52 protein-coding genes, 2 tRNA genes and 1 riboswitch (2 of these 55 running past the window's edge) are annotated in these 56,385 nt (G+C 66.0%); of the genes, 24 read left to right on the top strand and 30 right to left on the bottom strand.

What is annotated here, in order from left to right:
- A protein-coding gene (locus IP69_RS01815) for a shikimate dehydrogenase (RefSeq protein ID WP_054141096.1) crosses the window boundary here: on the top strand, positions 1-848 show its 3' portion. It extends 37 nt beyond the left edge of the window; the window shows 848 of its 885 coding nt (coding positions 38-885); its start codon lies beyond the left edge, outside the window; it ends in the stop codon at positions 846-848.
- Between the two features lie 115 nt (positions 849-963).
- Entirely contained in the window at positions 964-2,007 is a 1,044-nt protein-coding gene (locus tag IP69_RS01810; protein WP_054141095.1) for a Gfo/Idh/MocA family oxidoreductase, read from the top strand.
- A 32-nt stretch (positions 2,008-2,039) separates the two neighbouring features.
- Here IP69_RS01810 and IP69_RS01805 read toward each other — a convergent pair whose 3' ends face one another.
- The 6 genes from IP69_RS01805 to ccrA all read right to left on the bottom strand — a co-directional run bounded on the left by IP69_RS01805 (position 2,040) and on the right by ccrA (position 8,836).
- Positions 2,040-3,110 (bottom strand): HD domain-containing phosphohydrolase, encoded by a 1,071-nt coding sequence (locus IP69_RS01805; protein WP_054141094.1) that lies wholly within the window; start codon positions 3,108-3,110, stop codon positions 2,040-2,042.
- Between the two features lie 120 nt (positions 3,111-3,230).
- A complete protein-coding gene (locus IP69_RS01800; protein ID WP_082358886.1) occupies positions 3,231-3,965 on the bottom strand; it encodes an SIMPL domain-containing protein in 735 nt (244 codons plus the stop codon).
- Between the two features lie 83 nt (positions 3,966-4,048).
- A complete protein-coding gene (locus IP69_RS01795) occupies positions 4,049-5,737 on the bottom strand; it encodes an acyl-CoA dehydrogenase family protein (protein WP_054141093.1) in 1,689 nt (562 codons plus the stop codon).
- A 99-nt stretch (positions 5,738-5,836) separates the two neighbouring features.
- On the bottom strand, positions 5,837-6,721 hold the full coding sequence (locus tag IP69_RS01790) for a DMT family transporter (RefSeq protein WP_082358790.1): 885 nt from the start codon (positions 6,719-6,721) through the stop codon (positions 5,837-5,839).
- Positions 6,722-6,826: 105 nt separating this feature from the next.
- On the bottom strand, positions 6,827-7,486 hold the full coding sequence (locus IP69_RS01785; RefSeq protein ID WP_054141092.1) for a glutathione S-transferase family protein: 660 nt from the start codon (positions 7,484-7,486) through the stop codon (positions 6,827-6,829).
- Positions 7,487-7,564: 78 nt separating this feature from the next.
- Positions 7,565-8,836 carry a crotonyl-CoA carboxylase/reductase gene (gene ccrA, locus IP69_RS01780; protein ID WP_054141091.1) on the bottom strand — a complete coding sequence of 424 codons (1,272 nt, stop codon included), beginning with the start codon at positions 8,834-8,836 and terminating at the stop codon, positions 7,565-7,567.
- A gap of 233 nt (positions 8,837-9,069) precedes the next feature.
- Between ccrA and IP69_RS01775 the strand changes: the two genes are divergently transcribed.
- On the top strand, positions 9,070-9,405 hold the full coding sequence (locus IP69_RS01775; protein WP_054141090.1) for a hypothetical protein: 336 nt from the start codon (positions 9,070-9,072) through the stop codon (positions 9,403-9,405).
- A gap of 27 nt (positions 9,406-9,432) precedes the next feature.
- On the opposite strand, the gene ubiG is transcribed toward IP69_RS01775, so the two are convergent.
- Positions 9,433-10,203, bottom strand: coding sequence for a bifunctional 2-polyprenyl-6-hydroxyphenol methylase/3-demethylubiquinol 3-O-methyltransferase UbiG (ubiG, locus tag IP69_RS01770; protein WP_054141089.1), 771 nt, complete (start codon positions 10,201-10,203; stop codon positions 9,433-9,435).
- A gap of 146 nt (positions 10,204-10,349) precedes the next feature.
- Between ubiG and IP69_RS01765 the strand changes: the two genes are divergently transcribed.
- The 5 genes from IP69_RS01765 to IP69_RS01745 all read left to right on the top strand — a co-directional run bounded on the left by IP69_RS01765 (position 10,350) and on the right by IP69_RS01745 (position 17,039).
- A complete protein-coding gene (locus IP69_RS01765) occupies positions 10,350-11,588 on the top strand; it encodes an aspartate kinase (RefSeq protein WP_054141088.1) in 1,239 nt (412 codons plus the stop codon).
- Between the two features lie 60 nt (positions 11,589-11,648).
- Positions 11,649-12,692, top strand: a complete 1,044-nt coding sequence (locus IP69_RS01760) for a phosphotransferase family protein (RefSeq protein WP_082358883.1) — start codon at positions 11,649-11,651, stop codon at positions 12,690-12,692.
- Positions 12,693-12,872: 180 nt separating this feature from the next.
- Positions 12,873-14,144, top strand: coding sequence for an acyl-CoA dehydrogenase family protein (locus tag IP69_RS01755; protein WP_054141087.1), 1,272 nt, complete (start codon positions 12,873-12,875; stop codon positions 14,142-14,144).
- 125 nt (positions 14,145-14,269) lie between these two features.
- On the top strand, positions 14,270-15,361 hold the full coding sequence (locus IP69_RS01750; protein WP_156323230.1) for an NADH:flavin oxidoreductase/NADH oxidase: 1,092 nt from the start codon (positions 14,270-14,272) through the stop codon (positions 15,359-15,361).
- A gap of 184 nt (positions 15,362-15,545) precedes the next feature.
- Positions 15,546-17,039 carry a carboxypeptidase M32 gene (locus IP69_RS01745; protein ID WP_054141085.1) on the top strand — a complete coding sequence of 498 codons (1,494 nt, stop codon included), beginning with the start codon at positions 15,546-15,548 and terminating at the stop codon, positions 17,037-17,039.
- Between the two features lie 7 nt (positions 17,040-17,046).
- Here IP69_RS01745 and IP69_RS01740 read toward each other — a convergent pair whose 3' ends face one another.
- Entirely contained in the window at positions 17,047-17,796 is a 750-nt protein-coding gene (locus IP69_RS01740; RefSeq protein WP_054141084.1) for an SDR family oxidoreductase, read from the bottom strand.
- 143 nt (positions 17,797-17,939) lie between these two features.
- Between IP69_RS01740 and IP69_RS01735 the strand changes: the two genes are divergently transcribed.
- Both IP69_RS01735 and IP69_RS01730 read left to right on the top strand, forming a co-directional pair.
- Positions 17,940-18,230, top strand: a complete 291-nt coding sequence (locus IP69_RS01735; protein WP_054141083.1) for a hypothetical protein — start codon at positions 17,940-17,942, stop codon at positions 18,228-18,230.
- 156 nt (positions 18,231-18,386) lie between these two features.
- Complete coding sequence (locus IP69_RS01730; protein ID WP_054141082.1) at positions 18,387-18,701, top strand: SelT/SelW/SelH family protein; 315 nt, start codon at positions 18,387-18,389, stop codon at positions 18,699-18,701.
- A gap of 167 nt (positions 18,702-18,868) precedes the next feature.
- Here IP69_RS01730 and IP69_RS01725 read toward each other — a convergent pair whose 3' ends face one another.
- The 8 genes from IP69_RS01725 to IP69_RS01690 form a co-directional block, all read right to left on the bottom strand.
- The gene (locus IP69_RS01725; RefSeq protein ID WP_054141399.1) at positions 18,869-19,474 is read right to left on the bottom strand and encodes a thiamine phosphate synthase; all 606 of its coding nucleotides are present in this window, start codon (positions 19,472-19,474) and stop codon (positions 18,869-18,871) included.
- Between the two features lie 11 nt (positions 19,475-19,485).
- A complete protein-coding gene (locus IP69_RS01720; protein ID WP_054141081.1) occupies positions 19,486-20,259 on the bottom strand; it encodes a thiazole synthase in 774 nt (257 codons plus the stop codon).
- Positions 20,260-20,261: 2 nt separating this feature from the next.
- Entirely contained in the window at positions 20,262-20,459 is a 198-nt protein-coding gene (gene thiS / locus IP69_RS01715) for a sulfur carrier protein ThiS (protein ID WP_054141080.1), read from the bottom strand.
- Positions 20,443-21,492, bottom strand: coding sequence for a glycine oxidase ThiO (gene thiO, locus IP69_RS01710; RefSeq protein ID WP_054141079.1), 1,050 nt, complete (start codon positions 21,490-21,492; stop codon positions 20,443-20,445). The genes thiS and thiO overlap by 17 nt, the downstream gene beginning before the upstream one ends.
- A 54-nt stretch (positions 21,493-21,546) precedes the next feature.
- A riboswitch (TPP riboswitch) is annotated at positions 21,547-21,648 on the bottom strand.
- A 90-nt stretch (positions 21,649-21,738) separates the two neighbouring features.
- Positions 21,739-22,857 (bottom strand): mandelate racemase/muconate lactonizing enzyme family protein, encoded by a 1,119-nt coding sequence (locus IP69_RS01705; RefSeq protein ID WP_054141078.1) that lies wholly within the window; start codon positions 22,855-22,857, stop codon positions 21,739-21,741.
- A 448-nt stretch (positions 22,858-23,305) separates the two neighbouring features.
- Positions 23,306-24,496 (bottom strand): nucleotide-binding protein, encoded by a 1,191-nt coding sequence (locus tag IP69_RS21260; RefSeq protein WP_197279620.1) that lies wholly within the window; start codon positions 24,494-24,496, stop codon positions 23,306-23,308.
- 1,060 nt (positions 24,497-25,556) lie between these two features.
- The gene (locus IP69_RS22550) at positions 25,557-26,021 is read right to left on the bottom strand and encodes a DUF6538 domain-containing protein (RefSeq protein ID WP_054141076.1); all 465 of its coding nucleotides are present in this window, start codon (positions 26,019-26,021) and stop codon (positions 25,557-25,559) included.
- Positions 26,022-26,107: 86 nt separating this feature from the next.
- A tRNA-Phe gene (locus IP69_RS01690) sits at positions 26,108-26,183 on the bottom strand.
- 199 nt (positions 26,184-26,382) lie between these two features.
- Here IP69_RS01690 and IP69_RS01685 point away from each other — a divergent pair.
- The 6 genes from IP69_RS01685 to IP69_RS01660 all read left to right on the top strand — a co-directional run bounded on the left by IP69_RS01685 (position 26,383) and on the right by IP69_RS01660 (position 33,111).
- Positions 26,383-26,473, top strand: a tRNA-Ser gene (locus IP69_RS01685).
- A gap of 389 nt (positions 26,474-26,862) precedes the next feature.
- Positions 26,863-27,303, top strand: coding sequence for a hypothetical protein (locus IP69_RS22065; RefSeq protein WP_054141075.1), 441 nt, complete (start codon positions 26,863-26,865; stop codon positions 27,301-27,303).
- 62 nt (positions 27,304-27,365) lie between these two features.
- Positions 27,366-29,072, top strand: a complete 1,707-nt coding sequence (locus IP69_RS22465; protein WP_054141074.1) for an HlyD family efflux transporter periplasmic adaptor subunit — start codon at positions 27,366-27,368, stop codon at positions 29,070-29,072.
- A 10-nt stretch (positions 29,073-29,082) separates the two neighbouring features.
- Positions 29,083-32,208, top strand: a complete 3,126-nt coding sequence (locus IP69_RS01670; RefSeq protein WP_054141073.1) for an efflux RND transporter permease subunit — start codon at positions 29,083-29,085, stop codon at positions 32,206-32,208.
- A 20-nt stretch (positions 32,209-32,228) separates the two neighbouring features.
- The gene (locus IP69_RS01665) at positions 32,229-32,603 is read left to right on the top strand and encodes a hypothetical protein (protein ID WP_054141072.1); all 375 of its coding nucleotides are present in this window, start codon (positions 32,229-32,231) and stop codon (positions 32,601-32,603) included.
- 22 nt (positions 32,604-32,625) lie between these two features.
- Positions 32,626-33,111: a DUF305 domain-containing protein gene (locus tag IP69_RS01660; RefSeq protein WP_248306663.1), complete on the top strand. Its 486-nt coding sequence runs from the start codon at positions 32,626-32,628 to the stop codon at positions 33,109-33,111.
- Positions 33,112-33,291: 180 nt separating this feature from the next.
- Here IP69_RS01660 and IP69_RS01655 read toward each other — a convergent pair whose 3' ends face one another.
- The 4 genes from IP69_RS01655 to dctP are packed head-to-tail and all read right to left on the bottom strand — an operon-like array spanning position 33,292 to position 36,628.
- A complete protein-coding gene (locus IP69_RS01655) occupies positions 33,292-33,735 on the bottom strand; it encodes a type II 3-dehydroquinate dehydratase (protein WP_054141070.1) in 444 nt (147 codons plus the stop codon).
- A gap of 38 nt (positions 33,736-33,773) precedes the next feature.
- Complete coding sequence (locus tag IP69_RS01650) at positions 33,774-35,069, bottom strand: TRAP transporter large permease (protein WP_054141069.1); 1,296 nt, start codon at positions 35,067-35,069, stop codon at positions 33,774-33,776.
- Complete coding sequence (locus IP69_RS01645; RefSeq protein ID WP_156323227.1) at positions 35,066-35,584, bottom strand: TRAP transporter small permease subunit; 519 nt, start codon at positions 35,582-35,584, stop codon at positions 35,066-35,068. The genes IP69_RS01650 and IP69_RS01645 overlap by 4 nt, the downstream gene beginning before the upstream one ends.
- Positions 35,585-35,638: 54 nt before the next feature.
- A complete protein-coding gene (dctP, locus tag IP69_RS01640; protein ID WP_054141067.1) occupies positions 35,639-36,628 on the bottom strand; it encodes a TRAP transporter substrate-binding protein DctP in 990 nt (329 codons plus the stop codon).
- 207 nt (positions 36,629-36,835) lie between these two features.
- On the opposite strand from dctP, the gene IP69_RS01635 reads away from it, so the two are divergent.
- Positions 36,836-37,504, top strand: a complete 669-nt coding sequence (locus IP69_RS01635; RefSeq protein ID WP_054141066.1) for a GntR family transcriptional regulator — start codon at positions 36,836-36,838, stop codon at positions 37,502-37,504.
- Positions 37,505-37,610: 106 nt separating this feature from the next.
- Complete coding sequence (locus IP69_RS01630; RefSeq protein WP_054141065.1) at positions 37,611-39,530, top strand: sugar phosphate isomerase/epimerase and 4-hydroxyphenylpyruvate domain-containing protein; 1,920 nt, start codon at positions 37,611-37,613, stop codon at positions 39,528-39,530.
- Positions 39,531-39,627: 97 nt separating this feature from the next.
- Here the strand turns inward: IP69_RS01630 and IP69_RS01625 are convergent, their stop codons facing one another.
- The 5 genes from IP69_RS01625 to IP69_RS01605 all read right to left on the bottom strand — a co-directional run bounded on the left by IP69_RS01625 (position 39,628) and on the right by IP69_RS01605 (position 44,382).
- Positions 39,628-39,912 (bottom strand): hypothetical protein, encoded by a 285-nt coding sequence (locus tag IP69_RS01625; RefSeq protein WP_054141064.1) that lies wholly within the window; start codon positions 39,910-39,912, stop codon positions 39,628-39,630.
- A 22-nt stretch (positions 39,913-39,934) separates the two neighbouring features.
- Complete coding sequence (locus tag IP69_RS01620) at positions 39,935-40,384, bottom strand: hypothetical protein (RefSeq protein WP_054141063.1); 450 nt, start codon at positions 40,382-40,384, stop codon at positions 39,935-39,937.
- Between the two features lie 134 nt (positions 40,385-40,518).
- Positions 40,519-40,746 carry a DNA gyrase inhibitor YacG gene (gene yacG / locus IP69_RS01615; RefSeq protein ID WP_054141062.1) on the bottom strand — a complete coding sequence of 76 codons (228 nt, stop codon included), beginning with the start codon at positions 40,744-40,746 and terminating at the stop codon, positions 40,519-40,521.
- Positions 40,739-41,560 (bottom strand): glucose 1-dehydrogenase, encoded by an 822-nt coding sequence (locus IP69_RS01610; RefSeq protein WP_054141061.1) that lies wholly within the window; start codon positions 41,558-41,560, stop codon positions 40,739-40,741. Before IP69_RS01610 ends, yacG begins: the two co-directional genes overlap by 8 nt.
- A gap of 116 nt (positions 41,561-41,676) precedes the next feature.
- Positions 41,677-44,382: an ATP-binding protein gene (locus IP69_RS01605; protein ID WP_054141060.1), complete on the bottom strand. Its 2,706-nt coding sequence runs from the start codon at positions 44,380-44,382 to the stop codon at positions 41,677-41,679.
- Between IP69_RS01605 and IP69_RS01600 the strand changes: the two genes are divergently transcribed.
- Genes IP69_RS01600 through IP69_RS01590 form a run of 3 tightly spaced genes read left to right on the top strand, consistent with a single transcriptional unit; the run spans position 44,365 to position 47,605 of the window.
- On the top strand, positions 44,365-44,955 hold the full coding sequence (locus IP69_RS01600; RefSeq protein ID WP_197279615.1) for a response regulator: 591 nt from the start codon (positions 44,365-44,367) through the stop codon (positions 44,953-44,955). The genes IP69_RS01605 and IP69_RS01600 overlap by 18 nt on opposite strands.
- Position 44,956: 1 nt before the next feature.
- Positions 44,957-46,216: a pilus assembly protein TadG-related protein gene (locus tag IP69_RS01595; protein ID WP_054141058.1), complete on the top strand. Its 1,260-nt coding sequence runs from the start codon at positions 44,957-44,959 to the stop codon at positions 46,214-46,216.
- A 54-nt stretch (positions 46,217-46,270) separates the two neighbouring features.
- Positions 46,271-47,605 (top strand): pilus assembly protein TadG-related protein, encoded by a 1,335-nt coding sequence (locus tag IP69_RS01590; RefSeq protein WP_082358784.1) that lies wholly within the window; start codon positions 46,271-46,273, stop codon positions 47,603-47,605.
- A gap of 46 nt (positions 47,606-47,651) precedes the next feature.
- Here IP69_RS01590 and IP69_RS01585 read toward each other — a convergent pair whose 3' ends face one another.
- Entirely contained in the window at positions 47,652-48,377 is a 726-nt protein-coding gene (locus IP69_RS01585) for an EAL domain-containing protein (protein ID WP_054141056.1), read from the bottom strand.
- A 189-nt stretch (positions 48,378-48,566) separates the two neighbouring features.
- Entirely contained in the window at positions 48,567-49,175 is a 609-nt protein-coding gene (locus IP69_RS01580; RefSeq protein ID WP_054141055.1) for a Maf-like protein, read from the bottom strand.
- Positions 49,176-49,521: 346 nt separating this feature from the next.
- Between IP69_RS01580 and IP69_RS01575 the strand changes: the two genes are divergently transcribed.
- The gene (locus tag IP69_RS01575) at positions 49,522-49,911 is read left to right on the top strand and encodes a hypothetical protein (RefSeq protein WP_054141054.1); all 390 of its coding nucleotides are present in this window, start codon (positions 49,522-49,524) and stop codon (positions 49,909-49,911) included.
- Between the two features lie 325 nt (positions 49,912-50,236).
- Here the strand turns inward: IP69_RS01575 and IP69_RS01570 are convergent, their stop codons facing one another.
- From IP69_RS01570 to IP69_RS01560, 3 genes are all read right to left on the bottom strand, one after another.
- On the bottom strand, positions 50,237-51,874 hold the full coding sequence (locus IP69_RS01570) for a globin-coupled sensor protein (RefSeq protein WP_054141053.1): 1,638 nt from the start codon (positions 51,872-51,874) through the stop codon (positions 50,237-50,239).
- Between the two features lie 609 nt (positions 51,875-52,483).
- The gene (locus tag IP69_RS01565) at positions 52,484-53,329 is read right to left on the bottom strand and encodes a phosphatidylcholine/phosphatidylserine synthase (RefSeq protein ID WP_054141052.1); all 846 of its coding nucleotides are present in this window, start codon (positions 53,327-53,329) and stop codon (positions 52,484-52,486) included.
- A 44-nt stretch (positions 53,330-53,373) separates the two neighbouring features.
- Positions 53,374-54,075 (bottom strand): phosphatidylserine decarboxylase, encoded by a 702-nt coding sequence (locus tag IP69_RS01560; protein ID WP_054141051.1) that lies wholly within the window; start codon positions 54,073-54,075, stop codon positions 53,374-53,376.
- Positions 54,076-54,437: 362 nt separating this feature from the next.
- Between IP69_RS01560 and IP69_RS01555 the strand changes: the two genes are divergently transcribed.
- Both IP69_RS01555 and IP69_RS01550 read left to right on the top strand, forming a co-directional pair.
- Entirely contained in the window at positions 54,438-55,388 is a 951-nt protein-coding gene (locus tag IP69_RS01555) for an SDR family oxidoreductase (protein ID WP_054141398.1), read from the top strand.
- A gap of 61 nt (positions 55,389-55,449) precedes the next feature.
- On the top strand, positions 55,450-56,385 hold the 5' portion of the coding sequence (locus tag IP69_RS01550) for a cytochrome P450 (protein ID WP_054141050.1). 435 nt of this gene lie beyond the right edge of the window; the window shows 936 of its 1,371 coding nt (coding positions 1-936); it begins with the start codon at positions 55,450-55,452; its stop codon lies off the right edge, out of view.

Below are 56,385 nucleotides of genomic sequence, written 5' to 3'. Positions count from 1 at the left end.
TGCTGCTGGGGCTGATCGGCACTCCGATTGCGCATTCAGCCGCGCCTGCGATGCATGAGGCCGCCGCACATGCCGCCGGTTTCGAACTGCATTACCACCTGATGGACGTGGCAGGCGCCGGGCGCGCGGACCTGATCGCGATGCTCGACGGCGTGCGCCGCATGGGCTTTTCCGGGATCAACGTGACCTTTCCCTACAAGGAGGCGGTGGTGCCGCTGCTCGACGCGCTGGCGCCGGACGCGGCCGCCATGGGCGCGGTCAACACGGTCGTTGCCCGCGACGGCATCCTGACCGGGCACAACACCGATGCGACCGGCTTCGCCACAGCCTATCGTGCGCTTGGACGCGACGATGGCGACGCGCCGGTCGCGATCATCGGCACCGGCGGCGTCGGCAAGGCGATCGGCTTTGCGCTCGCCGGCAGCGGCGTGTCGCATCTTCGGCTGTTCGACACGGATCGCGCCAAGGCGGATGCGCTGGCCACGCAGATCGGCAAACGCGCGCGGGTGGAAATCTGCAGCAGCGTCGCCGAGGCGGTGTCCGGCGCGGCGGGCCTCGTCAACGCCACACCGATCGGCATGCTGCCCAATCGCGACAGCCCCGTATCGGCCGAACTCATCGGAAAGTCTCACTGGGTGGCGGATGCGGTCTATCATCCGCTCTGGACACCGCTGCTGAAAGCCGCGCAGAAGGCGGGCGCCACCGTGATGACGGGTCGCGAACTCAGCATCAATCAGGCGGCCGATGCCTTTGCGCTGTTCACAGGCGTGCAGCCCCCCAATCGCGCGATCGCGGCGGCCTTCGACCGATCGCTCGCGGCGCAGGACGCCAACCACGACGCCGCGTGATGGCTGGCTCTCCCCCTCTCGCATCCCCTCCCGCCTCCCCTCTCGCATCCCCTCTCGCCTCTTCCCTTGCAGAGGGACAGGAAGCGCGTCGCCGCTCTTCGAAAGGCATCCCGTCATGACCTCTCCCCTCGACATCGCGCTCGTCGGCGCCGGCCTGATCGGGCGCGCGCATCTGGAGCGGCTCGACGCCTCAGCCGACTGCCGCTGTAGCGCGATCTGCGACCCCACCGAGGGCGCCAAGGCGCTGGCGACTGAGCGCGGGACGCCATGGTTTGCCTCGATCGCGGATATGCTGGCGGCGATGAAACCGGATGGCGCGATCATCGCGACGCCCAACGCGCTGCATGTGGACGGCGCGATCGAATGTCTCGAGGCGGGCGTCCCGGTGCTGGTCGAGAAGCCACTCTCGGACAGCGTGGCCTCGGCGCGGCGGCTCGTCGTGGCGCAGGCGCGCACCGGAATCGCGGTGCTGGCCGGTCATCACCGTCGCCACAACCCGATCGTCAAGGCGGCGCGCAAGCTGGTCCAAAAGGGCGGCATCGGGCGGCTGGTGGCAGTGACCTCGCTTTTCCTGATCCGCAAGCCCGATGATTATTTCGACGTCGCCTGGCGGCGCGAGCTTGGCGGCGGGCCGGTGCTGATCAACCTGATCCACGACATCGATAACCTCCGCTTCATCTGCGGTGAGATCGAGAGCGTGCAGGCGATGACCTCGAACGCGACGCGCGGCTTTGCGGTGGAGGACACCGCCGCGCTCGTCTTCCGCTTCACCAATGGCGCGCTGGGCACGGCGACCGTCTCGGACGTGACGCCGACCCCCTGGAGCTGGGAGCTTTCATCGGGCGAGAACAAGGCCTATCCGCAGCGCGACGGGCTTTGCTACCTGCTCGCCGGCAGCGAAGGCTCGCTCTCCGTGCCGGCGCTCGACCGCTGGCATTACGAGGGCCGTCAGGGCTGGTGGGAGCCACTCTTGCGCGAACAGCTCGCCATCACCCCGCTGGAGCCCTTGGCCGAACAGATCCGGCATTTTTGCGCCGTGATCCGCGGCACCGAACCGCCGATCACCACCGCAGCCGACGCCGCGCGAACGCTCGCCGTGATCGAAGCCGTGGCGGAAGCCTCCAGACAAGGCAGGCCCGTCAGCGTCGGGGAGGCCTGAGACGACACGGCGGAGATCGGCTGTTCGCGTCGTCAGGCCGCGCGCCCCGATCTTTGCACGATTCCATGGAAGGCCCGCACCAGCGCCGCATCCAACTTCCCACCCATCTCCAGCAGCATGCCATAGGCTTGCGCCGGCGGCGTCGGATGTTTGTAGCTGCGCTGTTCGATCAGCGCGGCGTAGATGTCGCAGATCGTGATCATGCGAACCATGTCGCTGATCTGGGGCCCGGTCAGCCCGTCGGGGTAGCCAGAGCCATCGAGATATTCGTGATGCGAGCGGACCGCGGCCAGGACCTCGGGGCAGAAGCCTCCCTGCGCCAGCAGCATCTCATGGCCGATCGCAGGGTGGGTGCGCATCACCGCCTGCTCCTCCCCGTCGAGCGCGCCGGGCTTGTGCAGGATGTCGAGCGAGATCCGTGCCTTGCCGATGTCGTGCAGCACGGCGGCCCGGGTCACCCGCCGGCGATCGGCGAGCGCGAAGCCCAGCTGATGGGCAAAGCTCGCGGCCAGGCCGGCGACGAGCATGCAGTGCTGATAGGTCAGATCGTCATAGCTCCAGACCACCTGGAGCCAGTCGCCGATGTCGCTGGAGCCTGCGGCCTCGTCGATCGCCACGACCGAGGTCTCCACGATGCGGGGTGCGATCGTCCCGCCAGCCGCTGCGGCGCCCAGCATATCGGCGAGCGAGGCAGCCGCGGTGGCCAGCTGGGCGCGGGTGAAGGCGAGCGCCCCCCTGGCGCTATCGGGCTCCTCGCCCTCGCGCAGAAGCTGCTCGATGGCCGCAATCAGCCTTGATGCCTGCGTGTCGAAGGGCATGATCTCGGTGGCGCCGATGGCGCGCGCCTGGATTGTGGAACGAGCCGTCTTGTCCCGCAGCAGGCACAGATAGGGTGCGCCTTTGCGCCGATGACGCGACAGCACGGTCCGCATCGCCTCGACCGATTGCTGCCTGGCAAGATCGACGTCGCTGACGATGATCGACGGCTGCATGAGCGCCGCGTCGCCAACTTCATCGAGACCGACGACCCGACAGGGCCCCCAGAGAGCAAGCCGGCGCGCCAGATCGCCACTGTCGCCCGGGCGGTCGGTGATCAAAAGCATTCCAGCAGGCCCCCCAGCCTGTCATGACGTCCGACGGATAAGGGACATCGGATGTATGAACAGACTGCCTATTCCTTAGCGGAATGCCGCTGCTTTCCGCAGATCACGCACAGTCACTGATCAGGGCGCGATCTCGAAAACGAGGTCGACGCTGACGCGATAGTTGTTTTCGCCGCGCTCGACGGGAACGAAGCTCTCGGCAGCCGCTGCCCGCATCATCTTGCCCATCGGCACGGGGCCGGGACGCAGCGACTGTTCCTCGATCGAGAGGATGCGGCCAAGCGTGACGCCGGCCGCCTCGGCCAGCGTCCTTGCCCGTTGCGTTGCGTCGGCGACGGCGCGCTTGCGGGCCTCCGTCAGGCTCGGTTTCATGTCGTCATTGACGAAGCTGATGTCGCCGCCCTGGTTGACGCCAAGCGCGATGGTCTTGTCGAGAATCGCGCCGACCGCAGCAAGATCGCGGATGCGGACGGTCAGCCCCTGGCTGGCGGAATAGCCGCTGATCTTCGGCGCCTGGGGCTTCGCCTGCGGGCCGGGCTGGGTGTAGCGCGGCTGGAGGCTGAGGCCGGCCGTCTGAAGGTCGCGCTCGGCGATGCCGGCCGCCTTCAACGCCGCCAGCACCTGCTTCATCGCCTCGCTGCCGGCGGCCACCGCCTCGCGCGCCGTCTCGGCTTCGCGCAGCACCGAGAGATTGAGAATCGCCATGTCGGGGGCGACGCTGACCTCGCCTTCCCCGGTGACGCTGATGCGGGGCGAAGGCTGGGCCGGGGCCTGCTGCGCCATGGCGGGCGCCGAAACGGCGGCGGCGCAGATCAGTGCCGATCCAAGGAACAGGGTGGCCAGGCGTTTCGACATCTTATGATCCAGTTGCGTTCGCGCCGTCAGCGGCGGAGCCAGCAAAGCAGGGCCATCATGTCGAAATTATTGCCGGAGGGCCGTCAGCCCTCCGCCAAACGCCGCGCAATCACCTGCGCCTGGATTTCCGCGGCGCCCTCGAAGATGTTGAGGATGCGGGCGTCGCAGAGCACGCGGCTGATCGCGTATTCGAGCGCAAACCCGTTGCCGCCATGGATCTGCAGCGCATTGTCGGCCGCCGCCCAGGCGACGCGGGCGCCGAGCAGCTTGGCCATGCCGGCCTCCAGATCGCAGCGGCGCTCGGCGTCCTTTTCGCGGGCGGCAAAATAGGTGAGCTGTCGGGTGATCATGATCTCGGCGGCCATCATCGCCAGCTTGTCGGCGACGCGCGGGAAGGCGATCAGCTTCTTGCCGAACTGGACGCGCTCCCTGGCATAGCGAAGGCCGAGATCGAAGGCCGATTGCGCCACGCCGACGGCGCGCGCCGCAGTCTGGATGCGGGCGGCCTCGAAGGTCTGCATGAGTTGCTTGAAGCCCTGGCCTTCGACACCGCCGAGCAGGTTCTCAGCCTTGACCTCAAAGCCGTCGAAGGCGAGCTCGTATTCCTTCATGCCGCGATAGCCGAGCACCTCGATCTCGCCGCCGGTGAGGCCCTCGACCGGGAACGGATCTTCGTCGGTGCCGCGCGGCTTCTGCGCGATCAGCATGGAGAGGCCCTTGTAGCCTGTCTCCGTGGGATCGGTGCGGACCAGCAGGGTCATGATGTCGGCGCGGACGGGATGGGTGATCCAGGTCTTGTTGCCGGAGACCTTCCAGACATCTCCATCCTTCACCGCCCTGGTGCGCAGGCTGGCGAGGTCGGAGCCTGTGTTGGGCTCGGTGAAGACGGCGGTGGGCAGGACCTCGCCCGAGGCGAGCTTCGGCAGCCAGTGCTCCTTCTGCTCAGTGGTGCCGCCGCAGAGGATCAGTTCAGCGGCGATCTCTGAGCGGGTGCCCAGCGAGCCGACGCCGAGATAGCCGCGCGACAGCTCCTCCGAGACGACGCACATCGAGACCTTGGTCAGGCCCATGCCGCCAAACTCTTCAGGGATCGTCAGGCCGAAGACGCCAAGCTCGGCCATCTTCTCGACGACCGCCATCGGGATATAGTCGTTCTTGAGGTGCCACTCATGGGCATGAGGCGTGACTTCCGCAGCGCAGAAGCGGCGCATCTCGGAGCGGATCGCCTCCAGCGTCTCGTCGAGGCCAGGATCGCCGACACCGGCCGCACCGTCATCCTGGCTGAACAGTTCGACCAGGCGGGCGCGGTTCTGCGGCGTGTTGCCTTGCGCAATCAGCATCTGGGCGGCCGGCGTGTTCGCGGCGGCGATGGCCTGCTCCGATAGCCCGAGCGCCGCGAGCCGCACGATCTCGCCCTGGCTCATCGGGATGCCACCGAAGATCTGCGCGGCGTATTCGCCGGCGCCGATGCGGATGGCGTGGTCCTCGATCGCGCCATAGCGGTCTTCCGCCGCGAGGCGCTCGCCATAGGCCTTGAGCTCGCGCAGTGCCATGACATAGGTGGCGAGCCAGGCCAGCCCATGGGCGGCGTGCTGCTGCGCTTCCAGCAGGGCCGAGGAAATCCGGCCATCGGCCGTGACCTGCTGGCGGACGGCGGCGATCGCCTCCTGAAGCAGGGTCTCGAAGCCCGGCAGCGCGGCGGCGATCAGGGTGACGGCGCTGGCTGGGGCGGTGAAGGTGGCGGACGGGGCGGTGGCGGCTTGAGCGCTCATGGTTGTCTCTCCCTTGTGCGACGCAGCATAGGGCGAGATTTTCAAAGGCGGAATGCCTCTTTCGGCGCAAGAATGCCGCAGCCAGACGACCGCGGCCTCCTATTTCCGGCTGGCCAGCGCAACGCCTGCGATCGTCAGCGCCATGCCCGCGATCTGGATTGGCGACAGCGTCTCGCCGAACAGGATCCAGGCCTCGACCGCGACCAGCGCCGGGACGAGATAGAGGAAGGTCGCGATCCGCGACACCTCGCCGCGACGCAGGATCAGCAGATAGAGCCCGATCCCGCCGAGCGAGAGCGCCAGCACCGACCAGGCCAGCACCAGCGCCATGGTCAGGTTCCATTCGATCCGCATCGGCTCAAGGGCGAAGGCCAGCGGCAGGGTGAAGGCAAAGGCGGCCGCATACTGGATCGTGGTGACGGTGCGCAGATCGCCCGAGACGATGCGGGCCTTCTGGAAGAACGAGCCGAAGGTGACCGCGACCATGCCGACGATGTTGACGACGACCGGCAGGACGATGCCCCACAGCGCGACGGGATCGACCCCGACGAGCTTGGGTTCGAGCACCAGCGCGATACCGAGGAAGCCGCAGGCGATGCCCGCCCAGCGGACGGGCGAGATGCGCTCCCCCGCCAATGCAGGCGCCAAAAGCGCGGTCAGGATCGGCTGCAGGCCCGCAATCAGGCCCGAGATGCCGGCGGGCAGACCGTGGCGCACCGCCCACCAGACGCCGCAGAGATAGATCGCATGCAGCAGGATTCCGGCGATGATGCAGTCGAGCCAGCCGCGCGGCGTCTTCGGCCAGGGTGCGCCCACGGCCAAAGAGAGCGCCGCCAGCAGGATGGCGGCGCTGGCGAAGCGGACGGAGAGGAAGGTCAGCGGATCGGCATATTGCGCCGAATAGCCGGCGACGATCCAGCCCGAGGACCAGAGCAGGGTGAAGACGAGCGGGACGGCGCGCAGGAACAGGGGCGAGGTGAGCATGGGACGCTTTCGGGAGCGCGATGCTCTACAGGGCTTCGCATCCCGGCGACAGCACGGTCGTGCGCGGTCGCCATGCCGGGGTCGCGGGAGCGCGAGGCGCCCGCCTCAGTCGCGCTCAGGCGCGCCTTGCGGGAAGAGATGCCGATAGGGTCGCGCCTCCTCGACGCAGCGCGCGACGGAAGGGCGCGCCAAAAGCCTGGCCCGATAGGCGCGCGTGTTGGCATAGGCCGCGTCGATCTCGTGGGCCCAATCGGCATAGAAGAGCGACGGCGCCGCGGCACAATCGGCCATGCTGAACGCGCCGCCGCAGGCCCATTCCCGGTCGGCGAGCTTGCCGTCCAGCCATTGATAGGCGGCATCGAGCAGCGCACGCGCTTCGGCGACGCCAGGGGGATCACGGTCTTCCGTGACGCGGATACGGTCGAAGACGATCTTCATCAGCGGCGACATGACATAGTTGTCGAAGAAACGATCCATCAGCCGCACCGGCAGCGCAGCCTTGGGCTCTGCTGGCAGCAGCCGGCGCGAACCGGGATGGTGCAGCTCGAGATGCTCGATGATGATGCTGGATTCGAGGATGGTCTCGGCACCGTCGACCAGGACGGGGAAGCGCTTCACGGGCCAGAGCGCAGCGAACTCCTCGCCGTTCTTCGGATTTTCGCTGCTGAGCAGGCGCAGCGTGAAGGGCGTGTCGCTTTCATAAAGCGCGATCAGCACCTTCTGCGAATAGGAGGAGAAGGGATGGGCGAAGAGCTGGAGCGACATCGATGCCTCGTCCGGTAAATTGCTTTACCGGACGTTTAAGTTTTATCGCTCCAGCGCGCAAGCCCCGGATGAAGGCCCCTACCCCGCCAGCGCCTCGGCCACATCCTCGTACGTCCGCAGCCCCGTGCGCGGGGCATAAACCAGCACCGACATGTTGCCCGGCGCGTGCTCGTTCTTCCACATCTTGTGATGGGCGAGCGGGATCTTGTCCCAGGGGAAGACCTCGGACATGCAGGGGTCGATGCGGCGGTCGATGACGAACTGGTTGGCGGCTGACGCCTGTTTGAGATGGGCGAAATGCGAGCCCTGCACGCGCTTCTGCCGCATCCAGACATAGCGGGCGTCGAAGGTGATGTTGAAGCCCGAGGTTCCGGCGCAGAAGACGATCATGCCGCCGCGCTTGGCGACGAGGCAGGAGACCGGGAAGGTCGCCTCGCCGGGATGCTCGAAGACGATGTCGACATCCTTCTTGCCGGTGATGTCCCAGATCGCCTTGCCAAACTTGCGGGCCTCCTTCACCCAGGAATCGTATTCCGGGCTGTTGACGGTGGGCATCTGGCCCCAGCAGTTGAAATCCTTGCGGTTGATCACGCCCTTGGCGCCCAGCCCGAGCACATAGTCGCGCTTGGTCTCGTCGGAGATGACACCGATCGCGTTGGCGCCCGAGGCCGCGCAGAGCTGCACGCCGAAGACGCCGAGCCCCCCGGACGCGCCCCAGATCAGGACGTTGTCGCCGGGCTTGATCGTGTGGGGGCTGTGGCCGAAAAGCATGCGGTAGGCGGTGGCCAGCGTCAGCGTGTAGCAGGCCGCTTCTTCCCAGGCCAAATGCTTCGGCTTGAGCATCAACTGCCGCGACTGGACCCGGCAGAACTGCGCGAAGGAGCCGTCGGGCGTCTCGTAGCCCCAGATGCGCTGGGAGGAGGAGAACATCGGGTCGCCGCCATTGCACTCCTCGTCGTCGCCATCATCCTGGTTGCAGTGGACGATGACCTCGTCGCCGATTTTCCAGCGCTTCACCTTGGAGCCGACGGCCCAGACGATGCCCGCAGCGTCGGAACCGGCGATGTGCAGCGACTGTTTGTGAACGTCGAAGGGCGAGATCGGTTGACCGAGCCCCGCCCAGATGCCGTTGTAGTTGACGCCGCCGGCCATCACGAGGAGCAGCACCTCCTCCTCGCCGATCGCCCAGGTCGGCACGACCTCGATCTGAAAGCTCTCCTGCGGCGGCCCATGGCGCTCGCGGCGGATGGTCCAGGCATACATATTCGCCGGGACATGGCCGAGTGGCGGCAGTTCGCCGAGTTCGTAGAGATCCTTGAGCGGTGTCGCGGCGGCCTGCGGTGTCGGCATCGTCGTCTCTCCCCTGCTATGGCTGCCGGCTCGCAAGCGCCAAACAGCGGCTTGCGGCCAGCTTGTCCCGATCATGCATCTTACGCTGCGGCGCGCCATCAGCCGATCGGACTATGATGCGCCGCAAAATCTCTCCGATCCTCCACGCCCAGGGCATGCGGCGGCGCTGCGATCAGCAGCAACCCCTTAACGGCTGATCGCGTATCCTAAGCTTCGTTTGCCGAGGATGCACCATGCGCGCACTGATCCTGATGCTGGGCCTGCCGGACATGTCGACACCGCAGCTCGTGGTGTTCCTGGCGCTCGTGGCCGTCGGCGTGCTGCTTTTCGGCTGGCTCTCGGACATGCTGCTGCGCGACGGCGCCTTCGGCATCATCCTCAACGGGCTGATCATCCTTACCGGAGCCGTCGGCGGCACGTTGATCTGGCGCAAGCTTGACTATGCGACGGCATGGCGGCAGCTCGGCTACACGATCGGCACCAATCCGGCGCTGACGGCGTCGCTCGTCGCGCTGGGATCGGGCCTTGCCCTGCTCATTTTGCTCACGACGATCCGGCGCTGGCTCTGACGGCCCTGCGACGCGGCGGCGTGTCGCTCAGGCCGGGCGGTGGGCCGACAGCATGTAGTTGACGTCGGTATCGCGAGCCGCCGACCAGCGATCACTGAGCGGATTGTAGACCACGCCCGTGCTCTCGCCGAGCTCAAGCCCACCCCGTTCGATCGCATCGCCCAGTTCGTCGGGCGTCACGAATTTTTCCCAGTCATGGGTGCCGCGCGGCAGCCAGCGCAGCACATATTCCGCGCCAACGATGGCGAGTGCATAGGATTTCAGCGTGCGGTTGAGCGTCGCCATGACCAGCAGCCCGCCGGGCTTCACCGCCGCGCAACAGGCGGCGACGAAGGCCTCGACATCGGCGACATGCTCGACCACCTCCATGGCGAGCACGATGTCGTAGCGGGCGCCGTCGGCGACCAACGCCTCGATCGTCTGCTGGCGATAGTCGATCGAAAGCCCGCCGGCATCGGCATGGGCACTCGCCACGGCGATGTTGGTCGGCGCGGGATCAAGCCCCGTCACCTGCGCGCCCAGCCGCGCCAGCGGCTCGCAGAGCACGCCGCCGCCGCAGCCGATATCGACCAGCGTCAGCCCCTCCAGCGCCCGCATCGTCTTGGGGTCGCGGCTGAAGCGTTCGCAAGCGAGGTCGCGGATGAAGGCCAGCCGCACCGGATTGAACTTGTGCAGCACCGCCATCGGGCCCTTGGGGTCCCACCAGGTCCTGGCGATCGCCTCGAACCGCGCCACCTCGGCGGGATCGATCGTCGAACCGCTCCGGGCCGATCCCTCGCGCTGCGCGGTCGCCGCCATGGTCGTGCTCTCCTGCCTGGCCTTGGCCTCGTCGCATTGACAGGCCGACCGCTGCCCGTCATCTACACCCGCCTCGCGCCCGGCGCGAGGGTGACCTTTCGTCCCGGCTGCCGGGACATGCAACGTTCGAGAGCCTCTGGACCGCCATGGCCCGTCTGGTGATGAAATTCGGCGGAACCTCCGTCGCCACGGTCGAGCGCATCAAGAACGCCGCCCTCCATGTCAAACGCGAGTTCGACGCCGGCCACGAGGTCGCGGTCGTCGTCTCGGCGATGTCGGGCAAGACCAACGAGCTGGTCGGCTGGTGCAAGGAAGCCGCACCGCTCTATGACCGCGCCGAATATGACGTCGTGGTCGCGTCGGGCGAGCAGGTGACATCGGGGCTGATGGCGCTGGTGCTGCAAGAACTCGGCCTGCCCGCACGCTCCTGGCAGGGCTGGCAGATCCCGATCTATGGCTCGGACGCACATGGCTCCTCGCGCATCGAAAGCGTCGACGGCGCCGGCATCCTGGCGGGCTTCGACCGCAACCGCGAAATCGCGGTCTGCTCGGGCTTTCAAGGGGTGCATGCGCAGACCAGCCGCATCGTCACGCTGGGACGGGGCGGCTCCGACACCTCGGCCGTCGCCATCGCCGCCGGGCTCAAGGCCGATCGCTGCGACATCTACACCGATGTCGACGGGGTCTACACCACCGATCCGCGCGTCGTACCCAAGGCCAAGCGCATGGACAGGGTCTCCTTCGAGGAGATGCTGGAGATGGCCTCGCTCGGCTCCAAGGTGCTGCAGGTGCGCTCGGTCGAGATCGCCATGGTGCATCGCGTTCCGACCTATGTGCGCTCCTCCTTCGACGACCCCAACAATCCCAATCCCGGCACCCTCATCTGCGACGAGGACGACATCGTGGAACAGCAGATCGTCACCGGCATCGCGTTCTCGCGCGACGAAGCCCAGATCACCCTCCGGCGCGTCGCCGACAAGCCGGGCGTCGCGGCCGCGATCTTCGGCCCGCTGGCGGACGCCAACATCAATGTCGACATGATCATCCAGGTGGTCTCCGACGACCAGGCGACGACCGACATCACCTTCACGGTGCCGACCGCCGACTACGAGCGGTCGCGGACGCTGCTGGAGAGCCTGCACGGGCAGATCCACTATCAGGCGCTGCAGGGCGCGACCGACGTGGTCAAGGTCTCGGCCATCGGCGTCGGCATGCGCAGCCATGCCGGCGTCGCCGCGCGCGCCTTCCGGGCGCTGTCGGAAAAGGGCATCAACATCCGCGCGATCACGACCTCCGAGATCAAGTTCTCGGTGCTGATCGACGCCGCCTACACCGAACTCGCGGTGCGGACGCTGCATTCGCTGTATGGGCTGGATGCGGCTTGAGGGGCCGGCGGTCAGCCTGTCGCGTTGACCTGCGCTCCTCCGCTCACGATGATGGCGGCCATGTCAGCCGGTTCCGCCTCGATTGCTCCCGAATTCGACACCGCGCGGCTTGACGCCTTCCTGCGCGGCGCCCTGCCCGGCCGCGCATCGGGCGCGATGACGCTGGAGCGGATCAGCGGGGGGCAATCCAACCCGACCTTCTTTTTGTCCTATGCCGAGGCCGGCACGCGGCTGGTGCTGCGCAAGAAGCCGCCGGGACCTTTGCTGCCCTCGGCGCATGCGGTCGATCGCGAATACCGCATCCTGAAGGCGCTGGCGGGCTCGGCGGTGCCGGTTCCACCGGTGGTGCTGTTACATGGGCAGGACGACGTCGTCGGCACGCCGTTCTACCTGATGGAGCGGCTGGACGGCCGCGTCTTCCACGACACCGCCCTGCCCGGCGTGGCACCTGACGATCGGGCAGCAATGTATTTCGCGATGGCGGAGACGCTGGCCGCACTGCACGGCTTCGACTGGCAGGCGGCGGGGCTTTCCGACTATGGCAAGCCCGGCAATTACTATGCCCGCCAGATCGCGCGCTGGAGCCGGCAATGGCGCGAGACGAAAACGCAGGACATCCCGGCGGTCGACCGCGTCTTCGCCTGGCTTGGCGAGCATCTCGACGAAACGCCCGAGACGACCATCGTCCATGGCGATTTCCGCCTCGGCAACCTGATGTTTTCGCCCACAGAGCCACGGGTGATAGCCGTGCTCGACTGGGAGTTGTCCACGCTCGGCCACCCGCTGTCGGATGCCGCCTTCTCCTGCCTGCCCTGGCATTCGACGCCGCAGATGTATGCCGGGATCGTCGGGCTCGACCGCGCGGCGCTGGGCATTCCCACACAAGCCGAGTATCTCGACCGCTATTGCAAGGCTGCGGGACGCAGCGACGGGCCCGGCCGCTTCCACCTCGCCTTCTCGCTGCTGCGCTTCGCCGTTATCCTCGACGGCATCGCGGCGCGCGCGAAGGTCGGCAATGCAGCAGCCGAAAACGCCATCGTGGTCGGCGAGATGGCCGAGAGTTTCGCGCTGCGGGCGGAAGCGGTCATCGAGGGTGGGGATTGAGGGGCGCCGCACCGCATCACCACGTCATCATCCTGGAGCAAGCGGCAAAGCCGCGCCGCTCCGGGATCCATCATCGAGTTCGCCTTCGCCCTATGATGGATCCCGGGCCGACCTGCAGTCGCCCCAGGATGACGGCGTGTTTCAGAGCTAAAACCGATCAGGCTGACGAGGACACACATCATGGATTTCGCCTATTCCGCCAAGGTCGAGGAACTGCGCACGCGGCTGCAGGCGTTCATGGACGCCCATGTCCAGCCGGCCGATGCCGCATGGCGCGAGGAGGTCGAGGCCGGGCGTTATCCGATCGCGCTGATCGACGGGCTGAAGGCGCGCGCGCGCGACGAGGGCTTGTGGAACCTGTTCCTTCCTGCGCTGAAGCCGGACGAACCCGGCACGCGTCTGTCCAACCTCGAATACGCGCCGCTGGCCGAGATCATGGGGCGGATCTACTGGTCCTCGGAGGTATTCAACTGCAACGCGCCCGACACCGGGAACATGGAAATCCTGCACATGTTCGCGACGCCGGAGCAGCGCGAGCGCTGGCTCGAGCCGCTCATGGCCGGCGAGATCCGCTCCTGCGTCGGCATCACCGAACCGGGCGTCGCCTCCTCCGATCCGACAAACCTGCAGACCACGATCATCCGCGACGGCGACGACTACATCGTCACCGGCCGCAAATGGTGGACGACCGGGGCGCTGCACCCCAACGTCAAGTTCTGCATCGTGATGGGGCTGTCGGACCTGGCTGATGATGCCGACCCGCACAAGCGCCATTCGATGATCATCGTGCCGATGGATACGCCCGGCGTGAGCGTGATGCGCAACCTGCCGCTGCTGAATCATCATTCGCCGGAAGGCCATACCGAGACCGATTTCGACGCCGTTCGCGTGCCCGCCACCAACATGCTGGGCGAGGAAGGCGCTGGCTTTGCGCTGGCGCAGGCGCGGCTGGGGCCGGGCCGCATCCACCACTGCATGCGCTCGATCGGGCAATGCGAGGTTGCGCTCGAGCTGATGGTCGAGCGCGCCCTGCAGCGCAAGGCCTTCAGCCGCAACCTGGCCGACTACGCCAATGTGCAGGACTGGATCGCGGAGGGCCGCATGGAGATCGATCAGGCCCGGCTCTTGTGCCTGCGCGCCGCCTGGATGATGGACACCCACGGCAACAAGGCGGCCCGCACCGAGGTCTCGTCAATCAAGGTCGTCGCGACAAGGCTGCAGACCAGGATTGCCGACCGGGCAATGCAGGTCTTCGGGGCGGCGGGACTCTCCAACGATACGCCGCTCGCCTTCATCTACTCCTGGGGCCGGGCGCTGCGCTTCATCGACGGGCCCGACGAGGTGCATTTGCGCACCGTCGCACGCGCCGAAATCAAGAAGCGCCAGCAGAGCAACCGGAGCACCTTCGCCGAGCAGGGCGTGCGGATGCCGTATCAGAAGCCGGCGGGTTGACGCTTCGTTCTTACTGTCGGGCTCGTGACGCGGCGGCGCGCATGGCGACCGTCCTACGTCGCGACTGGACACGGCGCGACGCCGCGCGATGATCGCAGCGCCTCTCATTCCACGGGACATTGTCGATGAGCCAGCTTTTCAGCCCCTTCCAGATCGGCGGATTGACGCTCGCCAACCGCATCATCATCGCGCCGATGTGCCAGTATTCGGCGGAGGATGGCCAGACGACCGACTGGCACACGATCCATCTCGGCAGCCTGTCGCATTCCGGAGCGGGGCTTTTGATCATCGAGGCGACGGCGGTCGAGCCGAGGGGCCGCATCAGCGCCCAGGATGTCGGACTCTGGAACGATGCGACAGAGGCCGCGCTGGCCAGGACGCTGAAGGCGGTGCGGACGCATTCTCAGATGCCGATCGCGATCCAGCTCGCCCATGCCGGGCGCAAGGCCTCCGTCGCGCAGCCCTGGCATGGCGGTGGGCAACTCGGCCTCGATGCTGGCGGCTGGGAGACGGTGGCGCCCTCCCCGGTCGCCTTCGACGGCCACGCGCGCCAGCCGCGCGCGCTGAGCACCGAGGACATCGCGACGCTCTGCGACCAGTTCGTCGACGCGGCCCGGCGTTCGGTGCGGCTGGGCTTCGCGGCGATCGAGCTGCACGCCGCCCATGGCTATCTGATGCACCAGTTCCTCTCGCCCCTGTCGAATCGGCGCGAGGATGATTTCGGCGGCTCGCTGGAGAACCGCATGCGCTTCCCGCTCATGGCGTTCGAGGCGGTCAAGGCCGTGGTGCCGGCAGGCTATCCCGTCGGGGTGCGGGTCTCGGCGACCGACTGGGTGCCGGGCGGCTGGGACCTAGCGCAGACGATCGCGTTTTCGCAGGCGCTGAAGGCGCGCGGAGCCGATTTCATCCATGTCTCCAGCGGCGGCAATTCCGGCGCGCAGCAGATCCCGCTCGGGCCGAACTACCAGGTGCCGTTCGCGCGGGCCGTGAAGCAGGCGACCGGCCTGCCGACGATCGCGGTCGGGCTGATCACCGAGGCCGAACAGGCCGAGGCGATCATCGGCACGGGCGATGCCGACCTCGTCGGCATCGCGCGCGGCATCCTCTACGATCCCCGCTGGCCCTGGCATGCGGCGGCGGCGCTCGGCGCCAGCGTCAAGGTGCCCAACCAGTATCTCCGCTCGCAACCGCGCCAGTTCAAGACGCTGTTCGGGTGAGCCCCCTCGTCACGACCACGCCGTCATTCCGGACAAGCCGCGAAGCGGCGCAGATCCGGAATCCATCGTAGAGCTTCGTCCGTCACAAGATGAGCCTTATGATGGATTCCGGAGCTCCGCTTCGCTGCGTCCGGAATGACGGCCAGGATGATCGAACCGTTCCAGATCCCCCGGAAACACCACCATGACCGCCTATGCGAACCTCTCAGCCCATTTCGGCCGCGCCGCAGCGCTCGGCAATGCGGTCGGCATCCTGCAATGGGACAGCGATGTGATGATGCCCGCCGGCGCGGCGGGCACGCGGGCCGAGAGCCTGGCGCTGCTACGGGTGATGCATCACGGCATGATCACCGATGCGCGCATCGGGGACTGGCTGGCGGATGCAGATGCGGATGACGGGCTCGGGCCTTGGGAGCGGGCTAATCTGCGCGAAATCCGGCGGCTCTGGACGGGGGAGACCGCCCTGCCTGCGGACCTCGTCGAGGCCTCCTCCAAGGCGATCTCGGCCTGCGAGATGCGCTGGCGGCAGGCGCGGGCGGAGAGCGATTTCGCCGGGCTCCTGCCCTATCTCGCCGAGGTTTTAACGATCCAGCGCGAGATCGGCCGGGCGAAGGGCGAGAAGCTCGGACTATCGCCTTACGACGCGCTGCTGAACGACTACGAGCCGGGCGGGCGATCGGCCAAGATCGACGCGCTGTTCGACGATCTCGCCGCCTTCCTGCCGGGCTTCACCCAGGAGGTGCTGGCGGTTCAGGCGCGGCGCCTACAAACGCCCGATCCGCAGGGGCCGTTCGCGATCGAGGCGCAGCGGGCGCTCGGCCTCAAGATGATGGCGGCGCTGGGCTATGATTTCGCGCGCGGGCGGCTCGACGTGTCGACGCATCCGTTCTGCGGCGGGGCCGACAATGATGTGCGCATCACCACCCGCTATGACGAGGGCGATTTCGCCAAGGCGCTGATGGGCGTGCTGCACGAGACCGGACATGCGCTCTACGAGCAGGGCCGGCCGCAGGCCTATCTCAACCAGCCGGTGGGCCAGGCGCGTGGCATGAGCCTGCATGAAAGCCAGTCGCTCCTGGTCGAGATGCAGGCCTGCCGCTCGGCAGAGTTCATCGCCTTTGCCGCGCCGCTGATGCGCGAGACCTTTGGCGGCTCAGGCGCAGCCTGGGAGACGCAGGCGCTGTGGCGGCGCTACACGAAAGTCGAGCCCGGCTTCATCCGCGTCGATGCCGATGAGGTGACCTATCCCGCCCATGTCATCCTGCGCTACCGGCTGGAGAAGGCGCTGATCGCGGATGCCATGCCGCTGTCGGAGCTTCCCGCCGCCTGGAATGCCGGCATGAAGGAACTGCTCGGTGTCACCGTCCCCAATGACCGGCTCGGCTGCCTGCAGGACGTGCATTGGCCAAGCGGCGGCTGGGGCTATTTCCCTACCTACACGCTGGGCGCGATGACGGCCGCGCAGATTTTTGACGCGGCCTGCAAGGCGCAGCCCGACATCCTGCCGGGCATCGGGCGGGGCGATTTCGCGCCGCTGCTGGCCTGGTTGCGCGCCAACATCCACAGCCAGGGCTGCCTGCTGGAGACCGACGATCTGCTGACGCAGGCGACGGGCCGCCCGCTCGACGCCGGGGTGTTCAAGGCGCATCTGCGGGCGCGCTACACCCTGCAGGGCTGAGCCCCTCTCAGGGCCCGACGAGCTGGCCGCCATCGACGATAATGGTCTGGGCGGTGACCCAGCTCGCCTTGGCCGAGGCCAGGAACAGCACGACCTCGGCGACCTCTTCCGGCCTGCCCATGCGGCCGAAGGGGATGCTGGCCAGCGTCGCGTTGTAAAGAGCTGGGTTCGAGGTCCTGCGGTCCTCCCAGGTGCCGCCGGGGAACTCGATCGAGCCCGGAGCGACGCCGTTCACGCGGATGCCCTTGGATGACAGCATCTTGGCCTGGCTGGCGGTGTAGTGGATCACGGCGGCCTTGACCGCGCCATAGGGCGCCGAGCGCGACGAAGCGCGCAGGGCCGAGATCGACGAGATGTTGATGATCGAGGAGCCCGGTTTCATGTGCGGGATCGCGGCATGGCTGCCGCGCACGATCGCCATCATGTCGACGCTCAGCGAGGCGGCCCAGCCCTCCTCGTCGTCGCTATGGCCGAAGCCCGAAGCGTTGTTGACCAGCACGTCCAGCCCACCCAGCGCCTCGACAGCCGCGGGGACATAGGCCTCAATCGCCTTCGCGTCGGCGAGATCGACGCTTGCCGCATGCGCCGCGACGCCTTGCGCCTCGATCTCCCGGCGCGTCGCTTCAAGCGGCCCCGCGCCGCGGGCACAGATCGAGACGGCAGCACCTCCAGCGGCGAAGCCCAGCGCGATCGAGCGCCCGATGCCCCGGCTGCCGCCCATCACGATCACACGCTTGCCTGCGAAGTCCCTGGTCATGTCGACGCCTTGGGCTGAATTTCTGATCGCCCTTCATAGCAGCGTCGAAGAGTCGGTTGGCAATCCAGACGGCATGATGCGGCAGCGCGGTCGAATAGTGGAGCCGTAAACGAGCCCGAGCGCAACCTGATCGGCGAAAAGCCATGGACCTGACGCGCATGATGCAAGACCGTGACGGTATGGTCCGAATCATCGCCGCCCTGCTCGCCGCCTTTATACTATTGCCCGCTCCCGAGGCCCTGGCGGCCAGCGCCTGCCGTCCGACGCGTGATGGCAAGGACCGCATCGAGCCCGTGGGCGGCTGTCCGAGCGGTTATACGATGCGTGGCGCATGCTGCGAGTCGCTAAGGACCATGTCGCAGCCCAGCACGGTCGTGAAGACGTGCCCGGCCGGGATGGTGTCGGCTCTGGGGACCTGCGTCGCCCGGAAATGATGAGGCATGGCGCGTTCATACCGCCTTCCTGATCGCCTCCACAATCGTGCGGCTGGTCTGGATCCGGCATTGCGCGCTGAGCGGCCATGCCCCAGCAATCTTGCCATCGCTGGGACAGCATGATCATAGGCGCGCGACCACCCCGGAGACCTCCCCATGACCGACACCGCCGACAGGCCCCTGCCCCGCATCGCCATCACCTATTGCTCGATGTGCCAGTGGATGCTGCGCGCCACCTGGCTCGGCCAGGAATTGCTCTCGACCTTCGGGCAGGATCTCGGCGAGGTCGCGCTGATCCCGCGCACCGGCGGCATCTTCCAGATCCACTATGACGGCGAGCTGATCTGGGACCGAAAGAGTGACGGCGGCTTTCCCGACTCCAAGGTGTTGAAGCAGCGCGTGCGCGACCGGCTCGATCCACAGCGCAGCCTCGGCCATGTCGATGGGCATGTCGCGGTGGAGAGCGTTTGAGCGCGATTTCGTCGCCCTCGGAACCACACCGTCATCCTGGGGCTTCGCGCAGTGAAGGCCCGGGATCCATCATAGGGCAGCGGGGGTGCCTGACGATGGATCCCGGCCTGCGCCGCTGCGCGGCTTGTCCGGGATGACGGGGGTGGTTCCTCGCGAACGACCAACCGTTAGGCGGCGGAGCGTGTCGCCGCGATCCAGGCTTTCAAGCGCGCCTCGGGGTCGGCGTTCAGCGTGATGTCCGTCACCGCCGAGACGATGTCGGCACCGGCCGCGAACACGCCCGCTGCCCGCTCCAGCGAGACACCTCCGATGCCGACGAGCGGGATGTCGCCAAGGCGCCGCTTCCAGTCGGTGACGCGTTCCAGCCCCTGCGGCGCCCATTTCATCGCCTTCAGGATCGTCGGATAGACCGGGCCAAGCGCGACATAATCGGGATCGGTCGCCAGCGCCCGTTGCAGCTCCGCCTCGTCATGGCTGCTGACGCCGAGCTTCATGCCGGCCTTGCGGATGGCGGCGAGGTCGGCGCCGTCGAGATCCTCCTGGCCGAGATGGACGAAATCGCAGCCCTCCTCGATGGCAAGGTGCCAGTAATCGTTGACGACGAGCACGCAACCATTGGCTGCACAGAGGGTCTTCGCCCGGGCGATCTCGCGGCCGGTCTCGGTCTCGCTCCTGTCCTTGATGCGCAGTTGGACCAGCTTGACGCCGAGCGGCAGCATGCGCGCCAGCCAGTCGGCGCTGTCGAAGATCGGGTAGAAGCGGTCAAGCGGCATGCTGGAAACCTTCACGAGAGAAAAGCCTTGCCCATGACGGGGGTGGAGGGCGCGGCCATGTCGCGCGCCTCGATCGGCTGCGCTTCAAAGGCGTCGCGGCCGGCCTCGATCGCCCGGGCGAAGGCCTGCGCCATCCGGACGGGATCGCCCGCCTTGGCGACGGCCGTGTTGAGCAGGATCGCGTCATAGCCCAGTTCCATCGCCTGGGCCGCGTGGGAGGGCAGGCCGATGCCGGCATCGACCACCAGCGGGATGCCTGGGAAATGCGCTCGCATGCTGCGCAGGCCGTAGACATTGTTCAGGCCGCGGCCAGAGCCGATCGGCGCGCCCCAGGGCATCAGCACCTCGCAGCCGGCATCGAGCAGGCGCCCGCCGACGACGAGATCCTCGGTGGTGTAGGGGAAAACCTCGAAGCCATCATTCGTCAGGATGCGCGCCGCCTCGATCAGGCCGACGACATCGGGCTGGAGCGTGTCATCCTCGCCGATCACCTCAAGCTTGATCCAGTTGGTGCCGAAGACCTCGCGCGCCATCTGGGCGGTGGTGACAGCCTCCTTGACGCCGTGGCAGCCGGCGGTGTTGGGCAGCACGCGCACGCCGAGATCGCGGATCAGCGACCAGAAGGCCTGGCCCGCCCCGCCCTCCCCGGCCTCGCGCCGCAGCGAGACCGTGACGATCTCGACGCCCGACGCCTTGACGGCATCAGCCAGGATCGCGGGCGAGGGATATTGCGCGGTGCCGAGGAAAAGCCGGCTCTGCGGCGCGAAGCCATAAAAGCTCGCCATGGTCAGCCTCCCTGCATCGGTGCGACGACCTCGACACGGTCGCCATCATGCAGCGTCACGCCATCGCGGTGGCGGACGGCGACGAAATCGCCGTTCACCGCAGTCGCGACGACCTTGCCGGCATAGCCGAGTTCGGCCAGCGCCTGTTCGAGCGTGGTCGCTTCGACCTCGCGGGGCTCGCCGTTAAGCAGCAATGTCATGAAGCCTCTCCGGGACGCTTGTCGGGTCCAGCACGGCCTCAGCCGCCAGCCGCGCCATGGCGGGGCTGAGCAGAAAACCGTGACGATAGAAACCGTTGACATGGAGGACCCGGCCGCGGCGCGTCAGGCGCGGCAGGTTGTCGGGATAAGCCGGGCGGGCATCGACGCCGATCTCGACCACCTGCGCCTCGCCGAAGGACGGGTGCAGCGCGTAAGCGCCGCCAAGCAGCTCCAACATCGACCGAGCCGAAATCGCGCTGCGATCGCCGCTTTCGATCATCGTCGCGCCGACCATGAACAGCCCGTCGGCACGGGGCACGATGTAGAGCGGGATGCGCGGATGCAGCAGCCGAATGGGGCGCGACAGGGTGACGTCGCGCGTCCGCAGCAGCAGCATCTCGCCCTTGACGCCGCGCAGATCGGGCAGCGCCTCGCGGGCGCCGAGGCCGCGACAGTCGAGCACGACGTCGCCGTCGAGATCGGCGGCTTCGACCTCGCTGTCGAAATGGATTGTCCCGCCCAGCGCCTGCACCTTCGCGGCGAGGCCTGTCAACGCGCGGCGCGGATCGAGATGGCCTTCGCTTTCAAAGAACAGGCCTTTGGCAAAGCGCCCCGCCAGATCGGGCTCGAGCGCGGCGATGGCTTCGCCGTCGATCTCGACGCAATGGGAGGTGCGGCTGGCGAAACGGCGCAGTTCCGTGCGATCGCGGCTGGGCGCCACGACCAGCGTGCCCTTGCGGACGACGCCCTCGACATGGCGCTCCCACCAGGCGGCAGCCTCCTGGCCAAGCCGCACCACCGGCTCCTCGGCGCTCTCGCCCTCGCACCAGGGCGCGAGCATGCCGCCAGCCCACCAGGAGCAGGCCTGCGCGCCGGCAAAAGCGCCGCGCTCATGCACGGTCACGCGGGCGCCCCGGCTCAAAAGCTCGACCGCGCAGGCGAGCCCGACGACGCCCGCGCCGACGATGCCGACATGCGGCTGCGCCTTCGGCGCGACGCCGCTCTGGCCGTGATGGATCGACGATGGCGACATGCCGTCTCCCTTCGCACCGAGGAAGGGGGGCGGCCATGGCAGGGCGGGTGAAGCGACATGCCGATGACCGTTCCCTTCGCCGGCATTATCCGGATCAGGTTCGATGGGTTGGCGCCTTTAGCACCTCTCAGCCTTTCAGCACCCCAACGGATCGCCCTTGATCTAAGCTTGGCCAGGCCCTGCGGCAAGCCCGGGGCCATGCCGGCGCCGCCGGCCCGCCCTGCGCGCGTCAGGCCAGCGGCGGCATCACATCAGCGGCTTGGCGAAGCGGGCGAAAGCATCGGCCTTGGGCGTCGTGCCGGCGCCCGGCCGCTGCGGCTTCAGGAAGCAGCCATCGACGACGTCGGCCGGCTCCTCGAACGCGTCCTTGATCCAGGGGATGTATTCGAGAACCGGCGTCGCCTGGTGCCAATAGGCGAGGTGGACATGGACCTGGCTCATCTCGCCGGCATGGGGCGCCACCGGCAGGCGGCTGGCGAGCGCCAGATCCGCGACCTGGATGTATTCGGTGATGCCGCCGAGCCGCGTGACATCGGGCTGGACGTAATGGATGGCATCGGCCGCCATGAAGGTGCGGAAGGCGTCGAGCGAATAAAGCTGTTCGCCGAGCGCGATGGGGATGGAGGTCGAGCGGGCGAGCGCCGCATGCGAGCCGACATCGTCATACCAGAGCGGTTCCTCGAACCAGAAGATGTCGAGCGGCTCGGCGCGCGCACAGAAGCGCTTGCAGGTCGGCAGGTCCCATTTGCCGTTGCCGTCGATGGCGAGTGCGACATGGGGTCCGACCGCCTGGCGCACCGCCTCCAGCCGGCCGATATCGATGCCGGGATCGGCATGGCCGACCTTGACCTTGATGCGGTGGAAGCCGTCGCGCTCGACTGCCCTACGGCAGCCCTCGACGAGTTGGTCCTTCGGGATCGAGAGCCAGCCGATATCGGTGTTGTAGGCTTCCAGCCGCGGCTTGCTGGCGCCACCGAGCAGGTGCCACAGCGGCACCTTCGCGTGCTTGGCCTTCAGGTCCCAGAGCGCGACGTCGACCGCCGCCAGCGCGAGTTGGGTGATGCCGGCGCGGCCGACCCATTGCAGCGCCGGCTGGCGGGCGAGCTTGAGCCAGAGCCGGCTGGTTTCCAAGGCATCCTCGCCGATCAGCAGCGGCGCGTAGCAATCGCGGATACAGGTGGTGATCAGCCGGTCGGAGGGCAGATCGGCATGGGTGCCGGTGAAGCCATAGCCTTCGAGCCCCTCCTCCGTCACCACCTTCACGCCGACCACGCCCCAATGGCTGATGCGATGCGTCGAATCGGCGATCGAGCCGCCGGTGACGGGGATATGCAGGATGAAGGGTTCGATTCTGGCGATGCGCATGCGTGTCCTCCCGGGCCTCTGCTCGCGACCGGACCGGCCACGGCGGCTTGTTGGCGAGGAGACGACCACAGCGGGAGCCCGGCTTCAACGCCAGTGACGGCGCAGCCGCCCTGCATCGCGTGGGGGGCCCTCACCCGGCATGGGACCGGCCGACGGGCAACGCGACGCGCCGGTTTGCACAGCACGTCCGGTTGGCACGCAGATCATCAGTCGGAAAGAAGAATGGTGCCCAGAGCTGGATTGCGCTTTTGCGACCCAATTTCGTTGAAACTAAAGAGAAATTTGGTGCGGTCAAATGGCTTTGTTACACAGTGGTGTTGTTCGTACGGAAATCCTGCCTCGCTTAACAGACCGGCGGCGTTATTCTCAGCACGGCTGGCCAGTCCGCATCTCCTATTGACGGGCAGTCCTGCGGCCGGCTGCATCGCAATTGCCCTCGATAGGTAGCTCACAAAAACTGTTCGGCCTGCTGCCTCAGCGCCGGAAGGCGGTTATGCATAATGGCACTACACCAGCTCTTATACTTCTCGATCAATTTCCAATAACGCTCCCTAACTGGCCGCATAATGTAGCCTTGGAGCTCTAAAGTTGGATTATCGCTGCGCCTTTGTATTTCACGAATGCGTTCTGAGTAATGCTCCAAGAAATTATCAAGATCCCCCGCAACGGTATCTCGTCGGATAATACTCGGGCCATAGACAGCGGTCTCTAACTCACGCACGAAAGCGGGCGCACCAGCAATCCTGTCGGAGAAGCTCTTGCGGAATAGACCTATTCCCGCGTGAAGGAGCAACACTGCTGCTAGCTCTTCCTCCAGCGAGGCCATTTGCCTTTTAACTTTTGAGGTCGGCTCCAGAATTTGTAGAGTTGCGTGAAGGGCACTTGGAGAGTTTGAACGGACCATTTCCGTAAGATCGCTGATAGCATCAATCAACGATTCAGCCTCTTTGCGGGTCAGCTTACGCTCCAATATTGGACCGTCGGGAAAAAAGACCTGTTGCGGATTAGCTAACTGCTGCTTCTCAGATAGCTCCGCCGCCAATCTACCTGTGATATTCGTAAGCTCTTGCTCTTTTTGAGCTAGTTGTTCTTTAAGCACCTTCTCCCGGAGTTGAAAAGCTAAATCCGCGTTTTCTAATTGACAATTCTGAGTTTCAGGCGAGGCTTCACTAACTCTGCTAACTGGACCAAGGATGCGCACTTGACGACGAATTGAATTACACGCGGACCCAAGCGCCGCTCGTAAGTTTCGGTCTTTCCGACTTGGGTCGAAGAGAGCTGGTGTTATTCCAGTCAAGTCAGTCGGTAAATGGAGATCGCCGACTCCGCGCGGCACTACAATGAAACAGCGGTCAGGACCTAAACGACCTACAAACAATCCAAGTTCGAAGATAACATTATCTCGAATAGCCCTTTTACTCTTGTCACGGATGGCAACGATATCATCGGGTGAGAAGATGAATACACCGAAGTCCGATGCATCCAATTGCGCTATGAGCGAAGGCACGGCTGTTTTAGAAAGTGCAAAAACGGACTGAGGCCAAACTGTTGCCTCCACGTCATACTCAAGTTCCTCTTGAGCGGCATATGCTAAATCGAGCTTCTCCGCAGAGGAGCCTATAAAGAGTGCCGGTTTCATTCGCTTCTCAATGACTCCAAGCAGACAGAATGTCGTTGCTACGCAAGCAAGCGTCACCTTAAATGATGTCACGTCAAGGGTGAACGCGGGCGCCTTTCGCCTCGACATTCGCTCGTTGCCCACAGAAATTGGGCTCAGTGATGACGCGCTCTCGGGATAGCGTTGAGGTCCGAAACGTTGAGTGATGACTATGCCTACTGATTGGCCGATGCGGTTCTGCACGAAGTGCAACGGTCTCACGCCGTTCAATTCCCATAATCGTTGCCTCGTCTGCCAACGAGAAAGAAGTCTGGCCTACGCTGTGCGGAAAAAGGCGTCCGGCGGCGCTTTCTCAAAAGCAATCCGCGCCAAGCTGATCGCAGACAACCCCAATAAATGCCCGAAATGCGATACGCCTTGGACGGACGTTCCTCGTCATAGCCAGCATCTCGATACGCCCTGGCATTTCGACCACCACGTCTCACCTCAGAATGGCGGCACCAACGCGGATTCGAACGCGCGGATTCTCTGTTGGCGATGCAATCTGGTGAAGTTGAACAAGGCTGCCAGCTAACGCGGCCAGCAGGTAGTGTAAACCACCGCCTCCACCACTGTATGGGCTCCACGTACGGAAGAGAGACCCACCCCCCATTGGTCCCGGAGGTGGCTGCACCAGCGATCCGTCTTGTGACTTCGCGCACCACCTCATGCCCCACCACGCGCCCTACCCCCGTCAACGCGATGCCTGCACCCCATGGCATGAGGTGGGACCGCAAGGCATCGGGGAAGAGGTCGGCCTCATTTTAGGGGTCACCCATGTGAGAGGTCGGATACGAGGCAACGGCGCAGAGTTTCCCCCATGTGGGTCTGCCGAATGCCACCATGGGTAAGCGACACGCCACCCACCCGCTCCATGTGCCCGGCCTGCCGCTGGCCTCCGGCTGGATCGACGGCTGCCCGCCCTTTGAACGGGGAGCGACCGAATGTGGCCCGGATGTCTCACGCAGAGGCCGGCCGCACCCTTCTCAACCTCTGGGCAGCCAAGCATGTGGAGTCCACGCGAACGGCGGGCGCGGGGAAGTTACAGAGGATGCGCGAGGGTGAAGCTCGCCCGGTCGCCATCACTGCGCTGGGCGCCTTGCGCATGGTCTCGAATCCACCCGGCGGGCGTGTGAACCACCGCGACCGTACGCTCCTCCGGGCGCTCCGAAGCCCACGCCCGGTATAGCTCACCGGCGAGCGCGGTTGCTTGACGATGCATGAGCGACAGGGGCTTGGTCGCGCGGAGACCCCGCCACACCTCCTCCAAGAATGCCGCCGCCATCGCCTGCCGACCCTTGGCTTCGCTGGGGTCTCGCGTCCGCAAGGAGAAACGAATCGCTTTGCTTTGGGTCGTCACGGTGAGGTGGTGAAATTCTCCCCCGCCCAACGGGATAGAAAGCCTGACACCAGCCGCTCGCGACAAAACGTCAGCGGGGATGCGCTGGACGAACTGGAGATGGGACGAGCCTGGACGCTTCACCGAACGGACGAGCCTATAGAGCATTGTTGCGCACCGTTGTTACACAGTCGGTGAGGCGCAAGGCTCTGTAAAGGCTTAAGTTCTTGAGGTTTAAGGCTTCAAGAAAGTGATGGTGCCCAGAGCTGGAATCGAACCAGCGACACTGCGATTTTCAGTCGCATGCTCTACCAACTGAGCTATCTGGGCGCCGGGGAGGCGAAGCCGCATCCCTGTTGGTCGGCGCGGTATAGCCAGTGATGGCTACGCTGTCCAGTCGCTTTGACGGCTTTGCGACAACGAAGCGCTGCAAGCCCTGCAGCACTCACCCACGTGGTTGCGAAAGACGCGGGATTGTCGTTTCAACGGCTTGTCAAAGCGGGCGACCATCGGGCATAGAGCATTCAACGGAGACGTGGCCGAGAGGCTGAAGGCACTCGTTTGCTAAATGAGCATACCCCAAAAGGGTATCGAGGGTTCGAATCCCTCCGTCTCCGCCACATTTTTCCAGTCAGCAATACTTTCCAGCGCCATACTGATCGCGGACCCAGGTCCGTTCGGCGATCGTCGTCGTCCTGACGGTGCCGCGATTATCCAGCAACCCGGTCAGTGACGGGCGCGCGCTGATCCTGGAGCGATCCCGCCAGATCGTGATCATTCGGATCGACTTTTGGCTGCCTTGGCGGGCGTTTCGACCGCGCCGTCATGACCATGGACGATCAGGATCGGCTCTTGCCTTCGTCGGAGGTCTCATCCCCTGTTGGCTGACCATGTTCACCAATTCACGACTTCCTTGCCATGAGGCGACAGATCTCTGCGCGGCCCTCTTGACCTTCCCCTATGGGAAGCACCACTTCGCCATCTGGATCCACCGAATCAGCGGAACGACGTGACGGCATTCGATGTCCTGGCCAAGGCACTGAAGGCGACCGCGCTGGTCGTCCTGCTTTCGTTCGCTTGGGCCATGCCGGCGAATGCCCATGCCGGCCACGGCGCCGCAGTCAAAGCCGTTGCGCCGGCGGCGGCGATCCTGCCGCAGGACGCGCACCAGGCCCTTGCCACCGCTTCACTCGCAGCCGATTCTGCGGGCCTCTGCGACTGGTCGGCGACGAGCGCGCCGGCTCCGACGGGCTGTCCACAGGGCGAAAATGCCCCGGAACGGACGTGCTGCGGCACGATGTGCATCGTCGTCCTCATGGAGCACGGCATCGCTTCGCTCCCCCTGCGGACCCCTCATCGAATCCGGCTGAATGTGCCGCCGGAGACGCCGTCGCTGGTGAGGGCGCCACATCTCCCCTCGAGGCCTCCACGAACCACCAACATCGCCTGAGCGTCGGCCGGCTTTTCAGCCGCGCCGCCGGATGTTCATGCCGATCGCGATGGGTTCGTTTCATGTTTTTGCTCGTCCGCAGCCTCGCACGCTGCCTGATGGCGCCCTTGGCGCTGGCTTCCCTTCTGTCCGTTGCCCCACTCGCGGCCCATGAGGGCCACGACCATGGCGCCCCGCCCGCCCCCGTCGCCACGGAGGGCTCGCCGAGGGTTGGGCTGCATTCCGACGCCTATGAGCTCGTCGGCATCCTGCGCGGGGACCGGCTGACGCTGTTCCTGGACCGCTATGCCGGCAACGCCCCCGTCACCGATGCCGGCCTCGTCGTGACGATCGGAACCGGGGCGGATGTCGCGGCGACACCAACGCCGGATGGGACCTACGTCGTGGCCTCGGATCGGCTTGTCGGCGCGGGCCCGCTGGAACTCGTCTTCGCCATCACCCATTCCAGCGGAGACGACCTGCTGATCGGAACGCTGGACCGCCCGGCCGCCCCCACCCCGGCGGCCGGCGCGCCGGCGGGATCGGTCCCGGCCGCACTGCAGCCAGCAAGCGTATCGATCGCGGGCCGGCCGATTCCGGTTTTGTATCTCGCAACGGCTGGGGCGCTCGCACTGGGGCTCCTGCTCGGCGCCGGGCTGCGCCGCTCGCGAGCGGCCGCATCGATGGCGAGCCTGGTTGCCCTTCTGCTGATCGCGGGGACGGTCGTCACGAGCGCCCATGAGGGCCATGATCACGGCGACGCCGCCAAGGTTGCGCCGCCCGCCGGCGATACCCCGCGCCGTCTCGCGGATGGCTCGGTGTTCGCGCCGAAGCCGACGCAGAGGCTGCTCGACGTGCGTACCCAGGTCACCAAGACCGAGGAGGTCCGCAAGACCGTGGCCCTGGTCGGCCGCGTGATCGCCGATCCCAATCGCTCGGGCCAGGTGCAGAGCATCACCGGCGGCCGGATCGTCGCGCCCGACGGCGGGCTGCCGCGTCTGGGGCAGGCCGTCCGGCGCGGCGAGATCCTCGCCTCCGTCGAGCAGGCCGTGCCGCAGGCCGACCGCACCACCATCGCCGAGCGCGTCGGCGAGATCGAGCAGCAGATCGCCATGGTCGAGGCGAAGCTGAAGCGCTCGCGCGGACTGGCCGAGCGTGCCATCGCGCCGCAAAGCCAGGTCATCGATGCCGAGATTGAACTCGACGGGCTGATGCGGCGGCGCGAAATCGTCGGGCGGATCCGGATCGAGCCCGAGGTGCTGCGCGCGCCGCTCGATGGCGTGGTCTCTGCGGTGCGGGTCGTGGCGGGACAGGTGGTGGGCTCGCAGGATGTCCTGTTCCAGATCGTCGATCCCGCGGGATTATGGGTCGAGGCATTGTCCTATGGCGATGTCGACCTTTCACAGCTCAGCGGCGCTTCGGCGTTGCTGGCCGGCGGCCAGCCGCTCAGCCTGTCCTTCCGGGGCATCGGACGGGCGCTGCAGCAGCAGGCGACGCTGGTGCAGTTTGCCGTCGAAGACGCGCCCGCCACGGTCGCGATCGGCCAGCCCGTCCGGGTGACGGCCCAGAACGGGGCAAAAGTCAGCGGCATCGTCGTTGCGCGCGACGCGGTCGTGCGCGGGAGCAATGGCGAGGCGCTGGTCTGGCGCCATACCGACCCCGAACGCTTCGAGGCCAGGCCCGTTCGCACCGAACCTTTTGATGCGACGCGGCTGGTGATCCGGTCCGGCATCGCGCCCGGCGAACGGATCGTCGTGCGCGGCGCCGAACATCTCAACCAGATCCGCTGAGGCGAGAGCGATGTTCAACCTCCTCGTCTCGGCCAGCCTGCGCAACCGGCTCTTCGTCATCGCCGCCGCGCTCGTCCTCGTGGCTTACGGCTCCTATGTGCTGCCGCGCGTCCCCGTCGATGTCTTCCCCGATCTCAACCGCCCGACCGTCACCCTGATGACGGAAGCCGAGGGGCTCGCCCCGCAGGAGGTCGAGCAACTCGTCACCTACCCGCTGGAAACGGCGATGAACGGCATGCCCGGCGTGCTGCGCGTGCGCTCCGTCTCGGGTGTCGGCCTGTCGATCACCTCTGTCGAGTTCGACTGGGGTACCGATATCTACCGGTCGCGCCAGCTCGTTGCCGAGCGGCTTTCGCTGGTGCGCGAGCAACTGCCGCGCGGCGTCAACCCGCAGATGGGCCCGGTCTCCTCGATCATGGGCGAGATCATGCTGGTGGCGGTGACGGCCGATCGGGCATCCCCGATGGAGGTGCGCGAGATCGCGGATTTCACCATCCGCCCGCAGCTCCTGAACATTGCCGGCGTCTCTCAGGTCATCCCGATCGGCGGCGAGGTCCGGCAGTACCGCATCACGCCCGATGTCGCGGCCCTGCAGGCGCTCGACGTCACTCATGAGCAGATCGAGGCGGCGGTCACGCGCTTCGGCACCAACACCGGCGGCGGCTTTGTCGACCAGCAGGGTCGGGAATACCTGATCCGCAATGTCGGATTGACGCAGCGGCTGGAGGATCTGCGCAACACCGTCGTGATGCAGCGAAACGGCCAGCCGATCCTGCTGCACCAGGTCGCGCGCGTCGAGTTCGCGCCCCGCGTCAAACGCGGCGATGCCGGTTTCCAGGGTAGGCCTGCGGTGATCATCGGCATCCAGAAGCAGCCCGAGGCCGATACCGTCGCGCTGACGCGGCAGGTCGAGACGGCCCTCGCCGAGATCCAGAAGACCCTGCCCGCCGGCATCTCCGCGACGAACGTCCAGTTCCGGCAGGCGACGTTCATCGAGACCTCGATCGCCAATGTCGAGCGCGTGCTGCTGGAGGCGGCCGGCGTGGTCGCCGTCATCCTGCTGCTGTTCCTGATGAACATCCGCGCGACCCTGATCTCGCTAACGGCGATCCCGGTCTCGATCCTGACCACGGTGCTGGTCTTCCAGGCCTTCGGCCTGACCATCAACACCATGACGCTGGGCGGGCTCGCCATCGCGATCGGCGAACTGGTCGATGATGCGGTCGTGGACGTGGAAAACATCCTGCGGCGGCTGAAGCACAACCGGGAGAGCGCGGCGCCCAAACCCGTGCTGGAGGTGATCGCGGCGGCCTCGCAGGAGGTGCGGTCGGGCATCGTCTATGCGACCGCGATCATCGTCCTCGTCTTCATCCCGCTCTTTGCCCTGTCGGGCATCGAGGGGCGGCTCTTCGCACCCCTCGGCATCGCCTACATCGTCTCGATCCTGGCGTCGCTGATCGTCGCGGTCACGCTGACCCCGGTGATGGCCTATTACCTGTTGTCGCGCGCTCCCAGCGGCCATGAGCGCGACTCCTTCGTCGTGCGCCATCTGAAGCGGGGCAATGCGGCGCTGCTGCGCTGGGCTTTCGAGACCCGCGCCGCGCTGATCGCGCTCGTCTTGGTCGGCGTGTCGCTGGCCGTCTATGGCGCGACCCTGCTGCCGCGCACCTTCCTGCCGCCCTTCAACGAGGGCACGCTGGTGGTCTCGCTGCAGTACAATCCGGGCATCTCTCTGGCTGAGAGCCATCGCCTCGGGCTGATCGCCGAACAGCTCGCCCTCAAGGTCCCCGAGGTGAAGTCGATCGGTCGCCGCACGGGCAGAGCCGAGCTCGACGAGCATGCGGAGGGCGTCCATTCCTCGGAGGTCGATATCGATCTGCATCGCTCGGACCGGCCCAAGGAGGCGATCCATGCCGATATCCGGGCGGCGCTGAGCGTCCTTCCCGTTTCGGTCAATATCGGCCAGCCGATCAGCCACCGGCTCGACCACATGCTCTCGGGCGTGCGGGCCCAGATCGCGCTCAAAATCTATGGCGAGGATCTCGACACGATCCGCAGCCTCGCCGAGACGCTGCGCGAGCGTCTGGCGTCTGTGCCCGGCCTCGTCGATCTCCAGATCGAGCGGCAGGTCCGCATTCCGCAATTGCGCATCGATGTCGACCACGAGAAGGCGGCGCTTTACGGGCTGACGCCGGCCAGCGTCACCCAGGCGCTGGAGACGCTCTCCAACGGCCGCACAGTTTCGCAGATCGTCGACGGCAATCGCCGCTACGACGTCGTGCTGCGGCTGTCGGACCAGGACCGCTCGACCACCGGGCTCGAGGATCTGCTGATCGCGACGCCCGGTGGCCACATCCCCTTGCGCCTGATCGCCTCGGTCTCCGAAACCGACGGCCCCAACCAGATCCAGCGCGAGAACGGCCAGCGCCGCATCGCCGTCTATGGCAATGGCGATGGGCAGCGCGACATGGCGGCGATCATCGCCGAGATCCGTCAGATCGTGGCGCAGACGCCGCTGCCGCAGGGCTATGTCACCCGCATGGAGGGCACCTTCCAGGCGCAGGAGGAGGCGACGCTGCGGATTGGGCTGCTCAGCCTGGTGTCGCTGGCGCTGATCTTCGTCGTGCTGTTCACGCGCTACCAGTCGGCGGTGCTGGCGCTGATCATCATGGGCAACATCCCGCTCGCGCTGATCGGCAGCGTCGTCGCGCTGCACCTCGCGGGACAGCCGCTCTCGGTCGCCTCGATGGTCGGCTTCATCACGCTCGCCGGCATCTCGGCGCGCAACGGCATCCTCAAGGTCTCGCACTACATCAACCTGACGCTCTATGAGGGCGAACGCTTCGGGCGCGACTTGGTCATCCGCGGCAGCCTGGAGCGGCTGACGCCCGTCCTGATGACGGCGCTCTCGGCGGGGCTCGCGCTGATCCCGCTGCTCTACGGCGCCGACCAGCCCGGCCGCGAAATCCTGCATCCGGTCGCGGTCACGATCTTCGGCGGCCTGATCTCGGCGACGATCATCGACACGGTGCTGACGCCCGTCCTGTTCCTGACCTTCGGCCGCAAGCCGCTCGAGCGGCTCATTGCCAGCCGGATGGCGAGCGAGGGCGGCTCATCGCCCCAGGAAGCCTTCTGAAACCTCCAAGGAGACCAGCCATGCTCAAACGGATCACTGCCCTGGCACTGATCGGCCTCGCGTCGACGGCCGCGGCCCACGAACTGGCGAAAGGCCCCAATGGCGGCCCGCTCGTCGATGTCGCTGGGCACCATATCGAGATGGTGGCGAAGGGAACCGAGCTCGTTCTCATCCTCACCGACGCCGCCGACAAGCCGCTGTCATCGGCAGGAACGAAGGCCGCGCGCGCCATCGTCCAGGACGCCGGCAAGACCGCGACGGTGGCGCTGAGCGCCGTCGAACCCAACAGGCTGGTCGGGACGCTCGCCCAGCCGCTGGGCGCGGGCGCGCGCATCGTGATTTCCGCCACGCTTGCCGACGGCCACGCCCTGCAGGCCCGTTTCACCAACAACTGACCCCCAAAGAAGGACACGACCCATGACCCGTTCAACACCCATGACACGTTCGATCCAGACCGCGCTGATCCTCCTCGCGCTTGCCGGCCCAGCCTTTGCGCAATCGTCCCATCAGGGGCATGGCGGACACGGTGCCGCTCCCGCCCCAGGCGCCGGCGCGCCCAAGGGCCAGATGGGCGCCGGCACAGGCATGATGAACATGGATTCCATGCAGTCCATGATGAAGACGATGATGCCCGCACCCGGCGATACGGCCTCGACGAAGGACTTCAAGAGCGCCGATATGAAGATGATGCACGACATGGCCGTGCCCTATACCGGCAATGCCGACGTGGATTTTCGCACCAAGATGATCCCGCATCACCAGGGCGCGATCGACATGGCCAGGGCCGCACTGGCCTATGCCAAGGACGAGACCACGAAGACGCTGGCCGCGCAGATCATCAAGGACCAGGAGCGCGAGATCGCCGAAATGCGCGAATGGCTCAGCAAGAACGCACCGAAGTGAGCATCGCGGTGCGGGGGGAGGGCTTGCCGTCCCCCCGCACCGGAAGGCTCTCGCCCGCACCGGAAGGCTCTGGCAGCAATGTCTCCAAGCCGCCGAAGAGCGGCTTCGGCTGATGGCGCACCCTCTCCGCAGGTGGACAGGGTGGTTAGGGTGCGCGGCAGAGCGCCAGACCGGCGCTGATCAATGTTCCAGCTGTTTGACCAGGGTTCGCGCGGCCTGGACGGCGACGGGATAGCCCTCCGCCCCCAGCCCCGCGATGATCGCCGTCGCAACCAGCGACACGAAGGAGCGATGATAAATCGGTTCACGGCGATGAATGTTGGTGATGTGCAGCTCGATGACCGGCCCCGGAAACATCTTCAGCGCATCGAGGATCGCCATCGAAGTAAAGGTGAAGGCCGCCGGGTTGATGACGATGGCGCAGCCGCCGTCGATTGCCTCGTGGATCCAGTCGATCAGCTCGTATTCCCGGTTGGACTGGCGAAACTCCAAGGGCGCGTCCCCGGCCGCAGCGCGGCACATCGCCTCGATCTCGGCAAGCGTCGTGCTGCCATAGAGATGCGGTTCTCGCGTGCCGAGACGGCTCAGGTTGGGTCCGTTGATGACATAGATCGGCTTGGTCACGTGAGCACCAATGCTGGATTGGAGAAGCGGGCCCCGGCTCAGCCGGGATAGCCCATGAGGCGCGGCAGCCAGAGCACGAGGCCTGGCAAGAGCGTGATCAAGGCGAGCGCCACGATCAATGCGGTGAGGAACGGCATGCACTCCCGCACGATGTCTCGCAGCGGAACGCCGGTGATGTTGTTCATGATGAAGAGCAGCAGCCCATAGGGTGGCGTGATCAGCCCGAGCATGATGTTCACGACGACAACGACGCCAAAATGCACCATGTCGATGCCGAGCGCCTTGGCCGTGGGGATCAGGACCGGCACGACGATGAGCAGGATCGCAGTGCCTTCCAGCAGGCAGCCGAGCACCAGCAGGACGACGTTGACGAGGAGCAGGAAGCCGAGCGGCGAGAGGTTCCAGCCCGAGAGCAGCACTTTCAGGGTCTCGGGGATGTTCTCGATCGTGACGACATAGTTGAACACCAGGGCGCCGGCGATGAGCATGCCGATCGAGGCCGTGGTGCGGGCGCTGTAGGCGAGCGAGCTGTAGAAGGCCCGCAGCGAGACGCTGCGATAGAGCAGCACGGAGATCGCCAGCGCATAGGCAGCTGCGACTGCCGCGGCTTCCGTCGGCGTCGTGGCGCCGCCATAGATGCCGCCGAGCAGGACCACCGGCATCATCAGCGCAGGAAGGGCACGCCAGGTGATGCCCGGTAATCGGCGCAGCGGGACCGGCGGCTCGACCGGGAAGTTCCGCCGGCGCGCCGTCGCAGCGACGATTGCCATCTGCGCGCCTGCCATCAGCAGACCAGGCACGACGCCGGCCAGGAAGAGGAAGCCGATCGAGGCGTCGGAAACGAGCGCGTAGAGCACCATCGGGATCGAGGGCGGGATGATCGGGCCGATCACGGAGGATGCGGCCGTCAGCGCCGCCGCGAAGCTCGGCGGATACTTGCCGTCCGTGGTCATCATCGCCTGCATCATGCGTCCGGTCCCGGCCGCATCGGCGATGGCGGAACCGGACATGCCGGCGAAGATCACGCTCTGGACGATGTTGACCTGGGCAAGGCCGCCCCTGAAGCGCCCGACCAGCGCATCGCAGAAGCGCAGCAGGCGCTCCGTCATCGATCCGATATTCATCAGCTCCGCCGCGAGGATGAACAGGGGCACGGCGAGGATGACGTAATTGGTGTACATCCCGTTCAGCAGCTGCTCGGCGGCAATGCTGAGATCCTGTCCCGCGAGCAGCAGATAGAAGATCGAGCCGGCGATCATGGCGTGGCCGATCGGCAGGCCCAGCAGCGACAGCGTGACGATGGCGAGAATGCACAGACCGAAGGGGCTGGTCATACGCCGGAGCCTGCCTTGGTCGGATCGAACGCTTCCGGCGCCGAACCGCGAAGCGCCTGCCAGCCGAGCCAGAGATAACGCGCGATCGCGGCCACGGCGAAGGCAAGGTAAATCGCATAGACCCAGTTGAACGGCAGCTTCATATAGGCGGTCCGCTCGACCTTCATGAACGAGACGTACTCCGCCATGGCTGGGAGCGAGACGCCGTAGAGTGCGACGAGCGCGGTGGCCGTGATCACCGCCATTACCCGGCGTGCGCGTGGCCCGACCGCGCCATAGATGATGTCGAAACGGATCTCATCGCTTTCGCGTGTGACGAAGGCGGCGCCGAACAGCACCATCCACAGCCAGAGCAGCACGCTGATCTCGTGCGTCCAGCCGATCGACAGGTTGAGCCCGTATCGGAAGACGATCTGCAGGATGAAGACGACGAACATGGCGCCAAGCATCAACGCCAGCACATTTTCGGCGCGACGTGCGAGCCAGCCGCCGACCGCGGCCATTCGATACTTCACCGCACTCTCCCGGCGTTGAAAGGGGCGCCGGCGCGAAGCCGGCGCCGTATCACCTCAGAGGGCGTTGATCTTGTCCACCATCCCGGCTGGCCAGCTCTTGGCCAGATCAGAGGCGAGATACTTCTTCTGGGCGAAATCGCGGAAGGCCCCCACGTCGGGCGCATAGACCTCGAGCCCCTGCTTCTTGAAAAAGTCGACGAGCTCGCCTTCCTTGCGGACGTGTTCGCGGGTGCTCCAGTCGATCGCGGCATCCGCTGCGGCCTGGAAGGCCTTCTGCTTCTCGGGCGACATCGCTTTCCAGATCTTGTCGGTAACGCAAAGCAAATCGAAGCCGACGAGATGCGAGGTCAGCACGATCTGCGAGGAGACCTCGTAGAATTTCATGTTCTGGACGTTGGGCAGAGGATTGTCCTGACCGTCGATCGCGCCGCTCTGAAGGCCGGTATAGACCTCGGCATAGGCCATCGGCGTCGGGTTGGCGCCGAGCGACTGGCCCAGGAACTGCCAGGCGTCACCACCGGGCATGCGCAGTTTGACGCCGACCATGTCGGCCGGCGTGCTGATCTTCTTCTTGGGCTTCAGACCGACATGGCGCGCGCCGAAATAGGTCGGCCCGAGGATGCGGATGTTGAGCTTTTCTTCCGCCATCTTCTTCAACTCGGCGCCGACATTGCTGGCGAACACCGCCTGCAGATGCGCCGCGTCCCGCAGGAGATAGCCGGAGGTGAGAATCGACCACGCGGGAATCTGGTTGGAGATGTCCTGGGGGGCGATGTTGCCCATTTCCAGATTGTTGCGCTGCATCGCCACCAGCTCGGTGCCCTGCTTGAACAGGTTTCCGCCGTAGTAGGGCTGCAGCGTGAACTCGTCCTTGATGGCATCGCCGAAGCGCTTCATCATCTCAGCGCGGATATCCTGCTCGGAGAACACCGCTGAAAAGCGCAAATTGGGCTTGGCCTGCGCCATAGCGCCGCTGGCCAGCCCGGTGCCGATGGTGGCCATGCCGCCTGCGATCAGAGCACGCCTGTCAATTGAAATGGCCATTTCGATCCTCCCGTTCTGAGCGGACTATGACGCCGCCTTGTGCGCGAAGTATCGGCGGACGCCGCGCTCGATGCAACATGGATTATCCATTTCGTATGAGATTTTAAATTTCGCCATTTGAATTGATCCCAGCGCCGGCTCGTCTATGTTGGCGGATCGACCCGTCTTGTTTTGCTGCCGTACGAGACAACGAGTCCAGGCAACCGCATGCTGACCATCACCCCCACAGCGCCCCCTGTCGGTGAAACCGCCTATCGGCGGATCCGAGCCGACATCATCTTCGCCCGGCTCGCGCCCGGGCAGAAGTTGAAGCTCGATGTCCTCAAGGAAGCCTATGGGGTGAGCGTCAGCACCTTGCGGGAACTGCTCAACCGCCTCGCCTCGGAAGGGCTGGTGGAGGCGGAGGGCCAGAAGGGTTTCCTCGTCGCCCCCGTCTCGGCCATCAATCTGCGCGAGATCGCCGCGATGCGGCTGCTGCTGGAATCCCACGCCCTGGCGCAGTCTTTCGCGGCGGGCGACATGGAATGGGAAGGCCGTGTCGTCGCAGCCCATCACAAGCTCGCTTTGATGGAACGGCGCATGCTGTCGGGAGATCGCGGCGAAGCCGAGTTATGGAAGCGCTATGATTGGGAATTCCACCACGCCCTGATCTCGGCCTGCGGGTCCAAGGTGCTCCACGAGACGCATGCGGCGATCTACGACAAGTATCTGCGCTACCAGATGGTGGCGGTGGTGTTCAGGGGCGAAATCGCGGCCGAGGAACACAAGCTCCTGCTCGATTGCGCCATGGCGCGCGACACGGCGCGCGCCATCGCCATCCTCTCCACCCATGTCGATGCCTGCGTCGATCACACGGCGACCGCAGGTTTCCTCTGAGATGAGCCCGTCCAGCGCATGACAGATGCTCGGCACCACACAGGCACGGCGTCATGATCCGCAGCTGTGCCGGCTGGCGCGGATCGATCGCTGAAAAGGACGTCCCATGATCCCTTCGATCGCCACGGTTTGTGTCTCCGGGACGCTGTTGGAAAAGCTTGAGGCGATTGCGGCGGCAGGGTTCCGTGCCGTGGAGATCTTCGAGAACGACTTGATCGCCTTTCCCAGTTCGCCCGCCGAGGTCAGGCGCATCTGCGGCGATCTGGGGCTTGCAATCGTCACCTGCCAGCCCTTCCGCGATTTCGAAGGCATGCCCGATGCGCGGCGTCAGCGCACCTTCGAGCGGGCCGAACGCAAGTTCGATCTGTTGCAGGAGCTGGGCACCGACTTGCTGTTTGTCTGTTCCAGCACATCGCCGGAGGCTCAAAGCGGGATCGACCGGCTTGCCGCCGACTTCGCCGAGCTGGGCGAGCGTGCGGCCAAGCGCGGCCTGCGCGTTGGCTACGAAGCGCTGGCCTGGGGCCGGCACGTGCATGATTATCGCGATTCCTGGGAGATTGTCCGCCGGGCCGGGCGGGACAATGTCGGCATCATTCTCGATAGCTTCCATATCCTGTCCCGGGGGCTCGAAACCGCCACGATCGGCACCATCCCATGTGACCGCATCGTCATGGTTCAGATGGCCGATGCGCCGCGGCTGCAGATGGACCATCTGTCCTGGAGCCGCCATTGGCGCTGCCTGCCCGGACAGGGCGAACTCGACATCGCCGGCTTCATGCGCGACCTCGTCGCGACCGGATATGAGGGCGTGCTGTCGCTTGAAATCTTCAACGACCGCTTCCGCGCCGGGTCGGCGCGGTCGGTGGCGCTGGACGGCCATCGCTCGCTGATCTGGCTGCTGGACGAGACATCCAGGGCGCTGGGCAGGCCAGTGCCGGGGGCGATCGCGATGCCGCCACCCGCGCCTGTCGAGGCTGTCGAATTCATCGAATTCGCGGTCGCGGAAGCTGAACAAGCGGGCTTTGCCGCCTTGCTCGCGGCGCTCGGCTTCACCCGGACCGGCACCCATCGCAGCAAGGACGTCGATCTCTGGAGCCAGGGCGACATCCGCATCGTGCTGAACGCCGACAGCGATGGCTTTGCGCATAGCTATCAGATCAGCCATGGCGCGGCGGTGTGTGCCATCGCGCTTCGCGTGCCCGATGCGGCGGCCGCAACGGAACGGGCCAGACTCCTGCTCGATTTGCCGCACACAGGCGCCGCAGGTCCAGGTGAGCTCGATTTGCCAGCCGTCCGTGGCGTGGGCGGCAGCCTCGTCTATTTCATCGACCGGACCTCGGCGCTGGGCGGCTGGTCGCAGGTCGATTTCGAGCCGACGGGCGAGACAAGGGACGGCGCCGGGTTGATCGCGGTCGATCACATCTCCCAGACCATGCAGTACGAGGAAATGCTGACCTGGCTGCTGTTCTACTCGTCGCTGTTTGCGACGACGAAGATGCCGAGCCAGGCCGTGATCGATCCTGGCGGCGTCGTGCAGAGCCAGGTCGTCGAAAGCGGGCTCGATGCCGAGTCTCGGAAGGGCCTGCGCCTGATCCTCAACGGATCGCAAAGCCACCGCACCATGTCGGCGCGGTTCATCACCGACTTCTTCGGCTCGGGCGTGCAACACGTTGCGTTCGCCACCGCCGATATCGTGGGAACGGTGTCGAGGCTGATGGCGAATGGCGTTGCCATGCTGCCTGTTCCCGAAAACTATTACGACGATCTCCTGGCCCGATCCGATCTTTCAGCGGAGGCGATCGCGACGCTGCAAGCCCTCGGCATCCTTTATGACCGGGACGGCGAGGGATGTTTCTGGCAGGCCTATACGACCACGCTCGATGGCGGGATGTTCTTCGAGATCGTCCAGCGCGAGGGCTATGGCGGCTATGGCGCGGCCAATGCAGGCGTCAGGCTCAGCGCCCAGTCCCGCCTCGCCCGCCCGGTTTCAATGCCGGCGCCCTACAGTCAGACTGCGCCCGCGTGAGTGAGATCAAAACGCCGACGCCATGGCGGCGATGCGTCACGGCGTTTTTTTGCTTTCGCTAAGGCGCACGGAGCCTCGGGCGGACGGAACCATCCCGTCAAGACAGGCGGCGGTCGCGGATGTCCAGGATCCGGTCGCACAGCGCGCGGTGTTCGCTGAGCAGCGCCTGAAGCGGTGTCAGCGGACGGAAGGCACGGGCGTCGTGGTCGTCCTCGCCATCCTCGCACCAGGCCTCGATGGCGGCATCGGCGGCCTGGACGTGAAACTGCGAGGGCGAGCCGCCATTCGGCTCGCCCTGCTCCTGCGCGATCTGCAGGGCGATCAGGCGCCGCAGCGCCTGCTCGGCTTCGAGGACCGCATCGAGTTCGTCGCTATAGGCCATGGCGTCCGAGCCGAAGGAGCGCCTAGCGGATGATGCCGCGTTTCGGCAGCCCGTCGATATCGCAGCGGCAGGAGGTCCCGACCGGCTGAGGGCGCGTCCGGCAGGCGCCGCGCGAGGTCGCGCAAAAATCGCCAAAGCCGCCTCCCCCGCCGCGCCGATAGCGCGGGCCGTCATCATCGAAACGGGGCCCGCGATCATAGCGCGGCCCGCGATCGTCATAGCGCGGGCCGCGGTCGTCATAGCGAGAGCCGCGATCGTAGCCGCGCTGGTCGCCACGACCATAGGGCTGAGCCTGTGCCGGCGGCTGCTGGGGACGCTGCCGGGGCTGAGCGGCCGGCGGCGGAGCCTGGCGGCCCGGGCCCGGACGAATCGTCGCGAACGGATCCTCGTTACCCACGATCTGAGAGTTGGCGGCAGCCCCCCATAGCAGCGCGGCGCCGGCGACGGCCACCCATGCGAGCTTCTTGAACATCGAGCGTCTCTCCTGGCAGCGGCCACCCTGCTGCAACCCATGCGCGGATAGCCTATCCGCTTGTCATAGCGGGTGTTCGATGAACGGGGGCTGACAGCTTTTTGGCTGGTTGAAACCTCTCCCCGTCGCAGCTCTCAGGCCTCGTCGTCGCGATCGCGCGACGGCAGCCCCGTCTCGGTTTCCTCGACCGCCTCGCCGGGGATGACGTAGCTGCCCTTGAGCCAGCGGCCGAGATCGATGTCGGCGCAACGCGACGAGCAGAACGGCTTGTAGCGCGCCACCGCCGGCTTGCCGCAATTCGCGCAGGGTTTCAGAGCGGGCGCGGCAGCCGCGGCCGGCGGGGTGTTCTCGTTGTCAGCCATATTTGAGCGTGATTCCTCCATCGACGACCATTTCGAGGCCGGTGACATAGCGCGCCTCATCGCTCGCCAGGAACAGCGCGGCATAGGCGACGTCCCAGGCCTCGCCCATATGGCCCATCGGGACCTGCGCGTCACGCGCCGCCCACATCGCCTCGATGTCGCCCTGGCCGTAGACCTGGGCCAAGCCCGCCGAGTGCTCGACCATCGGCGTCTTCATCAAACCCGGCAGGATCGCGTTCACGCGGATCTTCTGGGCGGCGTACTGCACGGCGGTGGTGCGGGTGAGCTGGTTCAGCGCCGCCTTGGTGGCCGAGTAGCTAGCATAGGGCACGCCGGTGTAGCGGATCGAGGCGATCGAGGAGATGTTGATGATCGAGCCGCCCTCCCCGCTCTCCTCGAACTGGCGCTGCATCACCGGGATGACATGCTTCATCGCGAGAAACGCGCCGGTGAGGTTGACCTTGAAGACGCGCTCCCAAACCTCTTCCGAGAGTTCGACGACGCCGCCGACCTCGGCGATGCCGACATTGTTGTCGAGGATGTCGATGCGGCCATAGCGGCCGAGCGTGCGGCCGACGAGATCGGCCATCGCCTCCGTGCTGGTGACGTCGGTCTGCACCGCAAAGGCCTGGCCACCCTCGTTCTGGATGAAGGCCGCCGTCTCCTCGGCCGCAGCGAGGTCGATGTCGGCGCAGATCACCTTCGCGCCCTCGCGGGCGAAGACCGTGGCGGTGGCCTTGCCATTGCCCCAGCCCGGCCCGATCGACCCCGCTCCGGCCACGATCGCGACCTTGCCCCTCAGACGTCCCGTCATGCGTATCCTCCCGTTTGGCGCGCCTTGTGAGGCTGGCGCGTTTGCACGCACAAGGATCGGGGGTTATGGCGCGGCGTGCAAGGGCGCGGCGCGGCAAGGTCGGCTGACGCGTACCCTCACGCGGCTTGCGCGAGCGCGGCGTTCAACCGGACATGGGTCTGCCGCAGGATCGCGTCGAGCTCCCGGCAGTCGTCCTCGCTGGCTGGCGCGGCAGCGTTTTCGCGGGCGGCACGCTCCATCTCGCCGGCAAGCGCCGCGACACGGCTGGCTCCGAGATTGGCGCTCATCGATTTCAGGGCATGGGCGCATTTGGCGATCCGGTCGCGGTCTCCGGCCTGCGTCGCCGCGCTCAGGGCCTGCGCCTCCTCGACCGATTTCACCGTGTAGAGCTCGGCGATGCGGCGGGCCGTCTCCAGCGAACCATTGGTCATGGCGATCAGGTCTCGCAGCACGGTCTCGTCGAGATAGACGTCGCTGTCGGGGGTGGCGGGCGACGGAGGTGCGGCTTCCTCTGGAGCGGCCGGCGACGTCCCGAGCGCCCCCTCCGCACCAGAGGGCGCAAAGGCGGCGATGACCGCGCCGAGCCTGGCCAGGGTGAAGGGCTTGTGGACGACATCGTCCATGTCGGCCTGGCGCCAGGCATGGGCAGCGGCGCCGACGACATGGGCGGTCAGCGCGACGATCGGTACGCGCGACCGGCCGGTCTGCGCCTCATGGGCGCGGATGGCGCGCGCCGCGTCGAAACCGTCGAGCCGCGGCATACTGCCATCCATCAGGATCAGATCGAAGACCTTCTGCTTGGCCGCCGCGACAGCCTCGACGCCATCCTCCGCAAAGTCGGCGGCGATGCCGAAGCGACGCAGGGCCGCGTCGGCGACCTCACGGTTGACCGCGCTGTCATCGGCCACGAGGACGCGCAACTGCGGGAATTGGCGCAGCTCGCCCGCATCGGCGCGCGCGGTCGGCATGCGGCGCAGCGGCTCGCCGGCCAGCACGGAGGCAATGATGCGGACGAGGTCGCGGCGTTGGACCGGCCAGGCCAGCACCTCATCGGCGCCAGCCGCGATCAGCGCATCGGCGTCCTCGGTTGCCCCGGCCAGCACGATGACGGTCTGCGCCCGGTCGCGAGCCTGCATCAGCGCCTCGGCAGCGACGATGGCAATGGTGGGCCTGGCCTCTTCCTCTGCTGTGGGGATGGCATCGGCGGTGTGGCTGTTGAAACCAGCAGCGGCGCACGCGGCCTGCAGCATCGCGGCCGTCTGCAGCTGGGGCAAGGCAATGAGGGCGGTTTTGCCAGAGATCTCCGGGGCCTGCCACGGCGGCACCTGCGACGCTTGCGCGACCGGCAGCGCGAAGGAGAAGGTGCTGCCGCGACCAACCTCGCTTTCAACCGTCAGCGTGCCACCCATGGCCGTGACCAGCTGGCGCGCGATCGACAGACCCAGCCCCGTGCCGCCATGGGTGCGGGTGGTCGACTGATCGGCCTGCGAAAAGGATTCAAAGATCGTGCCGAGCTTGTCGGCAGGGATGCCAATGCCAGTATCGGTCACGCTGAACCGAAGATGGCTGTCGTTCTCACGGGTCACCCGGACGGAGACGCCGCCCTGATCGGTGAATTTCAGGGCGTTGTTGACAAGATTGCTCAGAACCTGGCCGAGCCGCACCGGATCGGCACTGATGGTCAGCCCCGTCGGGCTCTCCATGACGGGGCAGAGATCGAGCGCCTTCGAGCGGGCCCGGTCGCCGAAGAGCTGCAGGACGGCGTCGACGGTGTCCTCCGGGTCGATCTCGAGGATCTCGACCTCGAGTTTGCCGGCCTCGATCTTCGAGATGTCGAGAATGTCGTTGATGATTGCGAGCAGGCTGGTGCCGGACCGCGCGATGACCTGTGCCTGACGGCGGGCGCGCTGCGGCAGTTCGGCCGCCGCCAAAAGCTCGGCCATCACCAGAATGCCGTTCATCGGCGTCCTGATCTCGTGGCTCATCGTCGCCAGAAAATCCGACTTGGCCTGGTTGGCCTTGTCGGCCGACAGCGCCGCGCGCTGATAATCGGCGGTGCGGTCGGCAACATCGCGTTCCAGCTTGTCGCGATGGTCGGCGAGCCTGCGGTCGCGCTCGCGGATGTCGCCGATCATGCCGTTGAAGCTGTCGACCAGGATGCCGATCTCGTCGCGCGAGGTGGCCTGCAGCGTCACCCCGTAATCATGCTCGTCGCGGACGCGCGACATCGTCTGCGTCAGGGCACCCAGCGGGCCGGTGATGCGGCGCTGCAGCCGCAGCGCCAGGGCCACGGCAAACAGCGTCGCGATGGCGCCGGTCAGCAGGGTGCCTTCGATGGCGCTGCGGATCAGCGCCGGCAGGTCCCGCGTATCGGCGATGACGCGAAGGCTGCCGACAGGCACGCCGCCATGAACGATCGGGACCGTGGCCTCCATGGTTCGGCTGCGCAGGATCGCAGGCAGTGACCAGCGCGTATCGGGTGCCGCGACGATGAGATCGCCGGCGAGCTGTTCGGCTGCGCCGATATCGGCCAGCGCCAGACCGTCACTCGTTTCGATGCCGGCGAAGGTGATCCCCTTCATGCGGGCAATGGCATTGATCGCCTCATAGGCAGCGCCGGAATCCTGTTCGGACACCGGCCGCGAGGCGGCTGCCGCAATGGCCTGGGCTGCGCTCAGCAATCCGTCACGACGCGACAATGCGTAGCTTTCCGTCTCCCGCCAGACCGATACGGCCACGAGAATGAAGCTCGCCAGCAAGGTCGAGGCGACGACAAGCAGGATCAGCCGGTTGCGAATGGACAAATGCAGACGAAGGGGCATCCGGGAACGATAGGCAGCCCATGCTTACTGAATTCCAAACGAACTCGGCGTTTTCCCGACGTAGCCGCAACTGTTTATTTGCAACTGCTCGCCATGGTTGCTGGGTCAGGCACCAGAACAGTGCCGTGGGAGCGTGTCATGGCGACAGACGGCAACAGCATCCCGTTCAGTTACGTGCTCAGCGATCAGCTTTTGATCCTCGCGGTGGACGATGATCCGATCCAGCGGGAATTCTGCTCGGTCTATCTGGCGACACCGGAGGGTTCGGTCACGACGGCAGCCTCGGCCGAGGAAGGGCTTGCGCTGCTGGCGACCTCCGCTTTCGACGTTGCCCTGATCGATGTCGACATGCCCGGCATGAGCGGCATCGAGATGGTGCGCCGACTGCGCGCCGACCCCCGCTTCGACGATCTGCCGGTGATGGTGATCACCGGGCGCGAGGACATGGTCTCGATCGACGAGGCCTATGCGGCGGGCGCCACCTCTTTCATGTGCAAGCCGGTGAACTGGCGGCTTCTGGGCCACCAGATCCGCTTCATGATTCGGGCGCATCGCGCCCTCAAGGCGGCTTGAGATGACAGCCCCGTTCATGAGCCGCGTCTTGGCGTGTTTTGGCCGCGACGACCGCGGCAGCGCGCTGATCGTGTTCGGGGCCGCTTTGCCCGCCCTGCTGATGGGGGCCGGCATCGTCGTCGATTATGGACTTTTGAGCCAGCAGCGGACGGCCTTTCAAGCCATCGCCGACGCGTCGGCGCTGGCAGCCGCGCGGGAGTTCCGGCTCGCCAATGCCACCCCGACGGCGGTGCAGTCGGCGGCGGAGAAATTCGCGGCGATGTCTCTGCAAGCCGCGAACCATACCGGCACGGTCTCGACGACGATCGACATCAAGAAGCTGACGGTTACCGTCGAGGTCAGCAATGTCGCCAGAACCACCATCATGCATATGTTCGGGACCGAGACGGTGACGGTCGGCGCGCGTGCCACCGCGCGGGTCCTGGGCACGGCATCGATCTGTGTGATCGGTCTGGAGAAGGACAAGAACGAGACGATCTATCTCGAGAAAGACGCGAAGCTCGAGGCGCCGGAATGCGCCGTCTACTCCAATTCGATGAAGAAGGACGGTCTGAAGGCGAAGGACAACTCGCTTCTGCGTGCTCGCTTCATCTGTTCGGCCGGCGGCAGCTACAAGGACAAACACGACAGTTTCGTCCCCAGCCCGACGCTGGACTGCCCCGTTCTGGCCGACCCCCTGGCCTCGCGCCCGCCGCCCGCGATCGGCGGCTGCAGCGCAACCGACCTGAAGATCACAGGCAGCACGACGCTGAACCCTGGCACCTATTGCGGCGGCATCAAGGTCAGCAAGAACGCCGTCGTCACGCTGACGTCAGGGATCTACGTCTTCAAGGACGGGCCGCTCGACGTCTCCGGGACCGCATCCCTCACCGGCGCCAATGTCGGCATCTACCTGAACGGCAAGGGCGCGGTGCTGCGTTTCGACAGCGGCACGAAGATCGATCTCACCGCGCCGAAAGACGGCACGATGGCCGGCATCCTGTTCTTCGAGGACCGCAATTCGCCGGCCAACCAGAAGCACGAGATCCTGAGCAATGACGCAAAGGTGCTGCTGGGAACCCTCTATTTCCCGCAAGGCGAACTGAACATCGGCGCCAACAAGCCGGTCGCCGCCGAGTCGGCCTATACCATCGTCGTCGCGCGGCGCTTCACCTTGTCGGCCGGGCCGACCATGTTCCTCAACGCGAAATACGGATCGACGAACATCCCGGTTCCCGAAGGCGTCGGCCCGGGTTCGACCGCAGCCCATCTGGCTCGCTGACGTGGCGCAGGAACCGCCGCAAAAAGGTGCCGTCACCTGCATGAAGATCGGCGCATGACAGCTCACGGCCCCGGCCCGGGGCCGTCCAGGCGGGCGCGTGCGGCAAACATTCGGGGTGGCGACGCCATCATCGTCATGGTTCGACGCTTCCGGAGCAGCAACCAGGGCGGCGTCGTGATCGCGGCGGCGATCGCGCTGCCCGTTCTCCTGGTCGGCGCCGGCATCACCATCGACTACGGATACGCGACCCGCGACCGGGTGGTGATGCAGGCTGCGGCCGATGCCACGGCGATCGCGGCGGCGCGGGAGTTGTCGAACGGGTACCTTACGGACAAGCGCATTTCCGAGGTGGTGAACGGCTTCGCGCTGCGTCAACTCGAATCACACAGCCTCCATACTGGGAATTCCGTGACGGCGCGGATCACCAATGACAATCGATCGGTCGAAGTTCGCATCGCTCGCCCCATGCGAAACTCATTTCCGGGCCTGCTGCCGACCAATGAGGCCGGCATCAGCGCCACGGCCACAGCCACCGTCGTCGGCAATCAGAAAATCTGTGTGGTCGCTCTCGATCTGGCGAGCACCGAGGCGATCTACATGAAGTCGAATTCCTGGCTGACAGCGCAGGATTGCAACGTCTACTCGAATTCGAAGAGCGCCACCGGCGTCAAATCCGACAGCGGCATCCGTGTGACCGCGAAGCTGTTCTGCTCGGCCGGCGGCTATTCCGGTTCGGGCCAATTCGTCGCTCGCAAGCTGGTCGACTGCCCTCCGGTCGACGACCCCCTCGCGGCGCGACCGGGGCCGCCCGCCGAGGCCTGCAAGGCGCAACACCTCAGCGTCATCGACAAGGGATCGACGAACGCACGCCATGTCCTGACGCCCGGCACCTATTGCGGCGGCCTCTTCATCGGCGGGAACTCCGTGGTGAAGTTCGAACCCGGAGCCTATGTCATCAAGGACGGGCCCCTCGTCGTCGACTCCAATGCCGATATCCGCGGCGATCATGTCGGCTTCTACCTTCAGGGCGAGAAGACCACGTTCCAGTTCCTCAGCAACGCCAAGGTCGTTCTCAACGCGCCCAAGGACGGGCCTCTGGCCGGTTTGCTGTTTTTCGAAGACCGGGCCGTGTCGCTGGACCGGGAACATGTGATCAAAAGCAATTACGTGTCCAACCTGACCGGCACGATGTATCTGCCGCGCGGCAAGCTCGTGATCGACGCCACCAACGAAGTGGCCCAGCAGTCCGCCTTCACGCTGATCGTGGTGCGGAAGCTCTATCTTTCGGCAAACCCGAAACTCGTGGTGAAGTCCGATTACCGCGCGAGCGAAGTGCCGGTTCCAAAGGGCCTGGGACCGCTGGGCGGGGATCCCGTCCTGTCGCAGTGAGACATGCCGCGCCATCTCCCGCTTGCGGCAGTGCGATCCTGCAGCCTCACCGCGTCGCCGGCCACCCGCTCGCGATGAACGCATCGATGTCGCTGGCGCTCACCGCAGGCGAATAGAGGTAGCCCTGCAGAAGATGGCAGCCGGCCACGCGCAGGAATTGCTGCTGGGCTTTCGTTTCCACGCCTTCCGCCACGACCTTCAGTCCCAGGGCGCGCGACAGCGCCGTGACCGCCTGGACAATGGCGGCCGCCTTGAGTTCGCCCGTGCTGCCGATCAAAGAGCGATCGAGCTTCAATTTGTCGATCGGGAGCTTCTGCAGATAGGCGAGGCTGGAATAGCCGGTGCCGAAATCGTCCAGCGCGATGCTGATCCTGCTTTGACGCAGGAGGTTCATCGTCGCGATGGCGCCCTCGAAATTCTCGATGATCCCGCTCTCGAGCAATTCGAGTTCGAGCTGCCCGGGGTCGATGCCGATCTCGCCGATGACATCCAGCAAAAGGCTGGCAAAATCGGGAGACTGGAATTGACGGGCACTGATGTTGATCGCGATCGTCAGCCCCGGCCAGCGCCGGGCGTCCGTGCAGGCCTGCCGGATCACCCACCAATCCAGCTGATCAGCCTGCGCGTCGCTGTCGATCCGGCCCAGAATGCCATCCGGGCCAGACACGGCGCCGTCAGGATGGACGGATCGCAGCAGGCACTCGACCCCCAGCAGCGTCTTGCCGTCCGAACTGACCTGCGGCTGATAGAAAAGGCGGGCGTCTGCGAGCATGGGGTCTTGCACACTCGGACTCACTGGCAAGCGCCCCGTTCAATCGTGAATGGTGGGCCCTCTGAGGGCACAGTGTAGGCGCTCTCGCGCCAGGCCACAACCACCGGAGGCATGAGGCTGGTCAACCCACGTCGCTGAAAACGGTTCCTCATGCGCTGAAGCCTCGACCATGCCGGAAGCCCGGGCGCCCTACCCCACATTCATCCAGCCGAACCGCACGGGAAATCCCTCGCCGCCGAGCAAGTTCACCGTCTCATAGAGCGGCAGACCCACCACGCCGGTGTAGGAGCCGACGAGCTTGACCACGAAGGAGCCGGCGATGCCCTGGATGGCGTAGCCACCGGCCTTGCCGCGCCATTCGCCCGAGGCGAGATAGGTCTCGATGTCCTCGGTCGCGAGGCGCTTGAAGCGCAGCCTGGTCTCGACCACGCGCTCGCGGATCGCGCCACCCGGCGTCACCAACGCGACCGCGGTGTAGACCCTGTGAGCCCGGCCCGAGAGCAGGCGCAGGCAGGCTGCGGCTTCATCCACGATCTCGGCCTTGGGCAGGATGCGCCGGCCGACCGCGACGACTGTGTCGGCGGCGACGATGTAGCAGCCTTCGAGATCGGGCCGGCTGGCGGCGCCGATCTTAGCAGCCTGCGCCTTCTCGCGGGCGAGGCGGCGGGAGAGATCGCGCGGGCGCTCGCCCTTCAGCGGCGTCTCGTCGAGATCGGCCGGCAGCATCGCATCGGGCTTGAGGCCCGCCTGTTCGAGAAGCGCGAGCCTGCGCGGCGAGGCCGAGGCGAGGACCAGCATCGGCCGCCAACCGGGATGTTTGGGAGAGGCAAAGAAGCTCACGGGCAGTCCGAACCGATTCCGGCGCGGGCGGGACGCCGCGCATAGGCAACAGGCTCTAGAGCATTTTGGGCAGGGGAGAAATACGCAGCACGGCGGCCAGCCCAGCGATGCGCCAGACGCACGCCATCACACTGTTCTTGCTCTCGGCATTCACCATGCGCATCATACATGCAACCTCCGCCGCTACGCGGCGTTGCACCTTTGACCGCGAAAGGCCACAGTTGATCGACCTGTCGGCCGGTGCACTATCTGGCCGTTCTGCGCCCTTGGCGCGATCTTTCCCATCTTTCCGGAGCCTTCCGTCATGGCGTCATCGACCCGAAAGACGCGTCCCGCGGCCGCCGCCGGGGTCGAGGCGCAGGCGCTTGCCGCCCGCATGGTGACGTTGCAGGCCGATGCCGGCATGACCATCGCGCTGCGCATGCCGATCCTGATGCGCGGCGCGCTCGGCGATAGCCACGGCCAGCGCGAGGCGGCCAGTGCGGTCAGCGAGAAGATGTCCGCCGTGATGGAGAGCGGCTTTGCCGCCAGCCAGGCCGCCGTGATGTTCTGGTGGGGGGTCGCGCTCAATCCGCTGGCCGCCGTCGATTATGCCGAGGAAGCCGCCAAGGTCGCCAATTCGACGCTCGAGCCGTTCTCCAAGCGGACCCGCGCCAATGCGGCGAGGCTGACGCGCCCCGGCCGCAAGCGCTGATCGCCCTCAGGCTGATCGCAGCCGGCTCCGCAGACCCGCCGGTGCGATGCGGCGGAAGTGCCGTCGACGGGTCCAGAAACCCTGTTCGACGTCTCACTCTCACTCGTGAATCGCGCCGCAGCGCCTGACCTTGGAGACCACGCCGTCTCTTGACGGCCGACCCTGGAGCAAACGCATCGCGCAGCGTTCGTGGAGCGCCGATGAATGGTCACGTCAGCGGCTTTCGCTGCCGAACCCGACAGCCCCCGCTGACGGCCTTTTGGAGTTTCAACGCGTCAGGGGCGCACCAGCCCAGCGAGCCGGCGCGCTCCTGACGTCGCAAGCGCTAGAACTCGTCCCAGCCCGTCGCCTGCGGACGGCCATTGGCGACCTGCTTGGTGGCCCGGCCGGGAGAGAAGGCGGCGGCGGCAAGCTTGCGCAGGCGCTCGGGCTCGGCAGGCACGATCGGAGCGCCGGTATAGCCCCCCTCCCTGGCCGCCAGCCCGAGGCCGGCCTGTTGGCTGGTGCGGAAAGCAGCGACCAGATCGTTCAGCTCGCCGACCTTGGCGAAGAGCAGGCTGGCGGATGCGGCGCTGCGCTCGGCGAGCGACGCGTTCTGCTGGGTCATCTGGTCGAGCTGCGCGACCGACTGGCTCATCTCGTCCACTCCCGTCGCCTGCTGGGCGGCTGCTGCCGAAATCTCGACGATGGTGTCGGAGACCGCACCGGAATCGACGACGATCTGCGTCAGCGCATCGCCAGCCCGGCGCACCAGCGAGACACCCTGCTGCACCTGGACGTTCGACGATGCGATCAGCGCCGCGATGTCCTTCGCCGCTTCACCGGAGCGCTGCGCCAGCGTGCGGACCTCGCTGGCGACGACCGCGAAGCCGCGGCCGGCATCGCCCGCGCGAGCCGCCTCCACCGCCGCATTCAGCGCCAGCAGATTGGTCTGGAAAGCGATGTCGTCGATGACCCGGATGATGTCGGAGATCTTGTGGGAAGCCTCCTCGATCATGTTCATGGCCTCGACCGCCTGTGTCGCGATCTCGCCGCCGGAGCGGGCGCTCGACATGGCACGGGAGGCGAGATCGGCCGCCTGACGCGCGGCATGGGCCGAAGCCTTGACGGAGGCCGCCATCTCCTCGCTCGTCGCCGCCGTCTCCTCCAGCGCCGAGGCCTGCTGCTCTGTACGCTGTGAGAGGTCGTTGGCGCCGCTCTTGATGTCCGCCGACTTGGCCTGCGCCTCGGCGGAGGCGGCCTTGATCGTCGTCATGGTGCGGGAGAGCTTCTCGACAGTGACGTTGAAACTCTCCTTCATGCCCTCGAAAATTGCAGGCACGGAATGGTCGATGCGGGCGCTGAGATCGCCGGCGGCCAGCCGGCCGAAGGCATCGCCGAAGAGGCCGACCACCTCCTGCTGCGAGGTCCGGATCGCCTCCGCCGCGACCTCGGCCTGCTTCGCCTCAGCCTCGAGGCGTGCCTTCTCGGCCGCCTCGAAATAGACGCTCACGGCGAGTTCGATGTCGAGCAGCACGACCTTGCTCAGGCTGGCCAGCGAATTGGCGAGTTGCTCGCTGTCGCCCGAGCCGGCAAACCAGCCCTTCTTGCGGCCCTGTGCCGACACTGCGGCTCGGATCAGGTCCTCCAGCACCAGCGCATAACCGCCAATGTACCAGCGCGGCTCCAGCCCGATGCGGGCATGCGTCTGACCGACCGTTGAAACACGGCGATAGTAATCCTCGCCGAACTCACCCTCGACGATGATTTCCCAGTGCGAAATCTGGCGATCTCGCGCCGATTTCATCATAGTCTCCGAGGAGAAGAACTTTCGCGTCTCGGGATAACGCTTGATGTGCTCGTAGAACCGCGCTAGCGCGACCGGCATCTGCGCGGCCACGATCGGTTTCAGCCGCTTGACGTCATCTTTCGTCTTCTGGTCGATCTGCAGAAATTCGAGGCGATCGTTGATGGGGGACGTCACGAGGGGCTCCTCTAAAGAAACCTTGGCACTGACCATGATGGGTGAAGTGTAGCGCCGCCGAACCGCATCATGCCTGATGCGTCGAGGCGCTTGACCCTTCAAAATAAGATGCAAAAATAATAATAATTCGTTAAAACTGATTCCTAGAGGTTTATTATATGACATTCCATTACGTCAGCTTTTGAATATGCTGTGTAAATCTGTCCTTACATGGAATAGTTGCGTTTTTTTGACATGTTCGATCGAGCTGTGCGCCAGCCTTACCCTGCGTTCACGCGGATCGCTGCGACACCTCTCCACGCCGCATAGCGCGATGGCCGCGCGGAAGGGCCCTGCAAGGGCCGCCCTGTCCGTTCCCCGGAAATCTTCCATAGCGTCATCGACCCCGAAAGCCGCGTCCCGCGGCCATCGCCGGGGTCGAGGCCCAGGCGTTCGCCGGCCGTATGGCGACGCCGCAGGCCAATGCCGCCAGGACGCGGTCGCCGACATGCCGAGACACCCGCCAATTCGACCCTTGCGCCGCTCTTCGGGCGCACCCGCTCCCATGCGGCGAGGCTGACGCGCCTCGGCCGCCAGCGCTGATCGCCCCTCAGGCCGACCGCAGCGTGATCAGGCCGGACCCGCCGGCGCATCCTCGGCAACGGGGGACGCCGCCGCAGCCGCCTCGTGTTCGCGGTCGAGCTTGCGGTAGCGGGCCGCGCTGAGCGGGATCGTGGCGAGATAGGCGAGCACGATCAGCGCCAGCATCTCGAAGGGATAGGCGAAGAACAGCCCCGCCACGACCACGACCGCCACGAAGATCGGCAGCACCCTGTCGCGCGGGATGCGGGTGCCCAGCGTCTTGCCGGCATAGCAGGGGATGCGCGAGATCGTCAGGAAGGCGATGAACAGGATGTAGAGGCCGACCGGCACCGCGCCGTAGTCCTGCACCGGCACGCCGATGAAATGCAGATAGAGCGGCAGCATCGCCGTGATCGCTCCGGCCGGGGCCGGCATGCCGACGAAGAAGTTCTTCTGCCATTCCGGCCGATCGGGATCGTCGATCATGACGTTGAAGCGCGCCAGCCGCAGCGCCATGGCGCAGGCCAGGGTCAGCACGATGATCCAGCCGAAGGAGCGCAGATCGTGCAGCACGAAGATCCACAGGACATAGCCGGTGGCGACGCCGAAATTGACGAAATCCGAGAGCGAATCGAGCTCGGCGCCGAAGCGCGAGGTGCCCTTCAGCATGCGCGCCAGGCGGCCATCGACGCCATCGAGCGCGGCGGCGACGAGAATGCAGATGGTGGCGGTCTCGAGCTTGCCCTCGACGACGAGGCGCATCGCCGTCAGGCCGAGGCAGAGCGCCAGCAGCGTGATGACATTGGGCGCGATCAGCCGGAATGGAATCGACTTGAAGCGGGCGCGCCGGGATTCGGCGCGTTCGGGCTCGAAGGGGGGAAAGAGATCGCTCATGCCAGCCGGGATACGCGGTTTTGGGGCCGGAGGCTAGGCGGCACTCAAATCCCGCGGAAGAGCCGCAGCGCCGGCTCGCTGCCGGCGAAATCGGCCAGCACTGTCTCGCCTGCAAACGCCGTCTGGCCCTCGCCGACCAGCGGAATCACGCCGAGCGGAAGATAGACGTCAACCCGCGAGCCGAAGCGGATCAGGCCAAAGCGCTCGCCGGTGCCGATCAACTCGCCCTCCTTGACGAAGGGCACGATGCGGCGCGCGATCAGGCCGGCGATCTGGACGACGCCAACGATCCCGTGGCTGGTTTCGATCGCCAGCGCGTTGCGTTCGTTGTCGTCGCTGGCCTTGTCGAGATCGGCATTAAGGAAGAGGCCCGGCGTGTAGGCCATCTTGACGATGCGGCCCGGGACCGGGGCCCGATTCACATGGCAGTCGAAGACGTTCATGAAAATCGAGATGCGCGTCATCGGTTCGGCCGGGAGGTTCAATTCCGGCGGCGGCAGGGCCGAGGCGATCTGGCTGACGCGGCCGTCGGCCGGCGAGATCACCAGCCCCTCGCGCTGCGGCGTGATGCGGATCGGATCGCGGAAGAAATAGCAGATCCACAGCGTGACGATCGCGCCGATCCAGCCGAAGGGCGACCAGAGATTGGCGAGCACGATCGTCGCCACCAGGCCGATGGCGATGAAAACATAGCCCTCCTTGTGGATGGGCACGATCACCTTGCGGACGGAATCGACGAGCGACATGGGTTTTCAGGTTCCGTGGTGCGGAGGGCGCGGATGGTGCGCCGTCTGATGAGGTCTGCGACAAGGCTGCGGCGAAACGGTGTCGCCGCCGGCTGCTCTGCCGCCGCTGGGATATCAGCGCTGTTTAGGGCGTTCGAGGCGCCGGGGGAAGAGCGTCATCGCCGCGCCCTCGCGGGGAGCGCGAGCGCGCGGAGGATGGAACCCCCTGTTCGCCCACCTGTTCACCCCTCGACAGGCGCGCGACAGGCAAGGACCCTCCCATGGCGAAATCCACGAAGAAGCCCACCTCCGGCAAGACTGACAAGGCGGCGCAGCCCGACAAGGCGGTGAAGCCCGGCAAGCAGTCGAAGCCCGACAAGGCGTTGAAGGCGGCTGGCGAGCAGCAGCGTCGCATTCAGAAGGACATTGCCCGGTCCGACAGGAAACCCACCAAGGAGGCCGAGGGCGCGATGCAGGCCGGCGCGCGAAACTACCCGGAGCCGCCCTTCAAGAAGCAGCACCAGCCCAAGCCCGGTTCGGAAGCAGCGCTCGATCCGGCGCCGATGTATGACGCGCCCTATTACAAGGGTTCGGGCAAGCTCGAGGGCAAGGTTGCGATCATCACCGGGGGCGATTCCGGCATCGGACGGGCCGTTGCGGTGTTTTTTGCGCGCGAGGGCGCGGATGTCGCCATCCTGCATCTCGACGAAAGCCTTGACGCCGCCGACACGCTGAAGGCGATCGAGGCGGAAGGCCAGCGCGGCATGGCGCTTGCTGGCGATGTCCGCGATGCCAATTTCTGCCGCAAGGCCGTCGACACGGTCGTCAAGGCCTTCGGGCAGCTCGATGTGCTGGTCAACAACGCCGCGTTCCAGGTCCATGCCTCGCGTCTCGAGGATCTGAGCGAAGAGCATTTCGACACGACACTGAAGACCAATCTCTACGGCTATTTCCACATGGCGCAGGCGGCGGTGGCGCAGATGGGCCAGGGCGGCGCGATCGTCAACACGGGGTCAGTCACGGGGCTCACCGGCAGCAAAGAGCTGATCGACTATTCGATGACGAAGGGCGGCATTCACGCCTTCACCCGGGCGTTGTCGGCGCAGCTCGTGGCGCGCGGCATCCGCGTCAACGCGGTGGCGCCCGGGCCCGTGTGGACCCCGCTCAATCCATCCGACCGGGAGGCGGACGACGTCGCGCAGTTTGGCTCGCAGACGCCGATGAAGCGGCCCGCCCAGCCGGAGGAGATCGCGCCGGCCTATGTCTTCCTCGCCTCGGCGCAGTGCTCCAGCTACATCACGGGCGAAATCCTGCCGATCATCGGCGGCTACTGATTGCGGCCCCGATGACGCCGCATTGCACCACGATTCTGGCGCGCGACGATGGAGACGCGCCATGGCGATACTCGATGCGCTTGAGATGACGGCCGAGCCGTCCGGCTTGGTGACAAGCCGGCGGCCCACCTTGTCCGTCATCGCTTCGCTGCTGCGCAATCCACTTCAGGCGATGCCGCCGGAGGTCTATCGCGAGACCCTTGTGCTGGCGAAGACCGGCCGGCGAACCAGCCTTTATGTCTGCGACCCGGCGCTGATCCAGGAAGCGCTGACGAAGCAGGCGACCAACCTTGGCAAGGGCGATCTGATCCGCAAGGTGCTGGGCCCGGCCATCGGCGAAGGCCTGCTGACGGCCGATGGCGCCCATTGGCGCTGGCAGCGCCAGGCGGTGGCGACTGGTTTCCAGCATGAGCGGCTGCTCGGTTTCCTGCCCGCGATGATCGCGGCCGCGGAAGCGACGCGCGAGCGCTGGCGTGTCGGGGGAGCCGCGCTCGATATCGGCCATGAGATGATGCGCACGACCTTCGACATCATCGTCGAGACGATGATGTCGGGGTCTCAGGCGCTCGACGTCGCAAAGGTCGAGCAGGCGATCTCCGACTATCTCGAACCGACCAACTTCATGTTCGTCTACAATCTGTTCCGCGCGCCGGACTGGCTGCCTTATCCCGGGCGAGGCAAGGCACGGGCTTCGACCCGCTATCTGCGCGAGAGCCTCGGTGGGCTGGTGCGCCAGCGCCGCGCCGAGCCGCCCGAGCGTGGCGATCTGCTCGACATGCTGCTGGCGAGCGCCGACCCCGAGACCGGCCGGGCGATGAGCGATGGCGAAGTCGTCGACAACCTCCTGACCTTCGTCACCGCCGGGCACGAGACCACTGCGCTGGGGCTGGCCTGGACCCTGCACTTGCTGGCGCAGCACCGCGACTGGGAGGCGAAAGTGCTTGCCGAGATCGCCGTGGTTACCGGTGGCGGGCCGCTGCTCCCGGTGCATATCGCT

This window comes from Allobosea sp. AAP35 (assembly GCF_001295925.1).
Taxonomy (GTDB): Bacteria; Pseudomonadota; Alphaproteobacteria; order Rhizobiales; family Beijerinckiaceae; genus Allobosea.
The sequence above is the reverse complement of the archived record's forward strand: the minus strand, read 5'-3'. Positions and strand labels throughout refer to the sequence as shown.

Bases quoted from the DNA above. Each gene is read 5' to 3' on its own strand.
- IP69_RS01810 (WP_054141095.1), top strand. From the start codon at position 964: ATGACCTCTCCCCTCGACATCGCGCTCGTCGGCGCCGGCCTGATCGGG.
- IP69_RS01805 (WP_054141094.1), bottom strand. From the start codon at position 3,110: ATGCTTTTGATCACCGACCGCCCGGGCGACAGTGGCGATCTGGCGCGC.
- IP69_RS01800 (WP_082358886.1), bottom strand. From the start codon at position 3,965: ATGTCGAAACGCCTGGCCACCCTGTTCCTTGGATCGGCACTGATCTGC.
- IP69_RS01795 (WP_054141093.1), bottom strand. From the start codon at position 5,737: ATGAGCGCTCAAGCCGCCACCGCCCCGTCCGCCACCTTCACCGCCCCA.
- IP69_RS01790 (WP_082358790.1), bottom strand. From the start codon at position 6,721: ATGCTCACCTCGCCCCTGTTCCTGCGCGCCGTCCCGCTCGTCTTCACC.
- IP69_RS01785 (WP_054141092.1), bottom strand. From the start codon at position 7,486: ATGTCGCTCCAGCTCTTCGCCCATCCCTTCTCCTCCTATTCGCAGAAG.
- ccrA (WP_054141091.1), bottom strand. From the start codon at position 8,836: ATGCCGACACCGCAGGCCGCCGCGACACCGCTCAAGGATCTCTACGAA.
- IP69_RS01775 (WP_054141090.1), top strand. From the start codon at position 9,070: ATGCGCGCACTGATCCTGATGCTGGGCCTGCCGGACATGTCGACACCG.
- ubiG (WP_054141089.1), bottom strand. From the start codon at position 10,203: ATGGCGGCGACCGCGCAGCGCGAGGGATCGGCCCGGAGCGGTTCGACG.
- IP69_RS01765 (WP_054141088.1), top strand. From the start codon at position 10,350: ATGGCCCGTCTGGTGATGAAATTCGGCGGAACCTCCGTCGCCACGGTC.
- IP69_RS01760 (WP_082358883.1), top strand. From the start codon at position 11,649: ATGTCAGCCGGTTCCGCCTCGATTGCTCCCGAATTCGACACCGCGCGG.
- IP69_RS01755 (WP_054141087.1), top strand. From the start codon at position 12,873: ATGGATTTCGCCTATTCCGCCAAGGTCGAGGAACTGCGCACGCGGCTG.
- IP69_RS01750 (WP_156323230.1), top strand. From the start codon at position 14,270: ATGAGCCAGCTTTTCAGCCCCTTCCAGATCGGCGGATTGACGCTCGCC.
- IP69_RS01745 (WP_054141085.1), top strand. From the start codon at position 15,546: ATGACCGCCTATGCGAACCTCTCAGCCCATTTCGGCCGCGCCGCAGCG.
- IP69_RS01740 (WP_054141084.1), bottom strand. From the start codon at position 17,796: ATGACCAGGGACTTCGCAGGCAAGCGTGTGATCGTGATGGGCGGCAGC.
- IP69_RS01735 (WP_054141083.1), top strand. From the start codon at position 17,940: ATGGACCTGACGCGCATGATGCAAGACCGTGACGGTATGGTCCGAATC.
- IP69_RS01730 (WP_054141082.1), top strand. From the start codon at position 18,387: ATGACCGACACCGCCGACAGGCCCCTGCCCCGCATCGCCATCACCTAT.
- IP69_RS01725 (WP_054141399.1), bottom strand. From the start codon at position 19,474: ATGCCGCTTGACCGCTTCTACCCGATCTTCGACAGCGCCGACTGGCTG.
- IP69_RS01720 (WP_054141081.1), bottom strand. From the start codon at position 20,259: ATGGCGAGCTTTTATGGCTTCGCGCCGCAGAGCCGGCTTTTCCTCGGC.
- thiS (WP_054141080.1), bottom strand. From the start codon at position 20,459: ATGACATTGCTGCTTAACGGCGAGCCCCGCGAGGTCGAAGCGACCACG.
- thiO (WP_054141079.1), bottom strand. From the start codon at position 21,492: ATGTCGCCATCGTCGATCCATCACGGCCAGAGCGGCGTCGCGCCGAAG.
- IP69_RS01705 (WP_054141078.1), bottom strand. From the start codon at position 22,857: ATGCGCATCGCCAGAATCGAACCCTTCATCCTGCATATCCCCGTCACC.
- IP69_RS21260 (WP_197279620.1), bottom strand. From the start codon at position 24,496: ATGAAACCGGCACTCTTTATAGGCTCCTCTGCGGAGAAGCTCGATTTA.
- IP69_RS22550 (WP_054141076.1), bottom strand. From the start codon at position 26,021: ATGCTCTATAGGCTCGTCCGTTCGGTGAAGCGTCCAGGCTCGTCCCAT.
- IP69_RS22465 (WP_054141074.1), top strand. From the start codon at position 27,366: ATGTTTTTGCTCGTCCGCAGCCTCGCACGCTGCCTGATGGCGCCCTTG.
- IP69_RS01670 (WP_054141073.1), top strand. From the start codon at position 29,083: ATGTTCAACCTCCTCGTCTCGGCCAGCCTGCGCAACCGGCTCTTCGTC.
- IP69_RS01665 (WP_054141072.1), top strand. From the start codon at position 32,229: ATGCTCAAACGGATCACTGCCCTGGCACTGATCGGCCTCGCGTCGACG.
- IP69_RS01660 (WP_248306663.1), top strand. From the start codon at position 32,626: ATGACCCGTTCAACACCCATGACACGTTCGATCCAGACCGCGCTGATC.
- IP69_RS01650 (WP_054141069.1), bottom strand. From the start codon at position 35,069: ATGACCAGCCCCTTCGGTCTGTGCATTCTCGCCATCGTCACGCTGTCG.
- dctP (WP_054141067.1), bottom strand. From the start codon at position 36,628: ATGGCCATTTCAATTGACAGGCGTGCTCTGATCGCAGGCGGCATGGCC.
- IP69_RS01635 (WP_054141066.1), top strand. From the start codon at position 36,836: ATGCTGACCATCACCCCCACAGCGCCCCCTGTCGGTGAAACCGCCTAT.
- IP69_RS01630 (WP_054141065.1), top strand. From the start codon at position 37,611: ATGATCCCTTCGATCGCCACGGTTTGTGTCTCCGGGACGCTGTTGGAA.
- IP69_RS01625 (WP_054141064.1), bottom strand. From the start codon at position 39,912: ATGGCCTATAGCGACGAACTCGATGCGGTCCTCGAAGCCGAGCAGGCG.
- IP69_RS01620 (WP_054141063.1), bottom strand. From the start codon at position 40,384: ATGTTCAAGAAGCTCGCATGGGTGGCCGTCGCCGGCGCCGCGCTGCTA.
- yacG (WP_054141062.1), bottom strand. From the start codon at position 40,746: ATGGCTGACAACGAGAACACCCCGCCGGCCGCGGCTGCCGCGCCCGCT.
- IP69_RS01610 (WP_054141061.1), bottom strand. From the start codon at position 41,560: ATGACGGGACGTCTGAGGGGCAAGGTCGCGATCGTGGCCGGAGCGGGG.
- IP69_RS01600 (WP_197279615.1), top strand. From the start codon at position 44,365: ATGCAGACGAAGGGGCATCCGGGAACGATAGGCAGCCCATGCTTACTG.
- IP69_RS01605 (WP_054141060.1), bottom strand. From the start codon at position 44,382: ATGCCCCTTCGTCTGCATTTGTCCATTCGCAACCGGCTGATCCTGCTT.
- IP69_RS01595 (WP_054141058.1), top strand. From the start codon at position 44,957: ATGACAGCCCCGTTCATGAGCCGCGTCTTGGCGTGTTTTGGCCGCGAC.
- IP69_RS01590 (WP_082358784.1), top strand. From the start codon at position 46,271: ATGACAGCTCACGGCCCCGGCCCGGGGCCGTCCAGGCGGGCGCGTGCG.
- IP69_RS01585 (WP_054141056.1), bottom strand. From the start codon at position 48,377: ATGCTCGCAGACGCCCGCCTTTTCTATCAGCCGCAGGTCAGTTCGGAC.
- IP69_RS01580 (WP_054141055.1), bottom strand. From the start codon at position 49,175: ATGCTGGTCCTCGCCTCGGCCTCGCCGCGCAGGCTCGCGCTTCTCGAA.
- IP69_RS01575 (WP_054141054.1), top strand. From the start codon at position 49,522: ATGGCGTCATCGACCCGAAAGACGCGTCCCGCGGCCGCCGCCGGGGTC.
- IP69_RS01565 (WP_054141052.1), bottom strand. From the start codon at position 53,329: ATGAGCGATCTCTTTCCCCCCTTCGAGCCCGAACGCGCCGAATCCCGG.
- IP69_RS01560 (WP_054141051.1), bottom strand. From the start codon at position 54,075: ATGTCGCTCGTCGATTCCGTCCGCAAGGTGATCGTGCCCATCCACAAG.